This is a genomic window from Corynebacterium sp. KPL4015, from assembly GCF_040225725.1.
GTDB classification, from domain to species: domain Bacteria; phylum Actinomycetota; class Actinomycetes; order Mycobacteriales; family Mycobacteriaceae; genus Corynebacterium; species Corynebacterium rhinophilum.
In genome coordinates, this window is sequence record NZ_JBEHGF010000021.1 from 1 (window position 1) to 46,120 (window position 46,120).

Consider the following 46,120-nt stretch of genomic DNA (forward strand, 5'->3'; position numbering starts at 1 on the left):
TTCGTACTCTCAAAGAAAACTACTCCCCACTAGTCGGTAACTGATTTCTCAGTCCAACTAATGGGGAGCAGTTCAGTGACGGGAATGCCACGGGCTTTTAATTCCATGACGATGAGCTCACGGTCACCGTGGGCGGCCAACTGGTGGACCTCGTTATGGGTGATATCGCCGTCTACTCCCACGCGCACGTTTCCCAGTAGTCGAAGCCGCGGAGTAGTCCCCGGTGCGCACTCGTGTGGCACGGCCTCCTCCAGCACCCCAGCAAGCCCCGCGAACCGGCGAAGTAGACCGAACGGTGCAGTTTTTTCTGAGATGAGGTCTACGCACATACCGGCGCTCAGAAGTCTTTCCGCGGTGGATAAGGCGGCAGGGCCTTCTCCAATGATGGCAACACGCTGCATAAAAGTTCCTCCTCGGGCAAATCCGGTAGGCCCGCTATAGACTACATTGTCTATAAATCTAGTCAGCTTGGTTCAGAAATAAAACATTTTATTCTTCCCTTTGGCCAAGCTCAGCGCCATTTCCAGAAAAACGTGCTGCGTGAGCTACCGCGGTTGCCTATTGTGTGAGCTCATGAACCCAACGACGAACCTGCTGGATGGTGGAAAGTCCTTCCGCGATCCCCACATCTCGCCCGAAGGCACGCGCGATACCGCGCCGCTTTCCGCCGAGGTGGCCGCGCGCAATGAACAGCTAGTGGACAAATGGGCGGATAAGCTCGCCCACGAATCCGCAGAAAACATCACCGAGTGGGCCGCCGAGCACGCCCCTGGCCGGCTTGCGGTCACCATGTCCATGGAAAATACCGTGTTGGCAGAGCTCTCCCACCGCGCCGGGCTCGCAGCGGATCTCCTCTTCATTGATACCGGATGGCACTTTCCAGAAACCCTCCAAGTGGCCGAAGAGGTGGATAAGCGCTACCCGGATCTCCCCCTTGTTCGCGTACTGCCGCTGCTGAGCCCCGAAGAGCAAGATGAGGTGTACGGCCCGCGCCTGTACGCGCGCGATACTGCCGCGTATAACCGCATGCGCAAGGTGGAGCCACTGAATATGGCCATGGACCCTTATGCCGGATGGGTCACGGGCCTGCGCCGGGCCGATTCCGAGCACCGCGCCCACGCCCCAGCACTCAGCCTGGATCGCACTGGGCGGTTAAAGATTTCGCCGATTATCACTTGGAACTTGGACGATACCGATCAGTATATTGCAGATAATGACCTCATCATCCACCCGCTGACCCTGCAGGGATACCGGTCCATCGGCGATGCGCCGTTGACCTTCCCGGTTGGCGACGGTGAGGACGCCCGCTCCGGGCGAGTATTTGGAGATGGCAAGACAGAATGCGGGTTACACGAATAATGAGCACACTTTCCCCACACCTACAAGACCTAGAAAATGAATCCATCCACATCCTGCGCGAGGTGGCCGGGCAATTCGATAAGGTAGGCCTCCTCTTTTCCGGCGGCAAGGACTCCGTTGTCGTCTTCGAGCTGGCCCGCCGCGCCTTCGCCCCGGCCACGGTGCCTTTTGAATTGCTCCATGTGGATACCGGCCATAACTTCCCCGAGGTCATCAAATTCCGCGATGACCTGGTTGCGGAATCCGGCGCCCGCCTCCACGTAGCCCACGTTCAAGACTGGATCGATAGCGGCGAGCTGCAGGAACGGCCCGATGGCACGCGCAACCCGCTGCAGTCGGTGCCGCTGGTAGAGACCATCGCCAAGCGCGAGTACGACGCCGTGCTGGGCGGGGCCCGCCGCGATGAGGAGCGCGCCCGCGCCAAGGAACGCATCTTTTCCATCCGCGATTCCTTCGGCGGGTGGGACCCTCGCCGCCAGCGCCCCGAGCTGTGGGATCTGTACAACGGCGGCAAGATGGCCGGCGAAAACGTGCGTGTCTTTCCCATCTCCAACTGGACCGAATCCGATATTTGGGAATACATCGGCGCGCGCGGGCTCGAGCTGCCGCCCATTTATTATTCGCACCAGCGCGAGGTCTTCAACCGCGGCGGCATGTGGCTTTCCCCGGGCGAATGGGGCGGGCCGAAAGATGATGAGCAGCTAGAGACCCGCACCGTGCGCTACCGCACCGTCGGCGATATGTCCTGCACCGGCGCCGTCGAATCCAGCGCCTCCAGCCCCGATGAGGTGCTCGCGGAAATCTCCATTTCCACCCTGTCTGAGCGCGGTGCCACCCGCGCCGATGACAAACTTTCTGAATCCGCCATGGAAGACCGCAAGAAGGAAGGCTACTTCTGATGACGACTACCCTCGCGCCCAATGTCGGCGCCCTCAAACAGCGCGATACCCTGCGCTTATGCACCGCCGGCTCCGTTGATGACGGCAAATCCACCTTCGTCGGCCGGCTGCTCTATGACACCAAGTCCGTGCTCGCGGATCAGGTCGAGTCCATGGAGCGTTCCTCCTCCGATCGCGGTTTCGATGGCATGGATCTTTCCCTGCTTGTTGATGGCCTGCGCGCCGAGCGCGAGCAAGGTATTACCATCGACGTGGCCTACCGCTACTTTGCCACCGATAAGCGCACCTTCATCCTCGCCGATACCCCAGGCCACGTGCAGTATACCCGCAATACGGTCACCGGCATGTCCACCTCGCAGGTGGTGGTGCTGCTTATCGATGCCCGCCACGGCGTCGTCGAACAAACCCGCCGCCACCTCAACGTGGCCGCGCTCCTGGGCGTGCGCCACGTCGTCCTAGCCGTCAATAAGATCGACCTCGTGGACTATGACGAGCAGGTCTTCCGCGATATCGAGGCCGAATTCCATAAGATTGCCCAGCGCCTAGACATTACCGATACCACCGTCGTGCCCATTTCCGCGCTCAAGGGCGATAACGTGGTCGAGCGCTCTACAACCATGGAGTGGTACACCGGCCCCACCGTCCTTGAGGTGCTCGAGACCATCCCCGTCGCCACCGGACGCGCCGATGAGCTGGACTTTCGCTTTCCCATCCAGTACGTAATCCGCGAGCACGCCACCGATTACCGTGGCTACGCCGGCCGCGTGAAGGCCGGGTCCATCTCCGTGGGCGATACGGTGCACCTGCCCGAAGGCCGCACCAGCACCGTCACCCAGATCGATACCGCCGACGGGCCAGCTTCCTCGGCCGCTGCCGGTGATTCGGTGACGCTACTGCTTGCCGATGACGTCGATCTCACCCGCGGCGATCTCCTCGCCGGCGCCCAGCGTCCCCCGGCCACCCGGGAATTCGCTGCCACGGTGGTAGGCCTTACCGAAAAAGACCTAAAACCTGGTCAGATGCTCAAGCTGCGCTATGGTTCCTCCCTGGTCAAGGCCCGCATCGCTGCTCTTTCCCGCACCTTGGATCTCGATGGCGTATCTGACGTTGATGATCCTGAGGCCGTTGTTATGAACGATATCGCCCATATCACCATCCAGACCCAGGCCGAACTGCCCGTGGAGGATTACGCCGCCCGCGGCGCCGTGGGAAATTTCCTGCTCATTGATCAATCCTCCGGCAATACCCTGGCCGCCGGCTTCGTAGGCCACCGCTTGCGCTAAGGCTCGTGCACCAAGCGCACAAACGTCTACAGCAACCGAGAAGCACGCGGTAGCTGTAGACATTTGTGGTGCGCACTTCATGAGAGCCAGCGCTGAAAGGCAGAAGCCCCCTCTTAACAGGGATCGCTGAAGTCTGCGTTGTTATTTAGGGATCGGGCGTTGCCGCCGTACGCAGCCTTGAGTTCGCAGACTTTGTCCACGCTGTGGCCGGCGTCGAAGTAGATCGCATATGCTGTGCCTCCGTCGACTTGGCCGCGGAGAGAACTACAGGCATTGCCGGAAAGAATCTTGGAACCCGGGTATTTGTTTTGCACGCGTTGCGTCTCTGCTGACGGAACCTCGCCCACGGGAATGATGGCAGACTCGACGATCATGATGTAGCGGCCATCGCATTGATCATTCCCAGTGGATTGGCCTGAGCGGATCTGGGTCTCCGTTGTCGTCTTCGTCGCAGGTTCAGGTTTCTCTGCGGCTGCGTCCTCATCTTTGTTTTCCTCTTGAGACGTGGTGACGGGGACAAAGGCATCGGCGTCAGTGGAATCAGCAGAATCGCTGCTATTCGTGAGCGCCCACGTGACACCGGCGGTGATTGCGATGATGGCAATGATTGCGAGGACGATCATCGCCAAGCGTGTGGCCTTGCCACTTTTCCCAGTATTGCCTGTGGAATCTCCGGTAGGGGAAGAGGAATTCCACGGTTGGTGCTGAGAGGGATCCGGCTGACCCAAAGAATTATTAGTAGTCAACGAGGGAGCTCCTTTGCATGAGTTCATCTTGGTCGAATTTGTAGCGCGACTTTCATTGCTTTATGGCCAATTAAAAAGTTGGGTTTCGTCACGGTGGGTGTCTCCTAGTAACTAGGCGGATTGTTACTAGCATGGCTCAATTTCCTCAATTAGATCTTCTGGCACATTTTCTTTCTCCAAGTTGCCGCGGGTATAGCAGGAAATTTCCGCTGGATGGATCATGCCATCCGGCCGCAGCCCATCCCAGCCGTTGCCGCTCCACTGGAAGAGCGAGAAATGCGAGGTGCCAGACTCGGCTACATACAGCCAGCTGTCATCGCAATATAATTGGATGGGCCGATGGAGCTGGCTAATCGCTTCCCCGTAGTAAGTGCCGCATTTTTCTTCCGTAGAAGCAGGCTCTTCCTGCTTTTGAGGCGTAGGTCCGTCCGCGGTGGCGGTGGATTCAGTTTCCTCTGAACCGGGTGCATTCTTAGCGGAATATTGTTGTAAATCAGAAAATGCGGGCTCCGCGGTTTCATCGCTAGAGCTGGCCGGTCTATTAAAGGAAAAGGTCACTCCCGCCACCAAGGCAATAACAGCGATGATGGTGATGGTGATCATCGCGACCCGCTTGCCTTTACTTTTTTCGGTGCCTTCTTGGGCCTCTGCGCGCGGCCCAGCGTCTGGCGACGAGCTTGCTTGTGCGGCGGGGGATGATTCTGGTTCCTGCGAAGGGTTGTACTTACTCACGAGAGATTCCTTAGACTAAAGCGCAGCAGAAAATAGTGGGGATATGGGAAAGGGCTGTCCTTAAACCATAGCTGGGACATTGGGGCTTGTCGCTGGAATTCTGTAACTCGGGTGCCGCCGAAAACAGTGATGCCAGCGGTGCAGAAGGACAAGCATCTGTGCCGGCGAGTCCAGCGACCACGTGGGGTGCAGGTATTGTCGCAGGCATGGAAAATTTATCTGGACGAACATTATTCGTGGCGGCCGTGGACGCCGAAGCTGCGCACATTCCAGACGGTGAAGCGCTGCTCATTACCGGTATCGGCACGGTTCCAGCCGCGATTTGCCTGACCGAAGTATTGGCAGAGGCTCGCGCAAACGATGCTTTGCCTGAGCGCGTGGTCAATATCGGAACGGCGGGCGCGCTTGTCGATGGCATGGATGGCGTCTTCGAGATCAATAAAGCAACCAAGCACGATTTCAAGCTAGAAGTGCTGACCGATATCAGCCGTTACCTTCTGCCAGAATTCATCGAGCTGGAGACCTCCGGCGAGCTCCCGGCACGCGGATTGGCCACCGGTGACATGTTTGTCTCTACTACCGCATTGCGCAATGAGCTGGTGAAAAAAGCCCAGCTATGCGATATGGAGGGCTATTCTATTGCCGCTACCTGCCAGCGCTTTGGTGTGCCTTGCACGCTGCTGAAGCAGGTTTCTGATTCCGCTAATGAGGAATCGATGGGCACCTGGGCTGGCGTCTTGGACCGCAGCGCCCGCCAGTTGGCCGCTGCCGCGGCCGATTTAGGCTTCTTGCGCTAGCCGATGCCTCCATTGCCTTCCTCGCCGTCTCGCACGGCGGAGGAAGGGCGGTTTTAAGTTAGCGGGCTCATGGCCGCGAAAAGCTGCTTTACCTTTTTGCGAGGAGACTCTTCGAGGGGGATCTCGCCGTCGCCTTCTTCGCCGGTGCGCTCGGCCTCGGGGTCTGTATTGTCCGCATCCTCAGCTTCGTCGTCTTCGGATACTGACTTGGATCCGGTGACGATTTCGATGTCATCGGGGGAAACCTCGCCGGCGCGCAGGGCGGCCATTTCTGCATGGTAGCGCAGGACAACGGCGATGGTCGCGGCGACTGGCACGGCGAGGAAAGCGCCAACGACGCCGGCCAGGGTGGAGCCCACGGTGATGGAGAGCAAGACGATGGCCGCGTGCAGGCCCATGGCCTTGGACTGCAGGATGGGCTGGAGGACGTTGCTTTCTACCTGCTGGACAATGATGATTAGCGCCAGCGCGAGCAGCGCATTGGTCAGGCCGTTGGATACCAAGGCGATGATGACAGCCAAGGCGCCGGCGGTGACCGCACCGATGATGGGGATAAAGCCGGCGAAGAAAGTGATGACGGCGATGACCAGTGCCAGTGGGACTTGGAGGACCCAGAGGCCGAGGCCGATGAAGACGGCATCGACAAGCGCGACTAGGGCTTGGGCCTGAATGAAGCCAGACAGCGTCTTCCACACGCGGGAGGTAAGTTCCGTGATGTGCCAGGCAGCGGAATTACCGGTGTATTTGCGCAGCCAGGGCAGGAACCTATCGCCGTCTTTAATGATGAAGAAGGTGATAAAGAGCATGATAACGGTGGCTACCGCAATGGAGCTGGCCATGGAGAAACCAGAAAGCACGCCGGTGGCGATGGTGGAGGCCTGGCCCTTGGCAAAGCTCACGATGTCTTGAAAGACCGATTGCAGTTGGTCCACCTGAATATCCAGTGGGGAATCATTGACCATCTTGGTTAGCTGCATGATGCCGGCTTCGGCCTCATTAATAAGCACCTTGGACTGTGCGGTGACCATGGGCGCCATGGCAGCAAAGATGCCGCCGAAAATAACCACCAAGCCTAAAAGTGTCGTGACCGCTGCCAGTGTGCGGGGAAAGCCCTTAGAACGCAGCCAAGCGCTAACTGGATAAAGCACTGTCGAGACCAAGATGGCGAGGATAACCGGCAGCAGGCCCACCCAAATAAAGCGCAGCAGGAACCCCGCCAAGCCCAATCCTGCCGCGATGAGGATGAAGCACACCGAAATCTTGGCCATGCTGCGGAAGTCCTTGGCCAGCACGGCGGACTTATTATCGCGATCGGCGGGATCGGCGGTGGCTACCTCCGCGCCCAACTGGGAATCATCGGGGGAAACTAGCGGTGCGATATAGGGGTTCTTCGCGTCAGTCTTGCGGTTGACGGAGTTTTGCTCGAGCGCCGACGGGTACTGCGGGCGCTGCGCCGAGTTCTGGCCCGAGTGTTGCCCGGTGCCGTTAGGGGAGTGGTTATCTGGCGTAGTCATTCATCTACTATGCCACAGGAAACCACCTAGGGATAGCGCAGGAAAAGCAGAGAAAAAGATAGCGCCCCACCCAACTCCCAGCAAGAAAGCGGGAGAAGGTGGGGCGCTTACTCAATCTGCCGCGACGGGCAGCAATCGGCGTATTAGTCGCGCAGGTTGCCCACGTTGCGGATGATGCCGAAGCGGTGCATGGTCACGGAGACTGCTTGCTCGAGGAGGTAAGGCATGAGCTCACGGCGGCCATCGGCAAGCACGGGCTGGTCCAGTACCACGGAGTTGGAGCGCACCGCTGCCTCGTAGACGGAATCCGGTACGGTGCCGAGGGCACGCACGCGGGAGGACTCGTCATTGGCCACGGCGGCAGCGAAGGAACCATCAGAAATGGGCTTCACGTCGAAGCCGAGCTCCTGCAGCTGGGCGGCAACCTCTGGGGCGGCGGAGATTTCCGTCTCGGTGCCGGTAATCCCGGAAGCCAGTACCTGGCGGGCGACATCGCGCAGCTTGTAGTCCTCGCCCACGCGGATGCGCAGCTTGGTTAGCAGCGGGCGGTAGCGGAAGCGGTTGGCCTCAGAAACCAGCGCGGTGCGGTCGTGGGTGCGGCCGAATTCTTCGAGCCACGCAATCCGGTCCAGCTCGGCGGCGCGCCAGAGCCATTCCAGATCGTCCTGGCTGAGCTCATCAGAAAGCTCATCGCGCAGGCGCTGCAGAATCTTCACGCTGGCTGGGGCGATATCCACGTCGCGCGGCTTGAGTTCGCCATCGGTCCAGGTGCCCATCTGGGCTACGTAGTTAGGGCCGCCGGCCTTCGCACCCGGTCCCATGACGGACTTCTTCCAGCCACCGAAGGACTGGCGCTGGACAATCGCGCCGGTAATGCCGCGGTTGACGTAGGCGTTGCCCACCTCAACGTTGTCGATCCAGTACTCAATTTCCTTGTCATCCAGAGAGTGGATGCCGCCGGTCAGGCCATAGCCGGTGCTGTTTTGCCAAGCGATGGCCTCTTCCAAGGTATCGGCGTACATGATGCCGAGGATGGGGCCGAAGCACTCATTCTTGTGGTACCAAGAACCCGGCTGGACATTATCGCGAATACCCGGGGACCACAGGGTGCCCTCTTCGTTGAGCTTCTCCGGCTTCAGCAGCCACTTCTCGCCCGGCTCCAGCTGGGTCAGGCCGCGCAGCAGCTTCTCGCTCGGCTTTTCAGCCAGGCCGTTCATCGTGGTGGTGATGTCATAGCCCGGGCCAGGCTTCAGGGTCTTGACGGAATCCAGCAGCTGCTCGCGCAGGCGCTTGGACTTGCCCGCAGCGCCGACGAAAATCACCAGCGAAGCGGCCGAACACTTCTGGCCGGAGTGGCCGAAGGCGGAGTTGTACAGGTCCTGGATGGCTAGGTCCGGGTCGGCGGCCGGGGTGATGACCAGCGCGTTCTTACCGGAGGTCTCTGCCATCAGGTTCATCTTGGGCTTCCAGGAGCGGAAGAGCGCACCGGTATCGGATGCACCGGTCAAGATGATGTTGTCCACGTCATCGTGGGAAAGCAGGGCCTTGCCGGCATCGCCTTCATCAGTAAGCACCAGCTGCACCAGATCCGGGTCCAGGCCTTCTGCCTCCAAAGCGGTGCGGAAGGCCTCAACCACCATCTTGCCGCAGTGGACCACCTGGGGAGCAGGCTTGACGATGACCGCCGAGCCCGCCGCCAAGGAAGCTGCAATGCCGCCGGTAGGAATGGCGATGGGGAAGTTCCACGGCGGGGTCACCACGGTGACGGTGTGCGGGTGGAACTCGGAGTGTGCCTCTTCCAAGAAGCGAGCCGATTGTCCGTAGTAGGTGCAGAAGTCAATGGCTTCCGAGATCTCAGGGTCAGTCTGGGTGACTGTCTTATTTACCTCATAAGCGGCTACGGAGATGAAGTCTCCGCGCTTGGCGGCCAGCTGGTCCGCGACGGCGTCCAGGGCTGCGGCGCGTTCTGCGGCGGGGCGCTTGCCCCATTCGGTGCCCAGCTCCTTGGCGCGGGCGACGTAGCTTTCAACAGCAGACGGGTCGGTGACCTCTTGGACGCCGTGCTCACCAGGGTCATTTGCAAGCGCACGCTTGGCCCAAGTGCGGTTCGGGGTAATTGCCGGGTCCGTATCAGGTTCGTTCCTGAAGCGACCTGAATCCGGTGCCTGACGCCCGGAATCCTCGAGGCGGTTCTGGGTGCGGCGCGATCCTGCGAAGGTATCCCAGCGCTTGGCAACGGCCTTGCGGAAGGTCTCTTCCTGGCTTGCCAGCGGCTCCTCGCCCGGGGCGAAGAGGGCGTAGAGGAAGTTCTGCGGCGCGGAGTTCTCCTCCAGGCGGCGCACCAGGTAGGACACGGCGACGTCAAAGTCATCCGCGTGCACCACCGGGGTGTAGAGAATCTGGCGGCCTTCGTAAACCTTGCGCACCGCTGCCTGCTGCGCCGGGGACATGCCCTGCAGCATCTCAGAATCCAGCATGTGCAGCACGCCGCGCTTTACACCCAGCTCGTAGGCCATGGCGATGGTGTACAGGTTGTGGCTGGCCACACCGATGCGGATGCAGTCTGCGAATTCCTCCTGCAGGATGTAATCCAGCAGACGGTAGTAGTTAGCGTCTACGTCTAGCTTGTTGGTGTAGGTAGCCAGCGGCCAGTCGTGGACTTCGCTTTCAGCGGTTTCCATGGACAGGTTGGCACCCTTTACAATGCGCACCTTGACCTTGGCGCCGCCCTCTGCCACGCGCTGCTTGGCAAATTCCGCGATGTCCTGGAGGGCATCGAAGGTATCGGGCAGGTAAGCCTGCAACACGATTCCGGATTCCAGATTCTTGAACTCCGGCTCGCTCATCAGGCTCTTGAACAGGCGCAGCGTCAGGTGGAGGTCGTGGTATTCCTCCATGTCCATGTTGATAAAGACCTGTGGGTTGCGGCGTGCGGCTTCCTGGTAGAGCGGGCGCAGGCGGTCCTTCAGGCGCTCCACGGAACTGCCGATGTCCCAGTTATTCAGCTGCGCCACCATCGAGGACGCCTTGACGGATACGTAGGTCACGCGCGGGTTCTTGATGAGGTCCAGCGTGCGGCGCGCGCGGGACTTTGCTTCCTCTTCACCGAGCACGGCCTCACCCAAAAGGTTGAGATTTAACTGCTCGCCGGAAGCAGCGGCCTTTTCCAGGGTGTCATTGAGCGCATCCGATTCCGCGTCCAGCACCAGGTGGCCAACCATCTTGCGCATGTACAGGCGCGCTACCGGCATGACTAGGTTAGGCAGGATCGGGCCGAAGAAACCGCCGGCACCGACGAGCGCGCCATTGATGCTGCCCAAGAAGGAAGGATCGTACTGGGAAGAAATATCCTTCAGTGCCTTGGCCGCGACCTTGTTATCCTCTGGGCGCATGACGCGGTCAACGAAGTCCATGGTGAACTTCACGCCATTGTCATCGCGCAACAGCTCCGCGAGCTGCTCGGTGGCCTTGTCCTTTTCATCTGCGGTGGAATCGAGCCAGCCTTGCGCCCGCTTAATGGCGGCGGGCAGTACGGCCTCAACATCATCAGATAGTGGCGTGCGGGTGTATGCGGGAGAAGTCATGTGAAATTCAACCTCTTTTTCGAAACGTGTACTTCCAGGTTGGTGGCCAACCCACACCGCGGTGTGGCCTTTGTTCTGTGACTCTTAGCGCCGGGGGCAGAAAGTGGCTGGTAAGTCTATGGAAATTGGAAAGCATGCGAGCGATTAGGACTCCGCATACCTGGCAATGAGTGGAACACGCAGGATGCGCGCGCCGCTGCTCGGTGGTTTAAGCCAAGCGAATCAACAAGCCATAGTGTTACCGGTAGTGGGGACCGGGGGCCTGTCGCTATGGCGGCGGACGCGTGCCAAGTTGGTGTTCAACACTCACCTGCTTTCTACACTGTGGCGATGTGGAGCTAGGGGCAGGAAAGAAAGCCCAGTAGTGGTTTCCTATTCCGGTCCTAGCATGGGCATCACCGGCCGAATGCGGCCGATTGATGCGCGGGAAATGCTATGTAGTTGTCTGTGAAGTCAATTATAGGGTTGTCGATATAGTGATTCTAGTCTCGTTAGGGAAATCGTCCGTGGGGGTAAAAAGGTAAAAAATAAAACCCCAGCATGTGGGGTTTTGAGGGGGTGGGGCCACGATTGGGGGCAGGCGCCATTCGCGCCTATGCAGCTATTTGCCGTACCCCGCTTTTAGCGCTTTGACCGCTAGTTCAAGACGAGACTTGGCGTGAAATTCCGTTAACAGGCTAGAAACGTATTTCTTTACCGTTCCCGGGGCATAGTGCGTGCTTTTTGCGATCTCTTCGTTGGATTTTCCCTCGCACACTAAATCGAGAATCTGCGCTTGAGCAGGCGAAATATGGTGCTCAGGGGCGGAAACCGCAGACGGGGATTGAGCATCGTTTTCGCTCCACTCGGGCATTTGTTGGAATAAGCGCGTTAATGGTTGGGGAGCTACGACCGTGCCACCGCGGACGGCCTCGCGTACCGTGTCCAAGATATAGGCTGGCTTCGAGCTTTTGAGGATATAGGCTGCCGCCTTATTGGATAGGACTTCCCTTAGGGTGTCGTCATTATCCATTGCGGTCATAGCAATGAATACCGGCGGATTAGGCAGCTCATTTAGCTCGCGCAGCAGCGCTGTGCCGTCCATCTCCGGCATATGAATATCCGCGATGACGGCATCGACATCGTGCTGTTCTAGCTGCTGTAATGCGGCTTTCCCATTTTCTGCGACAGCGATGATTTCCATATCTTCGGTCGCAGCGAAATAGTGGCCGAGTGCCTCGATGACCAGTGGATCATCATCGACTAAGAGCAGCGAAGTCTTTACTTGAAGCACCATGGGGCTGGGCAGCCAAAGACGAGCTCTGCCGAAGACTCGTACTTGTTATTTTGTGGGAGATCGCCTGGGGTGAGGTCTGCGCCGAAGAGAGAGGCGGACAGCATGAGGGGCGTGAGAAAGCTAGCGAGAGCAGCCTGCATGGCACGACTCCTTTTATATAAAAACCGGATTTATAAGAAACATACGTAAGTGTAGTAAAGGGATGGTGGCGCTGCCAGCGAAGGTGAACAAACTAACGTTGTTCATGCGCAGACGGGGGCAGTGCCAGCGTGAGCTCCCAGTGATCGTCGACCTGACCTGCTTCAAACCGGGCATCGATAGTTGCTGCGAGGCGCGTCATCGAATTAATGCCTATGCCGGAGGAGGTCTCCGGTGTGGTGCTCGTTGGTTTGGCAATAGGGTTGCAGATAGTAAGGATCGTCCATCCCAAATGCGGTTGCGCCGATACGGTAATTTCCGCCCCAGGCGGCGAGTACTTGACGGCGTTGAGGCAAGCCTCCCTGGTGATGGCTACGACCGAGTCAAGAACAGAGGGGGAAAACTGGGGGCAAAAATCTTCTCCGCTTACGTTGATAATTGGAGTGCGGTTGAGCTTTGATAGCTGTCCTTCTTCCCAGGCCAGTACCTGTGCAAGGCTTGTAGGGTGTGCGGCTTGTTTAAAACTGAATTCGTCGTTGATGCCGTCAATATTGGAACGCAAGACTTTAGTTAAAGCTCGTATTTCAGACATCGACGAGCGCATTGCATCGCTTAATTCAGCGAGGCGGCGGCTGAGCTCCGGTGTGCTGGCGTATTCCAAGCTGAGCGCTTCTAGCTGCATGGTATTGACGGTAAGGCTGGAAATTACCGAGTTATGCAGGGTTTCAGCTAGGTCGGACTGTCGGCGCTTGACATCGTTATTCCACTCCACCATGGCGGTTTTATAGCGCCGTGCGGAATGGGCAAGTGAGCTGCCGATGAAGGTGCTAATGACCAAGAAAATTCCCCAGACCAGTGCCGGTGTTGGATTGAGGACTAGCCGCAACGTACTAGGATCTACCAGCCCTACCAGCCAAAACACTACGCAAAGAAGAATCGACTGCCATTTGGTGCTGTGGAAAGCGAATACGGCAAGGAATACTGGGGCTAAGAAAACGGAACTGGCGTAGGGGATTCCCACGGTAAGGATGGCAATAATCCAAATTGCCAGAAAACCCACTGCCATTGTCTTCGGGTACCGATAGGCAGATGTAGTGATGGCCGTCAAAATTAACCCGACAATTGCCGCTGAAAGTTGGTGTTTAGTTGGGGTGAGGAATGCGGCGAAAAGGGTAAGGGCCAAGCAAATGATGGCGATCAGCGCTGCGGTGCGCTGTAGGGTCATCGCCGCGCGAAGGCGGTGGCGAAATGGAGGTGGTGGGGTGAAAGTCACGGTGGAATGCGCTTCTTTGGTGCTCAGACTGAATAGTTATGAAAGGGCTTGTGGCGTCTCGCACCTAGCTTAAGGCCTGGAAGCGTGAAACCAGCAAATGAAAACAACTAAACCCCGCACCTTCCGGTGCGAGGTTTAAAACCTGCATGGAAAAGTGCGGGGTTTAGTCGGTCTTCATGAAGGAGTGTAAACGCGAAGGTTTACTTAAGCGTTAGCTGCGGCTTCGGTAGCAGCGTCAGCGTTGTCCTTGGAGGACAGGCCCTCGAATACGGAGGACAGGCCTGCGGAGTCGGAGTTGGACTCGGAGGACAGTTCAGCAATGCCTTTGATGGCCTTGAAGATTGCCTCGAAGTCGAGGGCGGAGCTGAGGTTTACGAGGGTACCGAGCATCGGTGTTTCCTTTCGAGTTGGCGGAGTGAAACTACAAATCAATCTCTCTCTGGGTAGCAACCACATCAGTGACTGCTGTGGTTTCCATTATGTGCGAGTTAAATACGCCTGCCAAGCCTCTTTTGGATCCTTTGTGAGGTAACTTTTGGCCACCTTTTTACGACCCTTTGGGTAGCTTTTGGGTGTGGCAGAGTTTGTTTTTCAAAAGGTGGGTCGCTCCAGCTTGATGTAGAAGAGGGACACGGGTTTGAGGCTAAGAACTGGGAAAAGGGGGATAGTTTTTAAGGAGAGTTGAGTCGGTGGGAATAAGATTTGAGTGTGGGAGGTTATGAAGATTGAGTGACACGGGCTCAAGAATTTATGAACGAGTTCGCAACTTCTGTTAGAGTAGCGCACGGACGCAACGAGAAGTTGAGTCACCGACAATCAACTTTATTAACTGCACTCGATAAAAAGGAGAATGAACCATGGGGCGCGCAGTAGGTATTGACCTGGGTACGACGAACTCCGTCGTTTCCGTACTGGAAGGTGGCGAGTCCACCGTTATCGCTAACTCCGAAGGCTCCCGCACCACGCCTTCCGTTGTAGCGTTTGCTAAGAACGGCGAAATCTTGGTTGGTCAGTCCGCCAAGAACCAGGCCGTGACCAACGTGGACCGCACCATCCGCTCCGTCAAGCGCCACATTGGTACTGACTGGACCGTCAACATTGATGACAAGGACTACACCTCCCAGGAGATTTCCGCTCGCACGCTGATGAAGCTGAAGCGCGATGCAGAGTCCTACTTGGGCGAGGATGTTACAGACGCCGTTATTACCGTCCCTGCATACTTCGAGGACGCACAGCGTCAGGCCACCAAGGAAGCTGGCCAGATTGCCGGCCTGAACGTCCTGCGCATCGTCAACGAGCCCACCGCGGCCGCACTTGCATACGGCCTGGAAAAGGGCGAGCAAGAGCAGACCATCCTGGTCTTCGACTTGGGCGGCGGCACCTTCGACGTGTCCTTGCTGGAAATCGGCGATGGCGTCGTTGAGGTTATGGCTACCGCAGGTGACAACACCTTGGGCGGCGATGACTGGGATCAGCGCATCGTTGACTGGTTGGTTGACCGCTTCAAGAGCTCCCAGGGCGTTGACCTGACCAAGGACAAGCGCGCCGTGCAGCGTCTGCGCGAGGCTGCAGAGAAGGCCAAGATTGAGCTGTCCTCCTCCCAGCAGGCCAACATCAACCTGCCTTACATCACCGTTGACTCCGACAAGAACCCACTGTTCTTGGACGAGACCCTGACCCGCACCGAGTTCCAGAAGATCACCCAGGATCTGCTGGACCGCACCAAGGCTCCGTTCAACCAGGTCATCAAGGATGCTGACCTTTCCGTTGGCGATATCGACCACGTTGTGCTGGTCGGTGGTTCCACCCGTATGCCGGCCGTATCTGACCTGGTCAAGGAGCTGACCAGCAAGGACCCGAACAAGGGCGTTAACCCGGACGAGGTCGTTGCAGTGGGTGCTGCCCTCCAGGCAGGTGTGCTGCGCGGTGAGGTTAAGGACGTGCTGCTTCTCGATGTGACCCCGCTCTCCCTCGGCATTGAAACCAAGGGCGGCGTGATGACCAAGCTCATCGAGCGCAACACCACCATCCCGACCAAGAAGTCCGAGACCTTCACCACCGCAGAAGACAACCAGCCTTCCGTGCAGATCCAGGTCTTCCAGGGTGAGCGCGAGATGGCTACCGCCAATAAGCTGCTTGGTTCCTTCGAACTCGGCGGCATCGCACCGGCACCTCGCGGTGTGCCCCAGATTGAGGTCACCTTCGACATCGACGCCAACGGCATCGTCCACGTGACCGCCAAGGACAAGGGCACCGGCAAGGAAAACACCATCAAGATCCAGGAAGGCTCTGGCCTTTCCCAGGAAGAGATCGACCGCATGGTCAAGGATGCCGAGCAGCACGCTGAGGAAGACAAGAAGCGTCGCGAGGAGCAGGAACTGCGCAATAACGCAGAGTCCACCTCCTACCAGACCCGCAAGTTCTTGGAGGACAACGAGGACAAGGTCTCTGAGGACACCAAGACCAAGGTCACCGAGGCTGCTGACGCCGTGGACGAGGCGCTGAAGGGCGATGACCTCGATGCCATCAAGTCCGCAGTAGAGAAGCTGTCCACCGAATCCCAGGAGATGGGCAAGCAGATCTACGAGGCACAGGCTGCCGAGGGTGGCGCTGAGGGTGCTGCTGATGCTGGCGCCGCACAGGGTGACCCAAACGTGGTCGACGCTGAAGTTGTGGACGAAGACGAGAACTCCGACGACAACAAGGATGGCGACAAGTAATGACTCAGGACAGCGGAATGCCGCAAAACCCAGGCGACCCGGAAAACACGGATCCGGAGGCTACCTCGGCTGACCGCGCTGAGGCTGCCGCCGAAAAGGCCGAGGAGGCACAGGCTGCCAACGACGCGCAGGCTGATGCCTCCGAAGAAGCGAAGTTGGATCCCACCCTTGATGCTGACCTCGAAGACGCGCTGGCTGATGTCAACGCCGATGAGGTCGAAGCCGAGGCGGAGGGCGATGAGCTCACCTCCACCGGTGCTGCCACCAACGATGTGGAAGCGCAGTTGGCAGAACGCACGGAAGACCTCCAGCGTCTGAATGCGGAATACACCAACTACCGCCGCCGCACCGAGCGTGACCGCCAATCCGTTATCGAGACCGCGAAGGCAAAGGTCATTAGTGATTTGCTGCCGGTTCTTGATGACCTCGATTTGGCCAAGCAGCACGGTGACCTGGAGGGCCCGCTCAAGGCGGTTGCGGATAAGCTCCGCAAGGGCCTAGAGCAGCACAACCTCACCGCCTTTGGTGAAGAGGGGGAACCCTTCGACCCAGAGATGCATGAGGCCGTGCAAGATTTGTCCTCCGGCGATGAGCAGGTGCTTGGCACCGTGCTGCGCCAGGGCTACCGCGTAGGTGAGAGGCTGGTGCGCAACGCGCTGGTTATCATCGCGGACCCCGGTGAGGATTCCGGCAGTTCGGAAGGCACCGAACAAGCCGATTAATCCGGGAAATGGGCGCCTTGGGAACTGACTGGTTCAACTTCCCCTGGCGCCCTTTTTACTAACTACAACCGATTCTTCTTGAAAGGAGGAGATGCCCAGTGAGCGCTAAACCCGAATGGGCAGACAAAGATTATTATGCGGATCTGGGGGTCTCCTCGTCCGCAGACCAAAGCGAGATCAAGCGCGCGTACCGCAAGCTTGCCCGCGAAAACCACCCCGATACCCACCCCGATGACCCCGCGGCAGCGGACCGGTTCAAGCGGGTTGCGGAAGCATACGATGTGCTTTCCGATGCCTCCGAACGCAAGGAATACGACCAGTTCAAGGCCATGCTGCGCAACGGCGGTGGCTTCGGACGGAACGGAGGCGCCGGCTTTCCCGGCGGGTTTCGATCCACGAACATGGGTGGACAAGGTGCGCAAGACTTCGACCTCTCGGACCTCTTCGGAGGAGCCACTGGAGGATCGTCTCAAGGCGGCGGTTTTGGGGATATCTTCGGTAGCGTTTTCAACCGCAGCGGTAGTGCTGGCCACTCAGCTAAACCGTCGCGGGGGGCCGACGTCGAAACGGAAATAACCCTCGATTTCCGCGAGGCCGCCAAGGGAACCACCATCCCGCTGGCCTTAAGCGGTAACGCGCCGTGCACCACGTGCCACGGCTCGGGTTCTTCCTCCGGCAAGACCTCAACGTGTGGTACCTGCAATGGCTCCGGGTACACCTCGGAAAACCGCGGTGCGTTCGGTTTTTCCGCCCCGTGCAAGGACTGCGATGGCACGGGCCGCCGCATCCCAGATCCGTGCCCAGACTGTAACGGCTCCGGAACGGTGCACCGCACCCGGAATATCACGGTCCGTATCCCCGCCGGCGTCATTGATGGCCAAAAGGTCCGCATCGCTGGCCAAGGCGAGGCTGGACCGAATGGCACCCCGGCCGGTGACCTCTTCGTTGCGGTTACCGTCAAGCCTGACAAGGTCTTTACCCGCGACGGCGACGATATCCACATCACCGTCCCTGTCTCGTTTGCCGAGCTTGCCCTTGGTGACACCATCACGGTTCCCACCTTGGACAGCCCGGTCCGCGTGAAGATTCCCGCAGGTACCCCGGATGGCCGCACCTTGCGCGTGCGTGGGCGTGGCATTGCCAAGCGCGCCGGCAAGGCTGGCGACCTCTTGGTGAGCGTGCAGGTCACCGTGCCTTCCAAGCTCGATGCAGCGGCCTCCAGCGCCCTGCGCACCTATGCACAAGCCGAAAAGGACTCTGGCTTTAATCCCCGCGCAGGCTGGGCCGGCGCGGAGAGCAATTAAGGCAGGAGGTGCATTGCACAATGAGTACTGGAAAGGCAGAAGGCTCCGGCACCGCCGTTTACGTCATTTCCGTGGCTGCCGAGCTTTCCGGGATGCACGCCCAAACCCTGCGCACCTATGACCGCATGGGTTTGGTCTCCCCGGCCCGCACCCGCGGCGGGGGCCGCCGTTATTCGGATCGCGATATTGAATTGCTCCGCAAGATTCAGGCGCTGTCGCAAGACGATGGAGTCAATCTCGCCGGCATCAAATCCATCATCGAGCTAACCGAAGAACGCGACCAGCTAGAGGCCGAGCGCGATGCGCTTGCCGATGAAGTCCGTGCCCTCCGCGATCAGCTTGCTGCCGGGCAGCGCTCGGGGGCACAACACCCCCAAGCACAGGGGCAGTACACCCGCGGCGCGCAAGGTCCGCAAGGCTCGCAGGTCCCGGGGCGTTCCCAACGCAGCGGTGAGCTCGTCCACGTTCCGCGGTCTACCTCCGTAGTGATGTGGAGCCCGCGCACCGCGCGCGATCGCAAGCGCAACCGCCGAAACGGCAGCGGCTAAACCAGCTAAACCGCCTAATTCGTCCTGCGGACGAGAAACCTCAATTTAAACCCTCCAAACCTTTGCCGCGGCCTAGCGCCCGCACGGGTATGGAGGGTTTATTGCTGCCCAAGAGTCCCTCGCTCTCTCGGTTCACACGCGGTGACCTCTCGGGATCCATCGGCCCCTACCGTTCCCGCGCCCTCTCGCAGGCCGCTGCACCCTCACCCGGACGCTGGTGCACCCGCACAACCAGACTTTGGTCTGTGAAGAAATGTTAATTTCCCACCCCTATTTAGTGCGAAATGCAAAAAAGTGCATTATTATGACGGGAAAGCAGGTGAGCTACAACACAGTAGAACACCTGTAGTGGCACGCGCCAAACACGGCAAACCCCACAGTCGAAATTTCTGCACGAGAGGACACCACCATCATGACTTTGTACGCAGCACCCGGAACCGAAGGGGCCATCGTCAACTACCGCGACCGCTATGACAACTACATCGGCGGCAAGTGGGTACCGCCAGTCGATGGCGAATATATGGACAACATCAGCCCCGTGACCGGTGAAGTATTTTGTCAGGTGGCCCGCGGCAAGGAAGCCGATATCAATGCGGCCATCGATGCCGCGGAAAAGGCGTTTGCAACCTTTGGCAAGACAACTCCAGCAGAGCGCGCACTCTTGTTGCACCGCATCGCGGACCGGATTGAAGAGAACCTCGAAAAGATCGCCGTTGCGGAAACCTGGGAAAACGGCAAGGCCGTCCGCGAGACCTTGGCCGCCGATATCCCACTGGCCGTTGACCACTTCCGCTACTTCGCGGGCGCCATCCGCGCGCAAGAGGGCCGCCTGTCTCAGATCAGCGAAGACACCGTGGCCTACCACTTCCACGAGCCGCTCGGCGTGGTTGGCCAAATCATCCCGTGGAACTTCCCGCTGCTCATGGCTTCCTGGAAGATCGCACCGGCCCTAGCCGCTGGTAACTGCATCGTGCTCAAGCCTGCGGAGCAAACGCCGGCATCCATTTTGTTGCTCATGGATATCATCGGTGACCTCCTCCCAGATGGCGTACTCAATATCGTCAACGGCGTGGGTGAGGAAGCCGGTGCGGCACTGTCGGGTTCGGACCGCATCGCCAAGATTGCGTTTACCGGCTCCACCCCAGTGGGCAAGCTCATCAATAAGGCCGCCGCAGACAAGGTCATCCCGGTCACCCTGGAGCTCGGCGGTAAATCGCCGTCCATCTTCTTCAAGGACATCATGGATGAAGATGACTCCTACCTGGAAAAGTGCGTCGAAGGATTCGTCATGTTCGCGCTCAACCAGGGCGAGGTCTGCACCTGCCCATCGCGCGCCCTGGTCCATGAGGATATTGCCGATAAGTTCTTAGAGCTCGCCATCGAACGCGTCAAGAAGATCAAGATCGGCCACCCGTTGGATACCGAAACCATGATGGGCGCCCAGGCCTCCCAGGAGCAGATGGACAAGATTACCGAGTACCTCAAGATCGGCCCAGAAGAAGGCGCGGAAACGCTTACCGGCGGCCATGTGAACAAGGTCGAGGGCCTCGAAAACGGCTACTACATCGAGCCCACGGTATTTAAGGGCAGCAACGAGATGCGCATCTTCCAGGAGGAAATCTTCGGGCCGGTGCTCTCTGTAGCGACGTTCAAGGACTACGACGAGGCCATAGAGATCGCTAATACCACCAACTTCGGCTTGGGCGCCGGCGTGTGGTCGCGCCAGCAAAACATCTGTTACCGCGCCGGGCGCGATATTCAGGCCGGCCGCGTGTGGGTCAACCACTACCACGACTACCCGGCACACAGCGCCTTCGGCGGCTACAAGGAATCCGGCTTGGGCCGCGAGAATCACTTGATGATGCTCGGCCACTACCAGGAAACCAAGAACATGCTGGTCTCGTACTCGGACGCCCCCGCAGGCCTGTTCTAAGCCCCCAACTGGCGTTCCCACAACCGGCGCCCCCACAGCCCGCGTTAATCCGGTCTGGATTCCCCGGCAGCCACCGTGCCTAGTCCGCGCAGAAACTGCGGGTCCTCCCAATAAGACCCGTGGTCCCCGGGCAGGCCATCCGCGCCGGGGAGGGGAGCGGCACCGAAGGACTGAACGGTGGGATCCGGGCCGTGGATTCCGCTCAGTGGCCCCGTCGCGATAGCGATGGGGTCATTGTCATTGGTCGCCGCCCACACGGTGCCGTGCAGTTCGCGGGCATGCTGGGCGCTCGTGCCGGGGCTTCCCACCAGCACAATATCGGAGGCGATTTCCTTCTCGCGCGCCGCGTATCCGGTCACGACGGAGCCATAGGAATAGCCCACCACCGTTCGTTTTGCGCCCGGATACCGCTTGCCGATGCCCCGCTGAAACCGCGCCAGCTCCTGCCCCGCCGCACGCGCGGGATCGGCGTGCACGGCGCGCGGCAAGCTCGACGGGGCCTGGTAACCCAACCACACGGCGGCCGGCCCACCGCTTGCGGTGGCAATATTGCGGCCGCGGTCCACGGCGCGCTGCCAGGTGGTGGGGTCGGAGGAATGCACGCCTTCAACGAATGTGGTGACGGAGGCGGGTTCCGTGCGAAAACCCTCCGGATCCACCAGCGCTACCAGCCGGCCGGGGCTGGTTTCGACGATGCGCATATCGGGGTTATCCGCGGCCAGCTGCGCCACGCGGTCGCTGGCTTGGGCGAGGCTGATCTCGTGGATGGTATCGAGGGGGAGATCGGCAAAATCCTCGAGCCGCTGCGGTGGTTCCACCCCGGCGGGCGTGCAGAGGGCGTCGATTTCTTGGGCGCAGAGCCAATCGAGGGCATCGCCAAGCGCGCGCACCTCCCGCAGCAGCACGCCACCAGCCAGCGCGGCGGGGCCAGAAAACTCATCGACCTTGCCCAAAAAGGAAATGATCCGCGCCTCCACTCCCTCGCGCCAGGCCTGCAGGTCCGCATGCCGGTCGAGTACTTCAATGACTCGGTCCATTTCCCCAAGCGGGCTACTCAGCCACTCGGTGGCCTCCGCCAAACTGGAGCGCGCCGCCACGCCCGCGGGTCCACCCAGCGATAGCGACCGCCAATCGTGGTGCGAGTCCACATAGTGATTCTGCAGTCCAGAGTGATCCGCAGTAAGCTGCGCAGCGCTGTGGCGCAGGGCAGTGGATAAAATCATCGCGCCCTCCCCAAGTTCGCAGCCAGTGAGGAATCGAGCGCGCTGCTGCGGTCTAGGAAGGAGTGGAGGCTGCGCAGGTGCTGGGAAACGGTGGCATCGCTAAGTTGCTGCGTCTCGGACCACTGCGCCACCGCGCGCTGGAGGGCGGCAGACGTCCGGGAGGCTACGCTTAAGTGTGCCTCCGGTAACGCCGCCGCCGGCCGCGCCCTCAAACTGCGTACATGTGCGGGAAGGTGTTCAGGAATATCTACATAACTCATGCCTTTAAGCGTGGCCGCTGCGGGCTGTAGCCGCGAGGGCAAAACCGCCAACCTGTGGATAACTAGGTGACGCTGCACTAAGTTGGGATTTATGAAAGTAGCAGCAGTGCAATTGACCTCCACCGGCAGCATCGAGGAAAACCAAGAACTCGCCCTGGATAAAATCCGCGAGGCCGCGGCGGCGGGCGCGCGCCTTATCGTGCTGCCCGAGGCCACCTCGCAGAACTTCCGCTCGGGACGCCTAGATGAGCAGGCGCAGAACCTCGAAGGCCCGTTCGCCACCGCGATACAGGAAGCGGCGGAGGAATTGGAGGTCACCGTCGTCGTCGGCATGTTCTGCCCAGCCGATACCATCGAAAGCGAGGACAAGACCATCAACCGCGTATCCAATACCGCGCTCGTCGCAGGCCCAGGCGTGCTGGGCGGCTACGAGAAAATCCACACCTACGATGCCTTTGACTACCGCGAATCCGATACGGTGCAGCCCGGGGAGTCCCTGGTGACCTTCGACGTTGATGACCTTACCGTCGGCGTCGTGGTCTGCTACGATATCCGTTTCCCAGAGCAGTTCAAGGACTTGGCGCGCGAGGGCGCGCAGCTCATCGTTGTCCCCACCAGCTGGGCAGATGGCCCCGGCAAGCTGGAGCAGTGGCGCCTGCTCACGGCCGCGCGGGCGCTGGATTCCACCAGCTATATCCTCGCCGCGGGCCAATCCCGCCCAGGCGGCAACGCTGAGGCCGGATCGCCCTCGGGCCCGACCGGCATCGGGCACTCCACCATCGTCGATCCCAACGGCGTGCGCGTGGCCGAGGCCGGCTACGAAGACGAAATCCTCTACGCCGACATCGACCCGCAAGAAGTAGCGAAGACGCGCCGCTCCCTGCCGGTGCTAGAGCTTAACGACTAAGACTGCGCCGCATAATCCTCCGGCAGCCACTCTCGGTCGCGGCCCCAGCTGTGGCTTAAGATCCACTGCTTGCCGATGCCCCTTTTCTCCAACCCCTTCCTCGCTTCCGCCACTTCCTCGGCGCTGCCGAAGAGGGCGAAGTGGGTGGACGCGCCTGTGGATAACTCGGCCTCGTTGACTACTACATCAGTCGGGTCGGGGGAGAGGGTGTGGGTGGCGGCATCGGCAAGCGGCCGTGCCCCCAGCAACCATGGGTCGTTTTCTTGCCGGATGATGCGGCGCAGGCTGAGATCAGGGTAGAGGGCCGCAAGGTTCTGCTGGAAGTGCGTGTCATAGTGCGCGCCGGGGCTATCCGCAACGGCAAAAATCTGCAGGGCCAGGTTCTTCGCGAGGCCCTCCTCGCCCGCATCCGCGGCCTGGCGCGCCGCCAGCGCCAAGCACCGCGCCGCCGCCCAGCCCGTGCCATAGGCCAGGATGACCAACCTGCCGCCGCGCAACGCGCGCAGGTCCTGCCAGATGGAGCCGGTGGGCCGGCCCAATGTCCACCAATCGCCTGGCTTGGTATGCGCAAGCGACCGCGAGGCCGCGCCCACCGCGGCGACGTGGAAGACCAGCTGGCCGGTGGCATCGCTTGGCTGCGCGGGGGTGAGCATCCGCCACTGGCCGGGAAGGTACTGGGTGGTAACGGGGAAATACTGCCCCGGCTCGAAGGCTGCGGGCATTCCTGCCTCGACGCGAATGACCGCGGTTTCGCGCGTCGGCCGATCCACCGCGACCACCTGCCCCGAATACGCCGGCGCCTCCCCAGCCAAGTCCGCCTCGCGCGCCGCACTGGCCATCTCCTCGCAGACCTGGTGGATGACGGCGCAGGCGAAGTCGTATTGGTACCGCGTCAGCGCCAACACCCGCAGGCCTTTGATGAGCGCCTTCTCGAACCGCGCATAGACCTCGGCCGGGAAGCCGTGCCTGCGGTGATCGCGGCCGAGCTGCGCGATCTTCTCCCGGACGGCCTCGGGCAGCGCAGCCCCAACCCCGGACCCTGCCTTCGCACCGGCGCTGCTGGGCTCTGCGTGTTCAATCACCCACGCCAATGCATGCACCATGGACCGGTGGGTGTCCTGCATAGAAAGGGAAAAGACCTGCCGCGCTTCCGGCACCATGAGGAAAAACTGCTCATGCACCGCATTACGGTAGTCGTCTGCATACTTCCGGAAGTGCTCGCCCAATTCCCACATGGTTTCCCATCCTAGTGTGCTTTCCTGCCTTTTAGCGCGCGCATTTTGGCCCCGGGGCTACAGACCCAGCACCTTGATAACCTCGCGCGCCGCCAAGCGCCCCGCGCGCGTCGCCCCCACCGTCGAGGCGGTCGACCCATAGCCGGCGAGGAAGACCCGCGGGTTCGCCACAGGCGAGACCTCGTTGCGCATGACAATCCCGCCCTTGCGTGAGCGCAAGCGCAACGGCGCCAGATGGTCCAGCACCGGGCGGAAACCCGTATTCCAAAAGATGACGTCCACCGCCAAGTGGGTGCCCGCCGGATACGGCTGCCATGCCGCCACGCTTTCCGATGCCCCCGCCACCTCACCGCTCACCGCAGCGTCGCCGTCCGCCACCGTCTCACGGCTCGCCGCAGCGTCACCGCCCGCCGCAGACCCGCCAAACCGCACGCCGGTCGCGTCAATGGCATCGAACATGCCGCGCGAGACCAAAACGCCGCGCTCGACCGCATCCAGGTATTCCTGCCAGCGCGGAATCCCGGTGGTCGAGACCACCGAGGCCGGTGGATTGCCACTAAAGACCCGCTCGCGGACCTTCTTTTCCACATCCAAGCCCCACTGTTTATCAAACTCCGTATCCGTAAAATCCGGAGCCCGCCGCGTGGCCCAGGTGGTCTGGGCGATGCCCTCAAGCTCCAATAAAAACTGCACCGCGGATAACCCACCGCCGACGACCAACACGTGCTGGCCTGCAAAATCCTCCGCCGCCGAATAGTCCTTGGTGTGCAGTTGGCGACCGCCGAAACTGCCGATGCCCGGAATATAAGGAATATACGGCCTATCCCACGTGCCGGTGGCGTTGACGATGGTGCCCGCGGAAAACTGCTCGCCGGACTCCAGCGTCACGAGAAACGCGCCGCGTGCGCCGCGGGGATTGCGTGCGCCGCGCGCGCCGGGTTCTCCGGGCAGGGCACGGACGCTGCGGACGCGCGCCGGGCGGTAGGGCCGCAGTTGGAACTTGTCTTCGTAGGCGCCGTAATAGTTGGCAACTACCTGGGAGGCGGGGGAGGAGGCATCGGCAAGCGGGGCGGGCATGCCCGGCGGATCCGCGATGTTATGGGCCTTTCCTAGCGTCAGGGAATCCCACCGGTGACGCCAGGTGCCGCCGGGGGCGGGGTTGGCATCGATAAGCAAAAAGTCTTGGGCGGGGATAAGGCCGCGGGAGGTGAGCTGGTGGGCCGTCGCCAAGCCTGCCTGGCCCGCGCCGATGATGATGCTGAGGTAGTGCTCCACCGTGCCATTGTAGCGGGGGTGAAAATCCGCCGTATGTTGTGGCTCACTACATGATATGTAATGTACTTTTTATCTGCGCGCTCGCTGCACGTGAGCGACCTGCCATAACTGCACAGCTAGAAAGGATTCCCATGGAAGATTTTTCCGCTTATACGCTCATGCTGGACGTGGGTTGGATTTCCTTACTCATGGTCATCGGCAATATTTTGCGCCACCAAGTGAAGTTTATCTTCCAGGACTTATTGCTGCCTGCCCCCATTACCGCCGGCCTAATCGGCCTGCTCGTCGGGCCCAACGTGCTGGGGTGGATCAACTTCTCCGATAACCTCGGCGACTACACCTCAATCCTGATCGCCGTGGTCTTTGCCTCGATGGCGTATTCCATGGAGGTCGGCGGCAACATGGGCAAGGGCGCGCGCAATATGTGGGGCTATTCCACCATGATGTTTACCGGCCAGTGGGGTCTGTTCATCGTGCTGGGTTTGCTCTTCTTCGCCCCAGTCTTTGATACCCCCAACTGGTTCGGCATGATGCTGCCAGTTGGCTTTACAGGTGGCTTCGGCACGGCCGCCGCTGTGGGTGGCGCGCTGGAAGGCGTCGGCGCCGAGGCGGCAGCGTCTTTGGGCTTTACCTCCGCGACCGTCGGCACCCTGGCCGCGATTATCGGCGGTGTCATCGCTGGTAACTGGGGCATCCGCAAGGGCAAGGTGTCTTACGTCCCCAAGGAGCTGCCGGAAGAGATTCGCCGCGGCTATATCAAGAACCTAGATGAGCGCCCCTCCCTTGGTCGCGCGACCACCAACCCTTCTTCCATCGAGCCGCTCGCGCTGCACTTCGGCTTCATCATCCTCACGGTTATGACGGCGTACGGCGTCAATAAGGGCATTTCTAGCATTTGGGAAAATGTTTCCATCCCGCTCTTTGCGATGTCCATGGTTATCGGCCTCATCTTCCGCGCCATCATGAACTTCGTCGGCGCCGAGGATTACCTGGATAAGGATTCCGTATCCTCCATCTCCGGTGCCGCTACCGATTACCTCATCGCCTTCGGCGTGGCCGCCATTGTTCCTGCCGCTATCGCTTCCTACTGGCAGGCGCTGCTGGTCCTGTTCATTCTGGGTACCATCTTCTGTACCTTCTTCTTGATGTGGTTCCCCGCAGAGTTCTTTGGCGAGCGCTGGATCGAGCGCGGCATCTTCGGCTGGGGCTGGGCGACGGCTACCGTGGCTACCGGCATCGCCGTGCTTAAGATCGTCGATCCGAAGCTGAAATCCGGAACGCTTTCCGAATACGGCATGGCCTACATCGGCTTCGGCCCCTTCGAGATTTCGTGGACCATCATCGCGCCGATGGCCGTGATGTACGGGTTTACCGGCGCGTTCGGTGCAGTCTCGCTGGCCATTTCCATCGGCGTGTACCTGACGTTCAAATTCATGGGCTTGCTTCCGCCGCGCGGCACGATTTTCAAAGAGGGCATCGGCCACGTGGGCCAGAAACAAGAAACCTAGCCTTCACAAATCCACTCTGTGCAAGCCGGGCTCCCACATTTTTGGTGTGGCGGCCCGGCTTTGGCGTGCCGCCACTTCGCTTGCTTGCCGGGCCCCTAAGCCCCCACCTCGATTACACCGTGCGCCCCCACTCCTGGACCGGCCGAACTTCGGTAGGGCTGTTGTGGCAGAAACCGGAAAGTTGAGCCGGATGGACTCAAAAAGTTCGGGTTGAGTGGAATAGGCTCAACTTTATGTGCGTTATACCAAGTGAATCCTTAAAATGGATGAATAAATCTTAGAAGGAGAAACGTACACATGAGTTCTTTTAACCCCACCACCAAGACACAAGAGGCGCTGCAGGAAGCCCTGCAGACCGCGTCCGCGAATGGCAACCCGGATATCCGCCCGGCGCACTTGCTGGCGGCCATTCTTGGGCAGGAAGGCGGCATCGCCGAGCCGGTGCTTAAGGCCACCGGCGTTGACCCGGATACCGTGTTGAAGGAAGCGCGCGAGCTGGTTAACTCTTATCCCAGCGCCGAGGGCGCCAATATGTCTAACCCGCAATTCAACCGGGATGGCCTGAACGTACTGACCAAGTCGCAGGAATTGGCGGGCGAGCTTGGCGATGAGTTCGTGTCCACCGAAGTCCTCCTCGCCGCCATCGCCGGTTCGAAGACCGACGCTGCCGAGCTGTTGACCGGCCGCGGCGCAACCTACGACGCCATTAAGGGCGCCTTCCCCTCCGTGCGCGGGGCCGCCAAGGTGACCTCGGAGAACCCGGAAGACCAATTCCAGGCCCTGGAAAAGTACGCCACCGACCTCACCGCGCGGGCGCGCGAGGGCAAGATCGACCCGGTCATTGGGCGCGATCAGGAAATCCGGCGCGTCGTCCAGGTGCTTTCGCGCAGGACGAAGAATAACCCGGTGTTGATTGGTGAGCCGGGCGTCGGCAAAACTGCGATCGTTGAGGGCCTGGCCCGCCGCATCGTGGCTGGCGACGTCCCCGAGTCCTTGAAGGGCAAGACGCTTATCAGCCTGGACCTCGGCTCCATGGTCGCCGGCGCCAAGTTCCGCGGCGAGTTCGAGGAGCGCCTTAAGGCTGTGCTGGATGAAATCAAGCAATCTGAGGGCGAAATCATCACCTTCATCGATGAGCTGCACACCATCGTCGGCGCCGGCGCTACCGGCGAAGGCTCCATGGACGCCGGCAACATGATCAAGCCCATGCTGGCCCGCGGCGAGCTGCGCCTCGTCGGTGCAACCACGCTGGATGAGTACCGCAAATACATCGAAAAGGACGCCGCCCTCGAGCGGCGTTTCCAGCAGGTCTATGCTGCAGAGCCGTCCGTGGAAGACACCATCGGTATCCTGCGCGGGCTCAAGGAGCGCTACGAGGTACACCACGGCGTGCGCATCATGGACTCGGCCTTGGTTTCGGCAGCGGAGCTATCGAACCGCTACATCACCAACCGCTTCCTGCCGGATAAGGCCATCGACCTAGTCGATGAAGCCGGTTCCCGCCTGCGCATGGAAATCGACTCCTCGCCGCAGGAAATCGATGAGCTTGAGCGCATCGTTCGCCGCATGGAGATTGAAGAGCTCGCGCTGAAGAAGGAATCCGACGCCGCCTCCCAGGACCGCCTGGCCGCCCTGCAAGGCGAGCTCGCGGACCAGCGCGAAAAGCTCGGCGAGCTCAAGGCGCGCTGGGCCAACGAGAAGAAGGCCATCGATGACGTGCAGGATATCAAGGAAGAACTCGACGATCTCCGCCGCCAAGCAGAAATTGCCGAGCGCGATGGCGACCTCGCCCTAGCCTCCGAGATCAACTACGGCAAGATCCCGCCGCTGGAAAAGGACCTGGCAGCAGCCGAGGAAAAGGCCGCCGCCCAGCGCAATACCATGCTGGATGAGGAGGTCAGCCCGGATACCATCGCGGAGGTCGTCTCCGCGTGGACCGGCATTCCCGCCGGCAAGATGTTGCAGGGCGAGACCGAGAAGCTGCTGAACATGGAGGCGGTGTTGGGCAAGCGGGTCGTCGGCCAGCGCGAGGCCGTGACCGCCGTTTCCGATGCCGTGCGTCGCTCCCGCGCGGGCGTGGCTGACCCCAACCGCCCGACCGGCTCTTTCCTCTTCCTCGGCCCTACCGGCGTGGGTAAGACGGAGCTGGCTAAGGCGCTGGCGGACTTCCTCTTCGACGATGAATCCGCCATGGTGCGCATCGATATGTCCGAGTACAGCGAGAAGCACTCCGTCTCCCGGCTCGTCGGTGCCCCTCCGGGATACGTCGGTCACGAAGCCGGTGGCCAGCTCACCGAGGCCGTGCGGCGTCGGCCTTATACGCTCGTGCTTTTCGACGAAGTGGAAAAGGCCCACCCCGACGTCTTCGACGTCCTCCTCCAGGTCCTGGATGAGGGGCGGCTTACCGATGGCCAGGGTCGCACCGTCGACTTCCGCAATACCGTCATCATTTTGACGTCCAACCTGGGCGCTGGCGGTACGAAGGACGAAACCATGGAGGCCGTAAAGCGTGCCTTCAAGCCGGAGTTCATCAACCGCCTCGATGATGTGGTGATGTTCGAGCCGTTGTCGGAGGAGCTGCTGCGCGGCATCGTGGACATCCAGCTGCGCGGTCTCACCGAGCGCCTGGAGGCCCGCCGCCTGACGCTGCAGGTATCCGATTCCGCCAAGTCCTGGTTGGCTGACCGCGGCTATGACCCCGCCTACGGTGCCCGCCCGCTGCGCCGGACCATCCAGCAGGCTATCGGTGACAAGCTAGCGAAGAAGCTTTTGGCTGGCGATATTGCCGATGGCGATACCGTCCACGTTGACGTCGCCGATGGCGGCGCGGAGCTGGATATTTCTGCTCGCTAAATTACCGGGCGAAAAATAATGCTCATGCCTTTAGACTGGAAGGCATGAGCATTTTAGTTTCCCCGCAGGAACTCAAAGAATCCATCTACCACGGCGATCGTTTCACCCTCCTCGGCACCCACTGGCAGCCCAAGACGGGCCAAAGCTTCATCGACTTTGCTTCCCAGCACATTCCCACCGCACTTTTTGGTGATACCGGCGCGGCCTTCGTCGGCCTTCCCGGCTCGCGCAATGGCCGCAACCCGCTTCCGGACGAAGATAAGTTGCAGTCCTGGATCCGTTCTTGGGGCCTGCAGGAAGACCGCCCCGTAGTGGTCTATGACGAAGGCCGCGGGCTTTTTGCTGGCCGTGCGTGGTGGACGCTGCGGTGGGCAGGCCTGACTGATGTGCGCATCCTCGATGGCGGTCTGGAAAACTGGCTCGCGCACGGTTACCAAACTCTGACGGGGCCGGGCAATATCGCGGTCGGCTCGACGTTCGAGGTCACTCCCGGCCAGCTGCCTACCGCCACGATTGATGACGTCCGCGAGCACGATGGCGTGCTCATCGATACGCGCTCGAGCAACCGCTTTGCCGGCCGCCGCGAGAACCTGGACTTGAAGGCAGGCCACATCCCGGGTGCGGTCAATGTTCCCGAGCGCCTCTTCCACAACGATGGGGTGCGCACGTTGAAGTCCCCGGATGAAATCCGTGAGGTGCTGGCCGCGGCTGGATTGACCCAGGAAAACACCAAGGACGCAATTATCTATTCCGGTTCGGGCAACCACTCCGCGCTGGCACTCGCAGCGATGGAGGACGCAGGATTTACCGGCCTGCGTCACTACATCGGTGGCTGGTCGCAGTGGTCTGCAGACCCGACCAACCCAGTGGAACGCGGGAATAGGACTTCGGTTGACGATTAATTCCAATTAATCGCTCCGATTCCGACTGGTACCGGCACCGTGGGGTGCCGGTACCTATTATTATCGGGAGATGATGGCTTCTTTACTCCTGATTTTCGCACTCGTGCTCGGCATCGCCGGTGGCTTTTTGCTGTACTACGACCGCACGCAGCGCGTAGCCGATGCCCAGCGCGATACTGCATCCCAGCACGACCGGAAAGGCTGGGACACCTGGGAAGACCAGGATGCGCCTTCCCACGCACGCCCCGAAACTAAGGGGGAAACTGAAGAGGATGCGGAAGACGCCGCAGGCTCTGAGGCCGTTACAGATCCTGAGAGCGAAGGCGGTGCTGAGGACCACCCCGGTTTCGCGGCGAAGTACTCGCCGTCCCCCGATGTTGAATCCGATTCTTCCTCCGCTACCTCTTCAGGCCGTCACCATCGCGCTGCAGGCGAATCAGGCCGCAGCGGTGATGACAGGGCGAGTGAAGATAGCGCCAGTGACGCCAATGCCAGCGACGAAGCCCGCGCTAACGACTCCGAGGCTGTTTCAGATAATGGCGTTGTAAAAGGCAGCGCCGCCACTGCTGCCACTGCCGCCAACGCCACCGCCTCTACCGCCGGCCCCAATGACGCCCATGCAACCGGCTCCGACAGCACCAGCAGTTCCGATAACGCCGGCAGTGCCAGTAATACTGGCAGTGCTGGCAGTGCTGCCCGTGCCAACACTGCAGGCAGCACTGAAGAGACGTCGGAAGCTGGCGCAGAAACGGAATCGGGTGCGGCTGACTCCCTCGAAGAGGCAGGCCAAGAGGGGACTGAAGAACAACCGGAAGGTCACGCAAAGCCTAAGCCGGTAGGGCGGCCGCGGCCGCTTATCCCTGGCACCATTCGTCGGGAGCGCAAGAACTGGGCGGAGACCCGGGGCTTTGAGTACATGAAGTCGGACCAGTACCTTGTCGATGAATGGACAAGGGGAGTGGCCTCCTCCGGCGCCGCGCCGAAAGACATCGTTGCCGGCAACGTGTATGGCCACGAAATGTTGCTGATGGATATCGACGGCGTGAATGTGATGGCGATGCGGACGGGAGCTGCATCGGATGTGGTCATTGATTTCCAGCGTTTCGGCAGCCAGGAGGCCGAAATGTCCGAGGACCTGTTAATGGCCATGAGCATCGAAGGTTTCGATGTATATTCCTCCGATCGCGGCGTGACGGAGCGGATGGTAGACGAACGCGTGCGCATCGCACTGCAACGCATGCCGGAGGTGGTCTCGGCGCTGTGGCTGGAGACCGAGTGGGTTTTGGCACAAACCACCAAGCATTCGCGCACCGCGGATTGGGAGGCAATGCTCTCACCCCTGGCTTTACTTGCCGATGCTTCCCGCGTCCTCCCACCCCGTTCCTCCTCCGTGCATACCATCCACCTTGAGGACTTGGACCCAGCCAGGGAAATTCCCGCGGCACCTGTGGTCGATGCGGTGGGTGGAACAGCGGCGGCGGGGCAGCCGGAGTTTTCCCGGCCGGTCATTCAACGGCCGGAGGAACCGTTGGATATGCCCTCGCGCACGTACTCCGAGACCCGCGGCCCGGTTGAACACACGGCGATTGGGGCGGACGAGGTCGATGCCATTGCCGATGGCAATGAACGCCCCACGCCCGACTCAGGCACTGCCCGCCTGCCGCGCCAGCAATTTGGGGAGGCTTCCATCTTCGGCGACGCTTCGGGTGATGCTTCTGGCGACGGCCTCGACGCTGCCTCCCAAGACGTCAGTGGCTCGGCCGCTGGACGGGAGAACGATGATAAAGACCGCGGTGACGATTCCGAGCCGCAGCAGGGGGAGTAGCCTAGAATGTTGCGTTGGCCCACATAGCCAGGGATTTCCCTCACACTCCGAAGAACACTCTAGAAAAGGAGCAATGCGATGACTGAAGTGCACCTGCAAGAAGACAAGAAGAAGCGTCTCGCGGAACTGGTCAAGGAGCTTGCCGTTGTGCACGGCAAGGTGACTTTGTCCTCGGGCAAAGAGGCCGATTACTACGTCGATTTGCGCCGTGCGACCTTGCACCACGAAGCCTCCCACCTCATCGGGTCCTTGCTTCGCGAGCTCACCGCGGATTGGGATTTTGCTGCCGTCGGAGGCTTAACCCTTGGCGCGGACCCGGTAGCGACCTCCATCATGCATGCCGATGGCCGCGATATCGACGCCTTCGTCGTGCGCAAAGAAGCCAAAAAGCACGGCATGCAGCGCCGCATCGAGGGCGTGGATGTGACCGGAAAGAAGGTGCTGGTCGTCGAGGACACCACCACGACCGGCAACTCGCCGCTCACAGCAGTCGCCGCATTGCGCGAAGCTGGAGCAGAAGTAGTTGGCGTAGCTACCGTCGTTGACCGCGCCACCGGAGCCGAGGACGTCATCTCGGCCGAGGGCCTTGAATACCGTTCCCTGCTTTGCTTGGATGACCTTGGACTCGCGTAACGAGATGGACCAGGCACGCCAAGAGGCGCCCGCCGGGCAGGCCGAGAGTTCTGCGCAACCAGAGCAGCAGGAGCAGCGAGAACAGCCCGAGGAGGCGAAGGGGCCGACCGAATGGAATGAGGGCCGCCACGGCGTGGGGCCCTGGGAAGGGCCCTGGCCGCAAGGGCCGGAGGCTGAAAAATACGATCCGGAGCTCCTGCGCGAGGGCGACCGGCGCAATGTCGTCGACGCGTATCGGTATTGGCGGAGGGAGGCGATTAAGGGGGACATCGATAAGCGGCGGCACAGCCTGCATATCGCCATCGAGAACTTTGAAAATGACGCCAATATCGGCACCGTCGTGCGCACCGCCAATGCCTTTGCCGTCGATACCGTCCACATTGTGGGGCGGCGCCGGTGGAACCGCCGCGGCGCCATGGTGACGGATAGGTATCAGCATCTGCGGCACCATGAGAGCGTCGATAAGCTCATTGCCTGGGCAGCCGAGGAAAACCTCACGGTCGTGGCCATTGATAACACCCCCGGTTGCGTGCCCCTCGAAACCGCCGAACTGCCGGAACGCAGCCTGCTGCTATTCGGGCAAGAAGGTCCCGGAGTAAGCGCCGCCGCGCAAGATGCCGCCCTCATGACCTGCTCCATCGCGCAATTTGGCTCCACGCGGTCCATCAACGCTGGTGTGGCCGCGGGCATCGCCATGCATACCTGGATCCGGCAGCACGCCGATCTGCACAATTCCTGGTAAGAGATCGTTACACTAACTGTAATAAACCTTGCTACTGGAGTGATAAAGAAATCGTGGAAGAAAAGTGGGCCCACCGCGCCGAACTCGCGGAAACCGCCATTGATGAGCGCCATGCGCATTCCGTATGGGGCCTGCCGCGGACCAACCTCGCCATCGTCAGCTGGCCGCCCACCACGAAAGAAAAACTCCTCGTACACTGGCACTACTGGTGGCAGGCGCACTACCTCGATTGCCTCGTCGATGCGGCGGAGCGGAAGAATACTAAGGCCCGCCGCCAGCGCATCCTCGACACCACGCGCGGGATCCGCGTCCGGAATCTGGCGAAGCTGACCAAGAATAAGTACTTCGACGACAAAGCCTGGCTCGCCCTCGCCCTAGGGCGCGTGGGCGAGGTAAAAAAGATGAAACCGCCCAAGGCGTTAGCGTCTTTGCAGGGAAATATCACCGAGGGCCTCGATGACTCGCTGGGCATATTGCCGTGGCGTGATGGCGAGAACTTCATGAACGTGCCGGCCAATGGGCCCGGAGCCATCATGCTGGCGCGGATGGGAAAGATTACCGCGGCCCGCCGCATTGTTGACTGGGTCTACGACAACCTGGTGAATGAAGATGGCTTCATCATGGACGGCGTGCGCATGCGCATGGATGGCCCTGAGATCGTCAAACAAGTCCACCCGTATTGCCAAGGCGTGATGTTGGGGGCATGCCTGGAGATTGTGTTGGCGATGCGGGAGGAGTCGAGCATCGGCAAGCTGGAGCAGATCGACAGCGTTTACGAGGCCGAACTGGCATCCGAGATGATGAGCTACATCATCAAGATCCGTGGCCTGGTGCAGGCTATTGCTTCTGGGATGGCGACTCCGTCTGGCGTCGTGGATTGGGAGACCGGTGATGGTGATGGCGGCCTGTTTAAGGGCATCCTGATGCGCTATCTTGCTGATGTTGCTGTGCGGTTGCCCGGAGACTCGCCCGCGAACCGGGCCACCAAAAAGTTGGCGACCCGCATGGTGGTGGCGTCTGCCGAATCCGTGTGGGAGCACCGGCTCGAGGTCGATGGCCTGCCAATTTTTGGCTCTGATTGGACTGCCGATGCCCGCCTACCGCACAACTACGGCTTCGGGCACACGACCGTCAGTGAAAAGATGGGCATCATTCGCGTGGATGAGCGCGACCTATCCGTGCAGCTGTCTGGGTGGATGCTTCTGGAGGCGTGCGCCCGGGTAGCTCGTGACCTGCATGAAAAATCGGGTCGCGATTAGCTGCGTTTAACCGTGCTTTTAAACGCCTAGCGCGGGGTTTGCCGTGTGGGGGCGCTGCATTTTTGAGAGTTGGGCAGTAAACACAGGAAATGTCACACAAATTTTGCGGCGGAAATCCGGAAATGTGGGCATAATTGGGTGTTGGAACGTGTTTGACCGCAATCCCACTTAAGGATGGAATTTCATGCCAATTGCAACCCCCGAGGCGTATAACCAGATGCTGGACACCGCGAAGCAGAACGGCTTCGCATTCCCAGCCATCAACTGCACCTCGTCTGAAACGATCAACGCAGCACTGAAGGGCTTTGCCGAGGCAGAGTCTGACGGCATCATCCAATTCTCCACCGGTGGTGCAGAGTTCGGCTCTGGCCTCGCGGTCAAGAACAAGGTTAAAGGTGCTCAGGCCCTAGCCGCCTTCGCACACGAGGCAGCGAAGCACTACGGCGTCAATATCGCCCTGCACACCGACCACTGCCAGAAGGAAGTTCTGGATGATTACGTTCGTCCGCTGATGGCCATCTCCCAGGAGCGCGTCGACCGCGGCGAGAACCCGCTGTTCCAGTCCCACATGTGGGACGGCTCTGCTATTCCGATCGATGAAAACTTGGTCATCGCTCAGGAGCTTCTGGAGAAGGCGAAGAAGGCACACATCATTCTCGAGGCAGAGATTGGCGTTGTCGGCGGTGAAGAAGACGGTGTCGAGGCCAAGGCCGGAGATAACCTGTACACGACCCCGGAAGACTTTGAAAAGACCATCGATGCACTGGGCACCGGCGAGAAGGGCCGCTACCTGTTGGCCGCTACCTTCGGTAACGTGCACGGCGTCTACAAGCCGGGCAACGTGAAGCTGCGCCCCGAGGTTCTGCTGGAGGGCCAGAAGGTTGCGCAGAAGAAGCTCGGCCTGAGCGAGGGTGAGCACGCCTTTGACTTCGTATTCCACGGCGGTTCCGGCTCTGAGAAGGAGAAGATCGAAGAGGCGCTGCGCTACGGCGTCATCAAGATGAACGTGGACACCGATACCCAGTATGCGTTTACCAACCCAGTAGCTCGCCACATGATGGAAAACTACGACGGCGTGTTCAAGATTGACGGCGAGGTAGGCAACAAGAAGGTCTACGACCCACGCTCTTACCTGAAGAAGGCAGAGCAGGGTATGTCCGAGCGCGTCATCGAGGCATGCCAGGACCTCCACTCCGTGGGTAAGACCACGGCAAAGTAGGACGAGTCTAAGCCGAAGGCGAGATCTCGCAGTAGGCACGACGAAGTAGCCGCTTCCCCCTATGCGGGAGGCGGCTTTTCCTATTTCTAGTCCCATTTCTAGACCTATCGCTGAGCCTATCTGTGGGGCGCGAGGACGCGGCGGGACCTTGCCGGGGATGAGACAGAGCAGGCAGGTATGCCAGACCAGCGATGCCAGCGAGATTGGGCAGAAATTAGGCTGGCCAGGTCGGGTGGACACGGCAGGACCGGCGGTCCCAGTGGAGGAGGCGGACTAGGCAGACCGGCCGGACTGGGTGGGTCAGGTGAGGGCTAGGCGGAACTCCTCGTTGGTCGTGGTGAATAGGCGGGTGAGGGGATAAACCGCGGGTTGCCGCTCCACGGCGGGATCCAGGCGATGCGGCCCTTGATGCGAACCATGCGCCCGCGTGCGGTGGGGCGGGAATCATCATCTTGATTCACCGCATTGTGATGAGCGCAGAGCGTTACGAGGTTTTCTTGGTTTGTGGGGCCGCCGGCTGCCCAGGCGGTGAGGTGGTGGACTTGGGCGTCATCGGCAGGCGTGGAGCAGCCGGGCCAAGCGCAAATAGGATGTTCCGCGCGGGCTAGCATGCGCTGCTTCCAGCTGGCCATGCGCTCGGTGCGATACAGGTTCACCGCGCCGTGCTCAGGATGGACCAAGCTCACGTAACCGCGTTGGGCGAGGGTCCGGGCGACGAGCTGGGTGCCGGACATGCGCGCGCCGTTGGAAAGCTGAAGCATGATGTCATCGCCCTGGCCAGCAGTGATGCGGTCTAGCTGGTCAAGGGTGACGATCACATTGGTATGCACCGCAGGCAGCGCGCCGGGATTGCCCTCGAGGATGACCTGCTTGGCGGCTGCGAGCGGGTTTTCCTTATCCACGGAAGCGAGAACGCCCTTGATATCCGCGATATCAGTGGGCTCCGCGGTGATGGAGATGGTGTGGGGACCATCGGGGCGTCGGGGATAGCGGACGCCGTGCGAGGGACGCTTGGCGGGATTGAGCTGTTTGAGGCGCTTCTTTGCGATTGCCGGAATCAGGTGGGCTTCTGCGCGGCAGAGCTCTAGGCGAAGATCCCAACTGCGGTTGGTGTCTTTCACGCGGTGGGCGAAAGACTCGATGCTTTCGAGGATGGCGAGGTCGTGGCCGCGAGAACGAGCGGCCTCGCAGGCGAGGCGCTGCTTGCGGCTATTGGAGGTGCGGCCGAAATATGTGTGCTGGAGGCGGGCGAGTTGCGCGGCGAGGAGCTGGCTGGCGCCGGCTTCGATGAGCTGCTGTTCGGAGCATCCCTGAAACTCGGCGACGAGGTCCACACCGCGACGGCAAAGTTGCAAAAATTCTGTGTTCACGGCTCCTGACCGTAAATGCGGTACGGGTGCGCGGCAATGGATGAGCAAGGCGAAACGGCGATTCTGTGGAATTCTCGCGCGGCGGGGGTTGGTGTCGCACGCATACAGCGGGTTATCCACAACCTGGCGCAGGCCGGGATGCGGGTATTCGGGGGCGGTGGTAGACAGCGGTCTTCTATGCTGGAGGACATGTCGGAAGCGAAACAAAGAGTCTCAACGAGGCAAATGCTGCGGGTGGTGGACCGTTCAGTATTATCGCGTCTGCAACGCATCCGTTCGCGCTTCGTTTATATAATCCAGGCCACCGTCGGTGCCGCATTGGCGTATTGGGTGGCTAGCTCCCTCTTTGGGCATCCGCAGCCGTTCTTCGCGCCCATCTCGGCTGTCATCATTCTGGGGCTTTCGGGCGGGGACAGGATGAAAAGGGCAGTGGAGATGTCACTGGGCGGCATCGTCGGCGTGGCCTTGGGCGATTTGCTGTTCCAAGTGGTGGGGCAGGGGCCGTTCCAGATCCTCTTCATTGTGGGAGCAGGCCTGGTTGTGGGGTCTTTTATTACGAAATCGCCGCTGGTGTCCAACCAGATTGTCTTTGGTTCCATCCTTATTGCCACGATTTTTCCGCCCACCGAGGGACCGGGTGGCCTGCACCGGGCCATCGACGCGATGATTGGTTCCGGCATTGGGCTTATCACGATTGCGCTTATCCCGAATTCCCCGCTGAAGGAAGCTCGGCGCGAGGTGTCGAAGGTGTTGAGGATTGCATCCAGCATTCTCAACGACGTCACGCATGGCATCCGCGATACCAATCCCGAGATTATTCGCGATGCCCGCGATGCGGTGCGCGGCACGCAAAATGACGTGAATACGCTGCTGAGCGCGGCGCAATCGGGCAGGGAGGCATCGGAAGTATCGCCGCTTTTGTGGACCTCGCGCAGGAGCATTCGGTCCCTAGAGCGCATCCTATTGCCGGTAGATAATGCGGTGCGCGGGGTGCGGGTGCTATCGCGCCGCGCGCTAGTGCTTACTGAAGACGGCGATACCGTATCCGCAAAGCAGCTAGAGCTCCTAGAAGAGCTATCAGAAATTATCCTCGCGGTGGGAGAGCTTTACGGCCGGCAAAAGCGGGACCACGATGAGGCGATAGAGATACCCGAACTCGTGCAGCGGCTGCGCTACGTGGGCGGTCAAGCAGGCATGGATCTTATCGAAGAAGACGCGACGCTTTCTGCCTTTACGATCCTCGCGCAGACGAGGTCCATCGTCGTGGACATGCTTATGGTCTGCGGGCTTTCGCGCGAGTCCGCCGTCGCGCACCTGGTTCCTACCTCTACGCACCCGGCGTTCCCGCCAGAGGTGTGGGAGCGTAAAGATAAGCAAAAGGGGCAGAATTAGCAGGACCTCGCCCGCATATCCGCCGAGCGGGGCGCTTGCCGAGTTGTGCGAGCTGAGTCAACCGAGGGCCGAGTCGGAGGAGACGGGGTGAGCTGGCTGAACCGGCGTTAGCTGTGACGGGTGGACTAGGGGCGCACTACTTGGAGGTCGCGCAGGTGGCGGTAGAAGGTGACGCGGGTGAGAGGGCGTTTGTGGGGGATGGCATCGACAAGCACGCGCAGTTGGGGACCGCCTGCCTGGACCGCGCGGCCGGTGTGGACGGAATCCGGGTCGAGGCGGCCGGGCTTGCGCAGCAGAGAGCGCAGGCGGCCTTCGGGCTCGACTGGAGAGGTTGCGCGGGCCGCCAGGATGCCAGGGGCATCGGTCATGGGGACGAGCCGCGCGCCAAAAGTGCCGTGACCTGAGGCGGCAAGGGTGTCATCATCGATGATGATTTCACCGGTAAGCGGGCCATTCGACCAATCTGAGATGGTTGTTGAGCCGGCGACGGCCTGGCCGGAATCATTGCGGATGAGTGGCACCGGGCGAACCGGGGCGGTGCGGGCGACCTCGAGGGCCTCCTGCGGCGCGGCGGGCAGGCCCCAATTAGCGGCGGCGGCTGACTCGCCCGTGGGGATGAACGCTACCTCAGCCCACAGGTTATCGGCGCGCATGAGCCGGGTAATGACGGCGTTCAGCGCCGAATCCGAGCCCGCAATCACGATGCGCAGGCGGTCCTCCAAGTACGGTTCCTGCGGGGCGGCGGCAGGGGCGCCGAGGTGGCGGACATCGGGCTGCGCGGCGATCTCGTCAAGCGAAGGCGTGGGGTCGTGGGGGAGGAGGTTGGTGGCGGCGGCATCGATAAGCGAGAGCTCCTTGCGGGAAGGAACGGCCGAAAGGTCATAGGCCTCTGCGGGCAAATCAACGCCGGGGGCGCCGCAGCGGAGGAACAAAAAACGCATGCACATCATGCTACGTGGGCTATTGCGGCCAGAAAAGTGTAAGGTAAATGCGTATTTTGGCTTCAATAATGAGGAAGTGACTTAAAAGATGGCAGCGATCGTCATTGTCGGCGCCCAATGGGGCGACGAAGGCAAGGGCAAGGCTACCGATATCCTTGGCGGGAAAGTTGACTACGTAGTCAAGCCGAACGGCGGCAATAACGCCGGGCACACCGTGGTGGTAGGCGGTGAAAAATACGAGCTGAAGCTCCTGCCCGCCGGTATTCTTTCTGAAAACGCCACCCCTGTGCTGGGCAATGGCGTGGTGATTAACCTCGAGGCGCTCTTTGATGAGATTGATGGCCTGGAAGCGCGCGGGGCAAATGCCTCCCGCCTGAAGATTTCCGCGAACGCGCACCTCGTGGCGCCGTACCACCAGACCCTCGACCGCGTGCAAGAGCGATTCCTGGGCAAGCGCGCCATCGGTACCACCGGCCGCGGCATCGGGCCGACCTACGCCGATAAGGTCGCGCGTATTGGCATCCGCGTGCAGGATATTTTCGACGAGTCCATCCTGCGCCAGAAGGTCGAGTCCGCGCTGGAGATTAAGAACCAGATGCTGGTGAAGATGTACAACCGCAAGGCCATCGAGGCCGAGCAGATTGTGGAGTACTTCTTAAGCTACCGCGACCGCCTGCGCCCCATGGTCATCGACGCCGAGCTCGAGCTGAACGAAGCGCTTGCTAATGGCCAGAATGTACTCATGGAGGGCGGCCAGGCCACCATGTTGGACGTTGACCACGGCACCTACCCGTTCGTGACTTCCTCGAACCCGACTGCGGGTGGGGCATCGGTTGGCTCTGGCATTGGACCGACGCGGATTAAGACCTCGCTGGGCATTATCAAGGCCTATACCACCCGCGTTGGCGCCGGCCCGTTCCCCACCGAGCTCTTTGATAAGTGGGGCGAGTACCTGCAGACCACCGGCGGCGAGGTCGGCGTGAACACTGGGCGCACGCGCCGCTGTGGCTGGTACGATTCCGTGATTGCTCGCTACGCCACGCGCGTGAATGGCTTTACGGATTACTTCTTGACCAAGCTCGATGTGCTTACCGGCATTGGCGAGATTCCTATCTGCGCGGCTTATGACGTTGACGGAAAGCGTTACGACGAGATGCCCGTTACCCAGTCTGAGTTCCACCACGCCGAGCCGATTTTTGAAACCATGCCGGCGTGGGACGAGGATATCTCCGAGTGCACCACCTTTGAGGAGCTTCCACAGAAGGCGCAGGATTATGTACTGCGCTTGGAGGAGCTGTCTGGCTGCCGTATCTCCTATATCGGTGTCGGCCCTGGCCGCGACCAGACTATTGTGTGCCACGATGTCATGGACGACCAGTAACGGACGTAGCTGCGTGGATGAGCTCGTACTAGTCGCGAGCTCATAAAAGTAAGAAGGGGCGAGGTACCTCACCAAGGTACCTCGCCCCTTCTTTAAGATCCTCGGGACTCCCCGAGGCTACGCCCGTTCAGCTTTAGTAAGCGGCGGTCAGGTTGTCGTAGCCATTGATCTTGAGTGCTTCCAGCACGCGGTCCACGGCTGCCTGGTCAGTATCCGGGTTATAGGTGTCCGGGAAGGTCAGATGTGCGCTGTGGCTGTCCTTGAAGTCGATGTTCATGAACTCGTGGCCCAGCTCGTCGGTAGCGAGCGCGAGTTCGCGCTGCACAGCCAACTTACCGCTCTGCAGGATAGGTGCAGAGTAGTCCTGGTCTCCGTTGATTACATCTTCCTTATCACCGGTGATACGGCCCTTTTCGGCGTGAGCGCCGGGCTCATCGGACTGGTCAGTGGACTGCTCAACGTCAGCGGTCTGGGTTACCTCTGGCTCAGCAAGCTGGTCCTGGGCGTCGACTGGGCCGGTGCTGCCGGTTAGTGGCAATAGGGCAGCAATGGCGCTAGCAATAAAAGAAGGAATAGACATTTCCGATCCTTTCTGGGGTTAGTGTTTTAAACCGATAAAAACACTAGCATCGAAAAAGGTAGGAAGAGATGTGAAATTCACTTTGTTGATTCCACCATTAAAAATGTATTTAGAGGTTATTGGTGGAAGAAAATACTTTAGGCCAATGCAGGGGATTAGACCTGCATTATTTGTCTCGAAGTGTGATATACGCTTTTAAAGTTAACTAGAGTGCAATGTATTACAGTGATGGTAGAAGTTGGGAATCCACCAGATCTTGACGCTAATAACGGCTGGCGTTTAATGGGGTGCGACCCAGAAAAGTTTCACAATCTTTCTATTGAGGGTTAGAAAAATAGTCTCAAACCGGGGTTCATTTCCTACTTTTAGTAGACGCTTCAATTACTGCACGACTTTTAGGGACAGTGCAATTTTGCGCGAAATATGCACACTTTTCTATGGCGCTCGACACGTTTTGAAAGTTTCCTTAACTGCAAATCATTTTCTTAATCAGTTCTTACAAAGAAGTTGTGTGCAACTGAATAATGTCTGAAGGCAAGTTGGGTCGAACATGTGAGCGTAATTAATTACGGTCCTTTATCTAGAAATTCAGATGATTGAAGTCTCGAATTGCCCAAAAACCACTGGTTGTGGCTATTTAAAAAGTGCACCGACATTTAGTAGGGTGCAGGATTGAAATGTAATAAATACCGTTAACAGAGTTAATAGAAATGGTAAATAGTCTAAAAAATATAGATTATCTATTGGGGTATAGTATTTTATGGGTGGGATCTACCTTCGAACAAAGGTTTATTTGTAGGGGTTTTAATTGTCAGTTTCCGTCTATCGGTAAACCGCAATTGATATAGCGAATTTGTTGACGCATCAATTGGATAAGTTTGAAATTATTCGCTTTGAGGGCATGGATTGGTACTGTCCTAAAGGCACAAATGGTGGCGATCGTAGCGGTTAGTGAACCGGGATTGTCTATCGTGTGTTCAAGTTTCACATTTAGGTTCTATACAGCTGAAGTTCGAGTTGTGTAGATGCGAATTGTAAGAAGATGTCCTTTTAAAGGGGAGAAGATGAGCGGAGTGCGCGATTTATCCCGGAGAAAGTGGACTGTACTGACCGCAATCTTTGCTGCAATTGCGGTTATTACTGCTATGGTCACTGTTCCGTGGAATCAAGCAAATGCTGAGGAAAGTAATCCTACAGATTTTGAGCCAAACGTAAGTTTGGGAGATGTAAACAAGATTATGCCCAAAGGAGTAGACACTTCTTGGGGGCCACTTGTTTGGGCAGGAACGCCGCCAGAGGGTGCTGGTAAAGGAAACCCGAACAACAACGTGGGATGGGGCTGGTGTATCGAACCATTCGCCCAAATCCCTCTGCAAACAAATCGGGTATATGCGAAGGAAAACGCAGAAAGGCTTGAAATCTCGCCCGAATACAGGGATGGTGTGATCAATCTTGGGCGGAAATTGAAGGATGCAGCTAAGCGGAAGGATAGTAAGGCTGCTGCCAACTATTCCGTGTATTTAGCAGCTTTAATTGCTGAGAAGGACACATCACGGGCTATAGCTGCCGCTACTATTACTGGGCGAGACCCCTCTTACGGTGCGCTTGATCCAGGTCAGCCTACATACCCTAGCTTTACAGGAAGCCATGAGGAATTTACGGAACTGACCGGGTATCGAATTGCGGATGATTTTGACCCGCCAAAATTCGAAAAAGATCCCTCCGTGCAGATTCCGGAACAGCCTGAGGATGCTTATATCACGATTGTTCGTCCTCACGATGATAAAGGTAGGGTCGATAAAACACGCAGAGACCAGCCGGTGATGCCGCCGGATCAGCCTGGTCTACCTGATACCGAGGAGGACAAGCCGGAGGAATCCACGACTCCCGAGCAGCCTTCTGAGGAAGAAACCACGGAAGACGAGCCTACGGAGGAAGAGAGCACTCCGAACTCCACGGAAGAGCAGCCTTCCGATGAGGAGACCTCGACTGAGGAGACCACCTCCTCTGAGGAGCCTTCGACGGAGCAAACCACTACTCAGCCAAGCACTGAGCCTAGTGAATCGACTCCAACTACTAGTGCTTCTGAGAAGAAGCTGCAGCCAAAGATTGGCACCAAGGCAGAGTTTGCCGACGATGCCGATCAGGTTGTTGCTGGTGCCAAGGTGAAGGATACGGTTCACTATGAGGACCTGGTCCCGCACAAGAAATACACCCTTGAGGCTGAGCTGAAGGATAAGGCTGGAGACCACGAGGTCGTCGGCAAGGGCAAGAAGACCTTTACTCCAGAAAAGTCCTCCGGTGACGTGGACGTGGAGATCACTGTTGACAGCGATCTTAAGAAGCCTATTGACGCGGCAGTTGCTTTTGAGACCTTGACCTCTACTGAGGTGGATGCGGAAGGAAAGTCCACCTCTGATTCTGACAAGAAGAATGTCATCGCAGAGCACAAGGACCTGAGCGACGAGGCGCAGACTGTAAACACCACCTGGAACCCAGAGATCGCCACCAAGGCGAAGCTGACCCAGGGCGAGACCGTTAAGTCCGGTGCTAAGGTAACCGACACCGTTAAATACAAGGACTTGGTCCCAGGGAAGAAGTACACCCTGAATGCGGATTTGGTTAATAAGGCAGACAAGTCTGTCATTGGTAAGGGCGAAAAGACCTTTAAGCCGGAGAAGTCTGCTGGCAAGGTTGACGTGGAAATCACTGTTGACAGCGACGTGAAGAATCCGGTCAAGGCTGCGGTTGCTTTTGAGGAGTTGACTTCAACTGAGGTTAACGCTGAGGGTGAGGACACTCCGGATGCTGAGAAGCCGAACCACATTGCTGAGCACAAGGACATTGATGATGAGGCCCAGACCGTAAACTCTAAGAAGGACGACAAGCCTTCGGAGACGTCTACGTCGGAGACCTCAACGAGTAGCTCGAAGCCAAGCACCTCGGAATCCAAGAGCTCTGAACCTTCGACGGAGAGCAGCTCGGAGTCCAAGACCTTGGAGCCGTCGGACTCGGAGACTTCCACTTCGAAGACTACGACGAGCACTGAGCCTTCGAGCACGACCTCTTCGGAAAAGCCGGAGGAGCCTGCTGATACTTCTGCAAAGCCGGAGATTTCGACGAATGCTGATTTTGCTCAGGGTTCGCATGAGGTTGTTGCTGGTGCTGAGATTGTTGATGAGGTCAGCTTTGAGGGTTTGGTTCCTGGTAAGGAATACACTCTGCAGGCTGAGTTGATTAGCAAGGCCGATAAAGAGACTGTTTTGGGTAAGGGTGAGAAGACCTTTACTCCGAAGAAGTCTGCTGGCAAGGTTGATGTGAAGATCACGGTTGATAGTGGTGTGACGGAGCCGGTTGAGGCTGCGGTTGCTTTTGAGGAGTTGACTTCTACTGAGGTTGATGCTGAGGGTGAGGATACTCCGGATGCTGAGAAGCCGAACCACATTGCTGAGCACAAGGACATCGATGATGAGGACCAGACTGTAGTTTCTGAGGATTCTAAGAAGGTTCTGAAGCCGGAGATTTCGACGAATGCTGATTTTGCTCAGGGTTCGCATGAGGTTGTTGCTGGTGCTGAGGTTGTTGATGAGGTCAGCTTTGAGGGTTTGGTTCTTGGTAAGGAATACACTCTGCAGGCTGAGTTGATTAGCAAGGCCGATAAAGAGACTGTTTTGGGTAAGGGTGAGACGACCTTTACTCCGAAGAAGTCCGCTGGCAAGGTCGATGTGAAGATCACGGTTGATAGTGATGTGACGGAGCCGGTTGAGGCTGCGGTTGCCTTTGAGGA

General features: G+C 59.5%; 37 protein-coding genes. 21 read left to right on the top strand and 16 right to left on the bottom strand.

The features are described 5' to 3' along the window. Positions 1–29 precede the first annotated feature (29 nt). Positions 30–401 carry a methylenetetrahydrofolate--tRNA-(uracil-5-)-methyltransferase gene (locus ABRP64_RS08410; protein ID WP_349866119.1) on the bottom strand — a complete coding sequence of 124 codons (372 nt, stop codon included), beginning with the start codon at positions 399–401 and terminating at the stop codon, positions 30–32. A gap of 172 nt (positions 402–573) precedes the next feature. On the opposite strand from ABRP64_RS08410, the gene ABRP64_RS08415 reads away from it, so the two are divergent. The 3 genes from ABRP64_RS08415 to ABRP64_RS08425 are packed head-to-tail and all read left to right on the top strand — an operon-like array spanning position 574 to position 3,541. Then, positions 574–1,359 (top strand): phosphoadenylyl-sulfate reductase, encoded by a 786-nt coding sequence (locus tag ABRP64_RS08415; protein ID WP_296089653.1) that lies wholly within the window; start codon positions 574–576, stop codon positions 1,357–1,359. Then, positions 1,359–2,258 carry a sulfate adenylyltransferase subunit CysD gene (gene cysD, locus ABRP64_RS08420; RefSeq protein ID WP_349866122.1) on the top strand — a complete coding sequence of 300 codons (900 nt, stop codon included), beginning with the start codon at positions 1,359–1,361 and terminating at the stop codon, positions 2,256–2,258. The genes ABRP64_RS08415 and cysD overlap by 1 nt, the downstream gene beginning before the upstream one ends. Continuing rightward, positions 2,258–3,541 (top strand): sulfate adenylyltransferase subunit 1, encoded by a 1,284-nt coding sequence (locus ABRP64_RS08425; protein ID WP_284770413.1) that lies wholly within the window; start codon positions 2,258–2,260, stop codon positions 3,539–3,541. Before cysD ends, ABRP64_RS08425 begins: the two co-directional genes overlap by 1 nt. A 113-nt stretch (positions 3,542–3,654) precedes the next feature. Here the strand turns inward: ABRP64_RS08425 and ABRP64_RS08430 are convergent, their stop codons facing one another. Then, the gene (locus ABRP64_RS08430) at positions 3,655–4,287 is read right to left on the bottom strand and encodes a hypothetical protein (protein ID WP_296089659.1); all 633 of its coding nucleotides are present in this window, start codon (positions 4,285–4,287) and stop codon (positions 3,655–3,657) included. 126 nt (positions 4,288–4,413) lie between these two features. Next, positions 4,414–5,019, bottom strand: a complete 606-nt coding sequence (locus ABRP64_RS08435) for a hypothetical protein (RefSeq protein ID WP_349866124.1) — start codon at positions 5,017–5,019, stop codon at positions 4,414–4,416. Between the two features lie 206 nt (positions 5,020–5,225). Between ABRP64_RS08435 and ABRP64_RS08440 the strand changes: the two genes are divergently transcribed. Next, on the top strand, positions 5,226–5,816 hold the full coding sequence (locus ABRP64_RS08440) for a nucleosidase (RefSeq protein WP_296089662.1): 591 nt from the start codon (positions 5,226–5,228) through the stop codon (positions 5,814–5,816). A gap of 53 nt (positions 5,817–5,869) precedes the next feature. On the opposite strand, the gene ABRP64_RS08445 is transcribed toward ABRP64_RS08440, so the two are convergent. The 6 genes from ABRP64_RS08445 to ABRP64_RS08470 all read right to left on the bottom strand — a co-directional run bounded on the left by ABRP64_RS08445 (position 5,870) and on the right by ABRP64_RS08470 (position 13,991). Next, the gene (locus ABRP64_RS08445; protein ID WP_284783091.1) at positions 5,870–7,330 is read right to left on the bottom strand and encodes an AI-2E family transporter; all 1,461 of its coding nucleotides are present in this window, start codon (positions 7,328–7,330) and stop codon (positions 5,870–5,872) included. Between the two features lie 143 nt (positions 7,331–7,473). Continuing rightward, the gene (locus ABRP64_RS08450) at positions 7,474–10,914 is read right to left on the bottom strand and encodes a bifunctional proline dehydrogenase/L-glutamate gamma-semialdehyde dehydrogenase (RefSeq protein ID WP_349866126.1); all 3,441 of its coding nucleotides are present in this window, start codon (positions 10,912–10,914) and stop codon (positions 7,474–7,476) included. Positions 10,915–11,515: 601 nt separating this feature from the next. Next, entirely contained in the window at positions 11,516–12,190 is a 675-nt protein-coding gene (locus ABRP64_RS08455) for a response regulator (RefSeq protein ID WP_349866128.1), read from the bottom strand. Next, a complete protein-coding gene (locus ABRP64_RS08460) occupies positions 12,175–12,330 on the bottom strand; it encodes a hypothetical protein (RefSeq protein WP_023024136.1) in 156 nt (51 codons plus the stop codon). The genes ABRP64_RS08455 and ABRP64_RS08460 overlap by 16 nt, the downstream gene beginning before the upstream one ends. Before the next feature lie 92 nt (positions 12,331–12,422). Beyond that, positions 12,423–13,601, bottom strand: a complete 1,179-nt coding sequence (locus tag ABRP64_RS08465) for a sensor histidine kinase (RefSeq protein WP_349866130.1) — start codon at positions 13,599–13,601, stop codon at positions 12,423–12,425. Between the two features lie 204 nt (positions 13,602–13,805). Then, positions 13,806–13,991, bottom strand: coding sequence for a hypothetical protein (locus ABRP64_RS08470; RefSeq protein ID WP_284770421.1), 186 nt, complete (start codon positions 13,989–13,991; stop codon positions 13,806–13,808). A gap of 467 nt (positions 13,992–14,458) precedes the next feature. On the opposite strand from ABRP64_RS08470, the gene dnaK reads away from it, so the two are divergent. The 5 genes from dnaK to exaC all read left to right on the top strand — a co-directional run bounded on the left by dnaK (position 14,459) and on the right by exaC (position 20,828). After that, positions 14,459–16,321: a molecular chaperone DnaK gene (dnaK, locus tag ABRP64_RS08475; protein ID WP_126319898.1), complete on the top strand. Its 1,863-nt coding sequence runs from the start codon at positions 14,459–14,461 to the stop codon at positions 16,319–16,321. Then, positions 16,321–17,043, top strand: a complete 723-nt coding sequence (gene grpE, locus ABRP64_RS08480) for a nucleotide exchange factor GrpE (RefSeq protein WP_349866132.1) — start codon at positions 16,321–16,323, stop codon at positions 17,041–17,043. The genes dnaK and grpE overlap by 1 nt, the downstream gene beginning before the upstream one ends. A gap of 98 nt (positions 17,044–17,141) precedes the next feature. Beyond that, positions 17,142–18,347, top strand: coding sequence for a molecular chaperone DnaJ (gene dnaJ, locus ABRP64_RS08485; protein WP_284783087.1), 1,206 nt, complete (start codon positions 17,142–17,144; stop codon positions 18,345–18,347). Positions 18,348–18,367: 20 nt separating this feature from the next. Beyond that, a complete protein-coding gene (locus ABRP64_RS08490) occupies positions 18,368–18,895 on the top strand; it encodes a heat shock protein transcriptional repressor HspR (protein ID WP_284770423.1) in 528 nt (175 codons plus the stop codon). Between the two features lie 412 nt (positions 18,896–19,307). Beyond that, positions 19,308–20,828, top strand: a complete 1,521-nt coding sequence (exaC, locus tag ABRP64_RS08495) for an acetaldehyde dehydrogenase ExaC (RefSeq protein WP_284770424.1) — start codon at positions 19,308–19,310, stop codon at positions 20,826–20,828. A 44-nt stretch (positions 20,829–20,872) separates the two neighbouring features. Here the strand turns inward: exaC and ABRP64_RS08500 are convergent, their stop codons facing one another. Both ABRP64_RS08500 and ABRP64_RS08505 read right to left on the bottom strand, forming a co-directional pair. Continuing rightward, positions 20,873–22,051: an alpha/beta hydrolase gene (locus ABRP64_RS08500; RefSeq protein WP_284853708.1), complete on the bottom strand. Its 1,179-nt coding sequence runs from the start codon at positions 22,049–22,051 to the stop codon at positions 20,873–20,875. Next, positions 22,048–22,311, bottom strand: coding sequence for a hypothetical protein (locus tag ABRP64_RS08505; protein WP_284852373.1), 264 nt, complete (start codon positions 22,309–22,311; stop codon positions 22,048–22,050). The genes ABRP64_RS08500 and ABRP64_RS08505 overlap by 4 nt, the downstream gene beginning before the upstream one ends. A gap of 91 nt (positions 22,312–22,402) precedes the next feature. On the opposite strand from ABRP64_RS08505, the gene ABRP64_RS08510 reads away from it, so the two are divergent. Continuing rightward, a complete protein-coding gene (locus tag ABRP64_RS08510) occupies positions 22,403–23,218 on the top strand; it encodes a carbon-nitrogen hydrolase family protein (RefSeq protein WP_284850323.1) in 816 nt (271 codons plus the stop codon). Here the strand turns inward: ABRP64_RS08510 and ABRP64_RS08515 are convergent. Together ABRP64_RS08515 and ABRP64_RS08520 are read right to left on the bottom strand one after the other, a co-directional pair. Further along, on the bottom strand, positions 23,215–24,453 hold the full coding sequence (locus ABRP64_RS08515) for an FAD-binding oxidoreductase (protein ID WP_284783078.1): 1,239 nt from the start codon (positions 24,451–24,453) through the stop codon (positions 23,215–23,217). The two genes, ABRP64_RS08510 and ABRP64_RS08515, sit on opposite strands and share 4 nt — an antisense overlap. Before the next feature lie 57 nt (positions 24,454–24,510). Continuing rightward, the gene (locus ABRP64_RS08520) at positions 24,511–25,728 is read right to left on the bottom strand and encodes an NAD(P)-binding domain-containing protein (RefSeq protein WP_349866134.1); all 1,218 of its coding nucleotides are present in this window, start codon (positions 25,726–25,728) and stop codon (positions 24,511–24,513) included. Positions 25,729–25,859: 131 nt separating this feature from the next. Here ABRP64_RS08520 and ABRP64_RS08525 point away from each other — a divergent pair, with 131 nt between their 5' ends. The 8 genes from ABRP64_RS08525 (at position 25,860) to fbaA (ending at position 36,669) form a co-directional block, all read left to right on the top strand. Beyond that, a complete protein-coding gene (locus ABRP64_RS08525) occupies positions 25,860–27,236 on the top strand; it encodes a sodium/glutamate symporter (RefSeq protein ID WP_284770429.1) in 1,377 nt (458 codons plus the stop codon). Between the two features lie 297 nt (positions 27,237–27,533). After that, positions 27,534–30,089, top strand: coding sequence for an ATP-dependent chaperone ClpB (gene clpB, locus ABRP64_RS08530; protein ID WP_349866136.1), 2,556 nt, complete (start codon positions 27,534–27,536; stop codon positions 30,087–30,089). A 44-nt stretch (positions 30,090–30,133) separates the two neighbouring features. Then, complete coding sequence (locus ABRP64_RS08535; protein ID WP_349866138.1) at positions 30,134–30,991, top strand: sulfurtransferase; 858 nt, start codon at positions 30,134–30,136, stop codon at positions 30,989–30,991. 70 nt (positions 30,992–31,061) lie between these two features. After that, a complete protein-coding gene (locus tag ABRP64_RS08540; protein ID WP_349866140.1) occupies positions 31,062–32,816 on the top strand; it encodes a TtfA family protein in 1,755 nt (584 codons plus the stop codon). Between the two features lie 78 nt (positions 32,817–32,894). Next, complete coding sequence (pyrE, locus tag ABRP64_RS08545; protein WP_349866143.1) at positions 32,895–33,449, top strand: orotate phosphoribosyltransferase; 555 nt, start codon at positions 32,895–32,897, stop codon at positions 33,447–33,449. Then, a complete protein-coding gene (locus ABRP64_RS08550) occupies positions 33,430–34,191 on the top strand; it encodes a TrmH family RNA methyltransferase (RefSeq protein ID WP_502880526.1) in 762 nt (253 codons plus the stop codon). The genes pyrE and ABRP64_RS08550 overlap by 20 nt, the downstream gene beginning before the upstream one ends. 53 nt (positions 34,192–34,244) lie before the next feature. After that, the gene (locus tag ABRP64_RS08555; RefSeq protein WP_349866145.1) at positions 34,245–35,450 is read left to right on the top strand and encodes a glycoside hydrolase family 76 protein; all 1,206 of its coding nucleotides are present in this window, start codon (positions 34,245–34,247) and stop codon (positions 35,448–35,450) included. Positions 35,451–35,634: 184 nt separating this feature from the next. Beyond that, positions 35,635–36,669, top strand: coding sequence for a class II fructose-bisphosphate aldolase (gene fbaA / locus ABRP64_RS08560; RefSeq protein ID WP_023024081.1), 1,035 nt, complete (start codon positions 35,635–35,637; stop codon positions 36,667–36,669). Between the two features lie 311 nt (positions 36,670–36,980). Here the strand turns inward: fbaA and ABRP64_RS08565 are convergent, their stop codons facing one another. Continuing rightward, a complete protein-coding gene (locus tag ABRP64_RS08565) occupies positions 36,981–38,039 on the bottom strand; it encodes an HNH endonuclease signature motif containing protein (protein WP_349866148.1) in 1,059 nt (352 codons plus the stop codon). Positions 38,040–38,216: 177 nt separating this feature from the next. On the opposite strand from ABRP64_RS08565, the gene ABRP64_RS08570 reads away from it, so the two are divergent. Next, positions 38,217–39,431 (top strand): FUSC family protein, encoded by a 1,215-nt coding sequence (locus ABRP64_RS08570; RefSeq protein ID WP_349866150.1) that lies wholly within the window; start codon positions 38,217–38,219, stop codon positions 39,429–39,431. A 125-nt stretch (positions 39,432–39,556) separates the two neighbouring features. Here the strand turns inward: ABRP64_RS08570 and ABRP64_RS08575 are convergent, their stop codons facing one another. Further along, positions 39,557–40,372 (bottom strand): diacylglycerol kinase family protein, encoded by an 816-nt coding sequence (locus ABRP64_RS08575; RefSeq protein WP_349866152.1) that lies wholly within the window; start codon positions 40,370–40,372, stop codon positions 39,557–39,559. An 88-nt stretch (positions 40,373–40,460) separates the two neighbouring features. On the opposite strand from ABRP64_RS08575, the gene ABRP64_RS08580 reads away from it, so the two are divergent. Continuing rightward, positions 40,461–41,753, top strand: coding sequence for an adenylosuccinate synthase (locus ABRP64_RS08580; RefSeq protein WP_349866154.1), 1,293 nt, complete (start codon positions 40,461–40,463; stop codon positions 41,751–41,753). Positions 41,754–41,886: 133 nt separating this feature from the next. Here ABRP64_RS08580 and ABRP64_RS08585 read toward each other — a convergent pair whose 3' ends face one another. After that, positions 41,887–42,333: a hypothetical protein gene (locus ABRP64_RS08585; protein WP_337887008.1), complete on the bottom strand. Its 447-nt coding sequence runs from the start codon at positions 42,331–42,333 to the stop codon at positions 41,887–41,889. 1,724 nt (positions 42,334–44,057) lie between these two features. Between ABRP64_RS08585 and ABRP64_RS08590 the strand changes: the two genes are divergently transcribed. Then, on the top strand, positions 44,058–46,120 hold a 2,063-nt coding region (locus ABRP64_RS08590), incomplete at its 3' end, for a VaFE repeat-containing surface-anchored protein (protein ID WP_349866156.1).

Excerpts from the sequence above, each read along its gene's own strand:
- ABRP64_RS08410 (WP_349866119.1), bottom strand. The coding sequence starts at position 401 with ATGCAGCGTGTTGCCATCATTGGAGAAGGCCCTGCCGCCTTATCCACC.
- ABRP64_RS08415 (WP_296089653.1), top strand. The coding sequence starts at position 574 with ATGAACCCAACGACGAACCTGCTGGATGGTGGAAAGTCCTTCCGCGAT.
- cysD (WP_349866122.1), top strand. The coding sequence starts at position 1,359 with ATGAGCACACTTTCCCCACACCTACAAGACCTAGAAAATGAATCCATC.
- ABRP64_RS08425 (WP_284770413.1), top strand. The coding sequence starts at position 2,258 with ATGACGACTACCCTCGCGCCCAATGTCGGCGCCCTCAAACAGCGCGAT.
- ABRP64_RS08440 (WP_296089662.1), top strand. The coding sequence starts at position 5,226 with ATGGAAAATTTATCTGGACGAACATTATTCGTGGCGGCCGTGGACGCC.
- ABRP64_RS08445 (WP_284783091.1), bottom strand. The coding sequence starts at position 7,330 with ATGACTACGCCAGATAACCACTCCCCTAACGGCACCGGGCAACACTCG.
- ABRP64_RS08450 (WP_349866126.1), bottom strand. The coding sequence starts at position 10,914 with ATGACTTCTCCCGCATACACCCGCACGCCACTATCTGATGATGTTGAG.
- ABRP64_RS08455 (WP_349866128.1), bottom strand. The coding sequence starts at position 12,190 with ATGGTGCTTCAAGTAAAGACTTCGCTGCTCTTAGTCGATGATGATCCA.
- ABRP64_RS08460 (WP_023024136.1), bottom strand. The coding sequence starts at position 12,330 with ATGCAGGCTGCTCTCGCTAGCTTTCTCACGCCCCTCATGCTGTCCGCC.
- ABRP64_RS08470 (WP_284770421.1), bottom strand. The coding sequence starts at position 13,991 with ATGCTCGGTACCCTCGTAAACCTCAGCTCCGCCCTCGACTTCGAGGCA.
- dnaK (WP_126319898.1), top strand. The coding sequence starts at position 14,459 with ATGGGGCGCGCAGTAGGTATTGACCTGGGTACGACGAACTCCGTCGTT.
- grpE (WP_349866132.1), top strand. The coding sequence starts at position 16,321 with ATGACTCAGGACAGCGGAATGCCGCAAAACCCAGGCGACCCGGAAAAC.
- ABRP64_RS08490 (WP_284770423.1), top strand. The coding sequence starts at position 18,368 with ATGAGTACTGGAAAGGCAGAAGGCTCCGGCACCGCCGTTTACGTCATT.
- exaC (WP_284770424.1), top strand. The coding sequence starts at position 19,308 with ATGACTTTGTACGCAGCACCCGGAACCGAAGGGGCCATCGTCAACTAC.
- ABRP64_RS08500 (WP_284853708.1), bottom strand. The coding sequence starts at position 22,051 with ATGATTTTATCCACTGCCCTGCGCCACAGCGCTGCGCAGCTTACTGCG.
- ABRP64_RS08505 (WP_284852373.1), bottom strand. The coding sequence starts at position 22,311 with ATGAGTTATGTAGATATTCCTGAACACCTTCCCGCACATGTACGCAGT.
- ABRP64_RS08510 (WP_284850323.1), top strand. The coding sequence starts at position 22,403 with ATGAAAGTAGCAGCAGTGCAATTGACCTCCACCGGCAGCATCGAGGAA.
- ABRP64_RS08515 (WP_284783078.1), bottom strand. The coding sequence starts at position 24,453 with ATGTGGGAATTGGGCGAGCACTTCCGGAAGTATGCAGACGACTACCGT.
- ABRP64_RS08525 (WP_284770429.1), top strand. The coding sequence starts at position 25,860 with ATGGAAGATTTTTCCGCTTATACGCTCATGCTGGACGTGGGTTGGATT.
- clpB (WP_349866136.1), top strand. The coding sequence starts at position 27,534 with ATGAGTTCTTTTAACCCCACCACCAAGACACAAGAGGCGCTGCAGGAA.
- ABRP64_RS08535 (WP_349866138.1), top strand. The coding sequence starts at position 30,134 with ATGAGCATTTTAGTTTCCCCGCAGGAACTCAAAGAATCCATCTACCAC.
- ABRP64_RS08540 (WP_349866140.1), top strand. The coding sequence starts at position 31,062 with ATGATGGCTTCTTTACTCCTGATTTTCGCACTCGTGCTCGGCATCGCC.
- pyrE (WP_349866143.1), top strand. The coding sequence starts at position 32,895 with ATGACTGAAGTGCACCTGCAAGAAGACAAGAAGAAGCGTCTCGCGGAA.
- ABRP64_RS08550 (WP_502880526.1), top strand. The coding sequence starts at position 33,430 with ATGACCTTGGACTCGCGTAACGAGATGGACCAGGCACGCCAAGAGGCG.
- fbaA (WP_023024081.1), top strand. The coding sequence starts at position 35,635 with ATGCCAATTGCAACCCCCGAGGCGTATAACCAGATGCTGGACACCGCG.
- ABRP64_RS08570 (WP_349866150.1), top strand. The coding sequence starts at position 38,217 with ATGCTGGAGGACATGTCGGAAGCGAAACAAAGAGTCTCAACGAGGCAA.
- ABRP64_RS08575 (WP_349866152.1), bottom strand. The coding sequence starts at position 40,372 with ATGCGTTTTTTGTTCCTCCGCTGCGGCGCCCCCGGCGTTGATTTGCCC.
- ABRP64_RS08580 (WP_349866154.1), top strand. The coding sequence starts at position 40,461 with ATGGCAGCGATCGTCATTGTCGGCGCCCAATGGGGCGACGAAGGCAAG.
- ABRP64_RS08585 (WP_337887008.1), bottom strand. The coding sequence starts at position 42,333 with ATGTCTATTCCTTCTTTTATTGCTAGCGCCATTGCTGCCCTATTGCCA.